This is a genomic window from Aeromicrobium sp. WCS2018Hpa-31 (genome assembly GCF_031843905.1).
Taxonomy (GTDB): domain Bacteria; phylum Actinomycetota; class Actinomycetes; order Propionibacteriales; family Nocardioidaceae; genus Aeromicrobium.
The window spans coordinates 1-57,457 of record NZ_JAVTJF010000004.1 but is presented as its reverse complement, the minus strand read 5'-3'; the positions used below and the strand labels follow the sequence as shown (position 1 = coordinate 57,457).

Genomic DNA, 57,457 nt, shown 5'->3' with positions numbered 1-57,457 from the left:
TCGACGTACGGTCGGTGGAGGTCGGGGACGCCGTCCTTCATCGGGAGCGTGCCGAAGTCGCGCTCCAGCTCCTCGAACGAGCCGTAGACGTCGAGCCGCGGGTAGGCGGGGTCGTCGCTCTTCCACACGGGCACGGGGGAGCCCCAGAAGCGGTTGCGCGTGATCGACCAGTCGCGCGCGTTCTCGAGCCACTTGCCGAACTGGCCGTCACGGATGTGGTCGGGGACCCAGCGGATCTGCTGGTTCAGCTCGACCATGCGGTCCTTGAACGCCGTGACCTGCACGAACCAGGACTCGACCCCCTTGTAGATGAGGGGCTCGCGGCAGCGCCAGCAGTGCGGGTAGGAGTGGTCGTACGTCTCGCGACGCAGCAGGATCGTGCCCGGGGAGACCGAGCCGGTCCCGTTCTTCAGGTCGTCGATGACGTGCGGGTTCGCGTCGAAGACCTGCATGCCCTCGTAGTCGGTGACCGGCACGGTGAACCGGCCGTCCTTGCCCACGGGCATGACGGCCACGATGCCCTCGCGGTCGGTGACCTCCTTGTCGACCTCGCCGAACGCGCCGGCGCTGTGCACCAGGCCAGTGCCGTCGGTGGTGGTCACGGCGTCGTCGGCGGCCACGACGCGGAACGCGTTCTCGTGACCGACGAAGTAGCTGAACGGCGGGGTGTACGACAGTCCGAGGAGGTCGGCGCCGGTGCCGCGCCAGACCACGGTGGGCTCGTCACCGAGCTCGCGGGCGTAGGCGCCGAGGCGTGCCTCGGCGAGCACCAGTCGAGTGCCCTCGTGCTCGACCGCGACGTAGTCGATGCCGGTGCCGACCATGACGGCGAGGTTGCTGGGCAGCGTCCAGGGCGTCGTGGTCCAGATCATCAGCCGCGCGCCGGCCAGGGGACCGTCGCCGGTGATCTCGAAGCCGACGGTGACCGCCGGGTCCTGGCGGTTCTGGTAGACGTCGTCGTCCATGCGCAGCTCGTGGTTCGACAGCGGCGTCTCGTCGTTCCAGCAGTAGGGCAGCACCCGGAAGTCCTCGTACACGAGCCCCTTGTCGTGCAGCTGCTTGAACGCCCAGATGACCGACTCCATGTACTCCGGGTTCAGGGTCCGGTAGTCGTTCTCGAAGTCCACCCACCGGGCCTGGCGGGTCACGTACTCCTCCCACTCGCCGGTGTACTTCAGCACCGAGGCGCGGCAGGCCTCGTTGAACCGGTCGATGCCCATCTCGACGATCTCGTCGGTCGTCTTGATGCCGTTGAGGCGCATGGCCTCGAGCTCGGCGGGCAGGCCGTGCGTGTCCCAGCCGAACCGGCGCTCGACCTTGCGGCCCCGCATGGTCTGGTAGCGCGGGACCACGTCCTTGACGTAGCCGGTCAGCAGGTGGCCGTAGTGGGGGAGTCCGTTGGCGAACGGGGGGCCGTCGTAGAAGACGAACTCGTTCGAGCCGTCGGCGCCGCCGTCGCGGGCCTCGACGCTCGCCCGGAAGGTGCCGTCGCTCTTCCAGTACGCGAGGACGCGCTCCTCGATCTCGGGGAAGCGAGGGGTGGAGGGGACGGCGGTCGCGGGCTGGTCGGTGCCCGTCTGAGCCTTCGGGTAGGTCATGGCGGCTGCTCCTCGGTGGTCTGCTCTGCTCGAGGACGACCCTGGAAGGACCGCGGTACCACCTCGGTTGCCACCCCCGGACCTGCCGGCTGCGACCACTCGTCGAACGGCTGTGACGGGCCACCCGTCCGGTTCTACTGAGGGCCCGCGAGGGACCCCGTTCTTCCGGAAGCTCGCCGCTGATGACGGCTCGAACGCTGTGCCTGACAGGGTACCCCGCAGACGGGGGAGTCGGCGCACAGGGCGAAGTTGTGCGGTGGACCTGCCGGGTCTACTGTCTGGCCATGCCCAAGACCACCCTGGCCGTGCGGGCGGACGAAGATCCGTGGACCGCCGACGAGACCGCGGCCATCCGCGTCGAGCTGGAGGACGACCTCCTCCGCCTGCGCAAGGAGCTCGACCTCTCCGCCAAGGAGCTGCAGGACCTGTTGCGGGACGGCGTCGACGGTGCCGGCAACGACCAGGCCGACGTCGGCTCCAACAGCCTCGAGCGTGACGCCGAGATGTCCCTGGCCGCCAACCAGCGCGAGCTGCTGCTGCAGACCGAGAAGGCCCTCGACCGGCTCGGCAAGGGCACCTACGGCGCGTGCGAGGTGTGCGGCGAGGCGATCGGCAAGATGCGTCTGCAGGCCTTCCCCCGCGCCACGCTGTGCAAGGAGTGCAAGCAGCGCGAGGAGCGTCGCTGAGCCGAGCCCGGCTCGTGTGGTGGCACGTGGGACGATGACCCACGACATGCCTGAATCCTCCGACGCGGTCCCCGAGTCCTCCGACGCGACGCCCGAGCCCTCCAGTGCCGTGCCCGCACCCCGCCGCCGGGTCCTCCCGCTGTTCCTCGCCGCCGTGGCGGTCGCCTGGGTCGTCGACCAGGTCACCAAGGTCCTGGCCGTCGAGCGGCTGGCCGACCGCGACGAGCCGATCCGGCTCCTGCCCGACGTCCTCGAGCTGACCTTCCTGCGCAACCCCGGTGCCGCCTTCGGCATGGGCGCGTCCATGACGGTCGTCCTCAGCATCGTGTCGGTCGTGGTGTGCGTCGTGGTGGTGCGCATGGCCGCCCGCCTGCGCGACCGGGTCTGGACCGTGGGCCTCGTGCTGCTGCTGGCCGGTGCGCTCGGCAACCTCACCGACCGCATCCTCCGCGAGCCCGGCCCCTTCCGTGGCCACGTGGTCGACTTCATCGACTACGGCGGGTTCTTCGTGGGCAACGTGGCCGACATCTACCTCACCGTCGCCGCCGTCCTCGTCGTCGTGCGCACCTGGCAGGGCGTCGGCCTCGACGGCGCACGCACCGACCCGAAGGAGCGCGCGTGAGCGACACCGACCACGGCCAGGACCCCAGCCAGCACCCCAGCCAGAACCGCGTCATCTCCGTGCCCGAGGGCCTCGCAGGTGAGCGCGTCGACACGGCGCTCGCGCGTCTGCTGGGACTCTCGCGCACCCGGGCGAGCGAGCTTGTGGCCGAGGGGCTCGTACTCCTCGACGGCCAGGTGCCCCAGAAGTCCGAGCGCGTCGAGCCCGGCGCGATGCTCGAGGCCACCATCCCGGCTCCGCGGACCGCCACCGTCGTCGCCGAGGTCGTGGAGGGCATGAGCATCGTCTTCCAGGACGACGACATCGTCGTCGTCGACAAGCCGGTCGGCGTGGCGGCTCACCCCAGCGTCGGCTGGGAGGGTCCGACCGTGGTCGGGCACCTCGCGGGTGCGGGCGTGCGGATCTCGACGTCGGGCGCCCCGGAGCGGCAGGGCATCGTGCAGCGGCTCGACGTCGGCACGAGCGGGCTCATGACGATCGCCAAGTCCGAGCGGGCCTACACGGTGCTCAAGCAGGCGTTCCGCGACCGGACCGTCGAGAAGACCTACCACGCGCTCGTGCAGGGCCACCCCGACCCGCACACCGGCACCATCGACGCCCCCATCGCGCGACACCCCCGGCACGACTTCAAGTTCACGGTGCGCGCGGACGGACGTCCGAGCATCACGCACTACGACACGCTCGAGGCGCACCGCTTCGCCTCGCTCCTGACGATCAAGCTCGAGACCGGTCGCACCCACCAGATCCGCGTGCACATGAGCGCGCTGCACCACCCGTGCGTCGGTGACCTGCAGTACGGCGCCGATCCCACCCTCGCCGCCCGGGTCGGCCTGGACCGCCAGTGGCTGCACGCCAAGCACCTCGGATTCGTCCACCCCACGACGGGGGAGCGCGTCGACTTCGAGAGCCCCTACCCCGCGGACCTCGCGCAGGCCCTCGACGTCGTCCGCAGTGCTGACTGACGAGCGCCGCCGATGAGGTACTGGCTCGCGGGAGCCCTCGAGGCGAGGCCGCTGGCCGACGCACCCGACCTGGCCGGTCCGTCGGTCGTGGCCGCCCTGGCCGCGGCCGGTCTCGACCGCGAGGTCGGCGTGGTGGCGATCGATCCCACGCTGTCGGACACCGCCGCCAACCAGGAGGCGTACGGCGTGCCGCCGGAGGCGCTCGCGAACTGCGTGGTGGTGGGCGGACGTCGTGACGGGCAGGAGCGGGTCGCCGCGTGCGTCGTCCTGGCGTCCACCCGCGCCGACGTGAACGGCGTGGTCAAGCGCGTGCTCGACGTGCGCAAGGCGTCGTTCCTGCCCCACGAGGACGCGGTCGAGCGCACCGGGATGGAGCACGGAGGCATCACCCCCTTCGGCCTGCCGGACGGCTGGCGGGTGCTTGTCGACGCCGCCGTCGTCGCGCAGCCGGTGCTCGTCATGGGCTCGGGCGTCCGGGCGTCCAAGCTGCTCCTGGACGGCTCGGTCCTGGCCCGCGTGCCGGGGGTCGAGGTCGTCGAGGACCTCGGTCGCCGCGCCTGAGCCACGTCGTGGCCGGGGAGCCCGACCGGTCTGGGAAGATGAGCGCATGTCCAGCCAGCGCGTGCGCCAGTCCGAGAAGCTGAGGGATGTCCTCTACGACATCCGCGGACCCGTCAGTGCCCGTGCCGCCGCCCTCGAGGCCGAGGGCCACCGCATCCTCAAGCTGAACATCGGCAACCCCCAGCCCTTCGGCTTCGACGCACCCGCCGAGATCCTCCAGGACGTCATCGCCGCCCTGCCCGGCTCGGCCGGCTACTCCGACTCCCGCGGCATCCAGTCCGCTCGTCGGGCGGTCGTGCACCACTACCAGCTCGTCGACGACTTCCCGGCGATCGACATCGACGACGTGTGGATCGGCAACGGGGTCTCCGAGCTCATCCAGATGGCGCTGCAGGCGCTGCTGGACAACGGCGACGAGGTCCTCATCCCGATCCCGGACTACCCGCTGTGGACCGCGGTCACGAACCTGGCCGGAGGCACACCGGTCCACTACCGCTGCGACGAGCAGAACGAGTGGAACCCCGACCTCGAGGACCTCGAGTCCAAGATCACCGACCGCACGAAGGTGATCGTCGTCATCAACCCCAACAACCCGACGGGTGCGGTGTACTCGCGGGAGACGCTCGCGGGCATCGCCGACCTCGCCCGCCGGCACGGCCTGGTCCTCATGGCCGACGAGATCTACGACAAGATCCTCTACGACGACGCCCAGCACCACTCCCTGGCCGGGATCGCCCCCGACGTGCTCACCCTCACCTTCAACGGCCTGTCGAAGGCGTACCGGGTGTGCGGCTACCGGGCGGCGTGGCTCGTGGTCACCGGGCCGCTGGAGGGCGCTCGCGACTACCTCGAGGGCATCACCCTCCTGGCGTCGATGCGGCTGTGCCCGAACGTGCCTGCGCAGAACGCGATCCAGGTGGCGCTCGGCGGCTACCAGAGCATCAAGGACCTGGTGCTCCCCGGTGGGCGCCTGGTCGAGCAGCGCGACACGGCCGTCGCGGAGCTGGAGAAGATCCCCGGCGTCTCCGTCGTGCGGCCCAAGGGTGCGCTCTACGTGTTCCCGAGGCTGGACCCCGAGGTGCACCCCATCAAGGACGACCAGCAGCTCGTCCTCGACCTGCTGCTGGCCGAGAAGATCCTGCTCACGCAGGGCACCGGGTTCAACTGGCCCGAGCCCGACCACCTGCGCATCGTCACGCTGCCCTGGGCCGCGGACCTCAGCGACGCGATCCAGCGACTCGGGAACTTCCTCAGCAGCTATCGACAGGACTGACGGGGTGGACCCCGGGACACGCACGACGGCGACGTGGGCGGTGGCCGGCGCGCTGGTCGTCGTGGTGGTGAGCGGTGCGGTCGTCGGCACCCGCGACGTCGGCCGGGCGCTCACGCCCCAGGTCGAGCAGGCCGTGCGGTCGACGGCTCCCGACCAGGTCGGCGTCGAGGTCACGGGTCGCGAGGTCCGCATCGACCCGTGGTCGGCGTCGGACGCGGTGGTGCAGCGGACCGTCGACGCCGTCGAGGACGTGCCAGGGGTGCGCTCGGTGGAGGTGCGTCCGATCGACGTGGGCACGTCGCCGCGGCCGACGTCGACCGCGGAGGACATCGACCTCGCCCTCGAGGTGTCGCCCACCGGGGTGGCGTTCTCCAGCGCGGTCCCCAGCAAGGCCCTGGCCGACGAGATCGGTCGGCGGGTGGCCAGGGTGCGCGGCGTGCCGGTGGCGGTCGACCTGGCCGTGGACACCACGCTCGCGAGGCCGCGCTGGTGGCCGGCGCTCGGTGCGGTGCTCGACGACACCGCCCAGGTCGACGACCTGCGACTGACGATCCGCGACGGCGTGCTCGAGGTCGAGGGGACGACGGCGGCCCCGACGACGCGGGCCCGGGTCGCGGCCGCCCTGGAGGAGCAGCAGGCGGTCGACGACGTGCGGGTCTCGCTCACGGCCGGGGCCACGCGTCTCGGTCGGCGGCAGGCCCAGGTCCTCGAGGGCACACGGATCACCTTCGGGATCGGGAGCGACGTGCTCGGCCCACGAGGTCGCGCCGACCTGGACCGCGTCGCCGCGGTGATGGCCCGCACGGACGTCTCGCTCGACGTGCTCGGTCACGCCGGGCCCGCCGACCCCGAGCGGGGTGACTCGCTCGCCGCCGACCGGGCGGCCGTGGTGCGTGCCTACCTCGTGGCGCGTGGCGTCCCGGCCGGTCGCCTCGTCTCCACCGCGATCGGCTCGGGCGACGATCGAGGCATCGACCCCTGGTCGGCGCTGTACCGTCGGGTCGACTTCCGAGTGGAGGAACGCTGATGTCCGTGTACACCGCAGGCGAGATCGTCGTGTGGCTGGTGCTCGCCGCCGCTCTCGGCGTCGCGCTGGGCTGGCTGCTCGGCTCGCGCCGGCGCGCCGCTCCCGGCACCGGGACGGGGTCGACCACGTCGGCCGACCGCTGGACCGTCCCCGGTCCCGAGACGCGGTACGGCTCGTCGGACCCGGTCCGGCCGCGGCCGGCCGCCCAGGCCGCCCAGCCGGCTCAGGAGCCGGAACGTCCCGCCCCGGGCTCGGTGGGCCCCTTCCGCGGCTCGGCCCTGCCCGGACCCGGGGGTGGGTCGCCCGGCCCCGGCTACGAGGTGAAGGCGAACGTCGACTCCCTGACCTACTACCTCCCCGGGTCGCCGGCGCACGCCCGCGTGACCGCGGACGTATGGTTCAAGGACGCCGAGGCGGCGCGCACGGCGGGCTTCCGCCCACCGCCCTCGCAGGGCTGACCGGTCCGTGGGGCCAGGTGCTCCGCGATCCGCGACCTTCGGCTGATGCGTTCTGTCCGTGGCTCACGGCATGATCGTCCCAGCGGTCTTCCAGTTCGGAGGACCACCAGGAAGGTGTGCTCATGGCCGACATGATCCGGGCGACCGGTCTCGTCAAGCGCTACAAGGGGGTCGAGGCGCTCTCGGGGCTCGACCTCGCGGTGCCGGAGGGCACCGTCCTCGGCCTCCTCGGGCCGAACGGTGCCGGCAAGACCACGGCGGTCCGCATCCTCGCCACCCTGCTGAAGGCCGACGGCGGCACGGCCGAGGTCGCGGGCATCGACGTCGCGAAGGACCCCGACGGGGTCAAGGCCCGCATCGGGCTCTCGGGGCAGTACGCCGCGGTCGACGAGTACCTCACCGGCTTCGAGAACCTCGACATGATCGGCCGGCTCTACGGACTCGGGCGCTCCGCGTCGCGGACCCGGGCACGTGAGCTGCTCGAGCGCTTCGACCTCGCGGAGGCGGGGGACCGGCCCTCCAAGACCTACTCCGGCGGCATGCGACGTCGGCTCGACCTCGCGGGCGCCCTCGTCGCCGCGCCGCCGGTGCTCATCCTCGACGAGCCCACCACCGGGCTCGACGTGCGGGCCCGCCAGCAGATGTGGGGCGTCATCCAGGAGCTGGTCGACTCCGGCGCCACCCTGCTGCTGACCACGCAGTACCTGGAGGAGGCCGACCTGCTGGCCGACGACATCGTGGTGATCGACTCCGGTCGCGCCATCGCGAGGGGCACCGCCGACGAGCTCAAGTCCCGTACCGGCGGCGAGCGTGTCGAGATCGTGGTCGCCGACCCCGCCCACCGTGACACCGCCGCCAGGATCCTGGCCGGCGTCGCCATCGGCGATGTCCAGGTCGACGCCAACGGCCGCGGGGTGGCCGCACCCGTCACCGACGGCGCCCGGCAGCTGGCGGTGGTCCTGCAGGGCCTGCAGGACGAGCACGTCGCCGTGGTCGACATCGGGCTGCGGCGGCCGACGCTCGACGACGTGTTCCTCAGCCTGACCGGGCACGCCGCCGAGCGCGAGTCCGCCACCGAGACCGACGAGCAGGAAGAGGCATCCGCATGAGCGCCGCCCGGGTCGCGAGCGACGGCTGGGTCGTCGCCAAGCGCAACGTCATCAAGATCAAGCGGGTCCCCGAGATCCTGGTCTTCGTCCTGATCTCGCCCATCATGTTCGTGCTGCTGTTCGCCTTCGTCTTCGGCAACGCCATCGACGCGGGGGAGGGCCTCAACTACCGCGAGTTCCTCATCGGCGGCATCTTCGCCCAGACCGTGGTGTTCGGTGCCACCTTCACCGGGGCCGGCCTGGCCGAGGACATGCAGAAGGGCATCATCGACCGCTTCCGCTCGCTGCCCATGTCCAGGTCCGCGGTGCTGGTGGGGCGGACGACGTCGGACATCATCTACAACGTCCTCTCGCTGATCATCATGGCGCTCACCGGGCTGCTGGTGGGCTGGCGGGCGCGCGAGGGTGTCCTCGACATGCTCGTGGGCTTCCTCCTGCTGCTGCTGTTCGCCTACGCCGTCAGCTGGATCATGGGCTACATCGGCCTGCTGGTGCCCAGCGTCGAGGTCATCAACAACGCCTCGTTCATCGTCATCATGCCGCTGACGTTCGTCTCCAACGCGTTCGTGCCCACGGAGAGCTTCAACTCCTTCCTGCGGCCGTTCGTGGAGTGGAACCCGGTCTCGGCCGTCACCCAGGCGTGCCGCGAGCTGTTCGGCAACACCAGCGCCTCGGTGCCCGTGCCCGACGCCTGGTCGATGCAGCACCCGGTGCTGTACACGCTCATCTGGGTGGTGCTGATCCTGGCGGTCTTCGTCCCGCTCTCGATCCGTCAGTACGCGATCGCGAGCTCCCGCTGAGGGCCGCGCGGGACGAACCGGGGCGGATCTCCAGGTAAGTCACGCGCGGCGCGTCGGCAGCGGTTAGCATCGGGCCGCACGTCACACCACCACGTCGGGGAGCAGCATGAGCGCGTTGGATCGTCGTACCCTCCTGATCGGCTCCGCCGGCTTGCTGGTGGCGTCGTGCTCATCGGGTGGCTCGAAGCCCGGTGGCGAGGCGACCACAGGCCCGAAGATCCACCGCCCGAACGCCGGGAACGCGGTCACCCAGGACGACGTCGCCGCGCTGCGCGAGCAGCTGAACACCGCCTTCGGGACGGGCGACGTCGAGAAGCTCCTGCAGGTGATCAAGGGCGACGACTACTCCCTCGACGACGTGCGTGCGCGCTGGAGCCGGCGCTTCGAGAACTTCGGCCGGCTCGGCTTCATCGACGGCGAGTGGTACGTGGGCGTGCCGGGCGGGCGCACCCGCAACGGTGCCGGCGGCATCGTCGAGTACGACGGCGACCTCGTCTTCGCCCACCAGGTCCGCGGTGCGGACGGCCAGCAGGTGGTGGAGACCTACCGGGCCAGCTTCCGCAAGGCCGATGAGAAGTCCCCGCTGGAGCTGCTGAGGATCGGCGAGCCGGAGGAGAGCTACGACCCGTCCTTCTGGGACGTCGCCGACATCGATGCGATCGAGACCAAGCACACCTACCTCGCCTTCCGCTCGAAGGACGCAGCCACCGCCAAGCGCATCTCCGGCACGATCGAGGCCGGCGCCAAGCGCGCCTTCGACCTGATGCCACGGCCGAAGGGCGTCGACAAGGTCTTCTACGCGCTCACCTGGCCGAAGATCGACGGGAAGCTGTGGGGCGGCGTGGCCGTGGGCGACGCGGACGCCCACGCCTACTACCACCCGTTCCTGGACCCCGAGGAGCTCGCCAAGGGCCAGAAGAAGACGACCTCGGCGAAGGGACTGCCCAAGGGCACCGGCCGGGTCGGCATGCACCAGTCGTCGCTGACCCGCTCCGACTTCGAGGGCGTGGCCTGCCACGAGGCGGTGCACGTGCTGGCGAACCAGTGGATCACGCCCGGCGCCAAGGCCACCTGGGCCGCCGAGGGGCTGGCCACGTGGGCCGACAACGGGACATCGGGGCTGCTGGGCCGGGACGGAGGCCGGATCCGCGGACACTTCGGCCGATTCGTCGACATCGCCGCCAAGGGCGCCGAGGGGTTCTACGACAAGAACCAGGAGGTCCGGTACAACAACTACGTCTCTGCCGCGGCCGTCTTCGCCTACCTCGAGTCCGAGCGTGGCCGCTCGTCGGTGTTCGACCAGGCCGAGTACTACTACGGCAACCCCGGCCAGGAGGGCTACGAGGGCAAGCTCGACGGGCGCACCCGCGACCTGTTCGACGACACGAGGAAGTGGCTGAACGCATGACGACGCTCGGGGGACCCCGCTGGACCGTACGACGGACGTGGGTGGGGCTGGCGTGCAGCGCGCTGCTGCTGGCCGGGTGCACCGGCGGTGACGACGAGGAGAAGAAGGCCTCGCTCCCGCTGCCCGACAAGCCGCCTGCCGCGGCCGGGCCGGCCACGGGTCCCGCCCTCGAGGCGAAGGCGCTGTTCGCCGCGGCCGACGACCTCGAGGAGCAGGTCGGCTCGCTCGACACCGCGCTCGTCGAGCGTCGCTCCGGTGCGTTCATCAGCGGGTCCACCGCGGTGGGCTACTCCGTCGACGACATCTCCGGCTACGACCTGGAGTCCGGCGACCAGCTCTGGACCGCGAAGCTCGACCTCAAGGGCGGCTCGGTCTGCTTCGTGTCCCAGCCGGACCGGGCCGTGAAGCGGTTCACGGTGGTCTACGGCGACGGCACGTACTGCGCGTCCGTCGCGACCGTCCGCGTGGCCGACGGCAAGGTCCTCTCGAACATGGCCGAGCAGGACCTGGGGGCGACCTTCGAGGGCGAACCGGCGGGTGGAGCGTTCGAGAACCTCCTCACCGTCGACGGCAAGGACTACCTCATCGACATGCGCGGGGTGGTGTGGCGCGCGACCGCGAAGGAGCCCGAGCCCATCGCCCGGCTGAAGGACGACTCCTACTTCGACCTCTTCCCGTCCGCCGACGGGACGCTGCTCGTCGGGTCGCGCCTGAGCGACCCCGAGTGCAACGTCGACGCCTACGAGCTGCCCTCGTTCGAGCCGGTCTGGACCACGCCGGGCGCCACCGCCTTCCCGGACCAGGAGGCCGACTGCGTGGTCTCCCTCTCGCCGGGGGACCCGACCTGGGCCATGCAGCAGATCGGCTCGACGTACCACATGACCAAGCTCGACCCTGCGAGCGGCGAGCCCCTCGGCAGCGCCGAGGCGCCCACCTCGCCGCCGGAGAAGCCGCTGGAGGAGGGCACCTTCGACCTCGCGAGCGCCGCCAACCAGTTCGACCGCTCCCTCGCCGTCGGGAAGAAGGGCGAGATGATCTTCGCCCAGGCCCGTGGGTTGTCGCGCTACTCCCTGGAGACGAAGAAGCAGACGTGGGAGCTCGACCTGACGCAGCTGGAGCAGGCGTCCGACGAGCGGTTCCCGCTGCGGACCGTGCTGCCCCAGGGCCTCACCGCCGACGGGTACCTCGTGGCCACCGTCAGCAACGACACGACCACCGAGGTCATCGCCGTCGACGCCGCCAAGGGCACCCTCGTCGGCCGGTGGCCCCTGCCGGAGGAGTACGCGAACGGCTTCCAGGTGGAGCCGGGAGCGACCCTCTACGAGGACGGGCTCGTGCTCACCCGCAACTTCGAGTCCTGGCAGCGGACCTTCGACGGCCTCGGCGAGCTCGAGGCACCGGAGGGCGACCTCTTCGACATCGGGGTCTTCACGTTCCCCGAGCCCGGCGAGGAGGTCGCGCCGCAGGACCGTCCCGTGCCCACCGCCGGCCCGATCGACGTCGAGGCCGAGCCGCTGGCCTCCATCGAGGCCGACGACCCCGACGCGACCTCGTCCGTCGGCGCCGTCTACACCGGCTCGGCGGTCGTCACCTACGTGGGCAACCGCCTGCAGGCCTACGACACGAAGGGCAAGAAGACCTGGAAGGGCACCGTCGGCGACGACCCCGAGGCCCGGGTCTGCGCGGCGTCCGACCCCGACCGCAAGGCCACCTCGATCCTGCTCTCGTACCGCGAGGGCGACCGCTGCACGGGACTGATGAGGGTCGGCTCGGGCAAGGGCAAGCAGGTCGAGGTCGACGTGCCGGCGGCCAAGAAGTCCGTCGGGCGGATCGTCACCCACGACGGCACCGACTTCGTGATCGCCGAGGACGACACGATCAACCGCGTCGACGGCGACCGGCTCGTGGAGGTCGCCGACCTCGGGCTCACGCCGTACTACTGGCAGCGCACCCCGGAGGACCCGTCGCTCGTCGTCGTCTCCGCGAAGGACGCCAAGGGTGGTGACTGGACCGTGCAGGCCTTCCGGGCCCCGACGTTCGAGAAGGTCTGGTCCGCCAAGGCGTCCGCCCTGTTCGGCAAGAAGCCCGACGCCGACAACACCGTCTCCCCGTTCAGCGGGAACGGACTCTGGGTCGGCGTGACGTTCGGCACCTACACGGGCCCGGAGTCGACGCTGTCGGACTCCCTCGTGAAGCTCGACCCGGCCACGGGCAAGGTCGTCGCCAAGACCGGCACGAAGGAGCGGGCGTACGGCGAGCCCGACCTCACGAAGCTCGACCTGACGAGCGCCGTGGTGGGTGGCTACGTCTCGGTCGGCTTCGAGGACGGGTCGGTGGTGATGACGCAGAACGGCGGCATCGTCCGGTACTCCCTCGAGGACGACGAGATGCTCTGGACCGTCGACACCTCCTCGATCGAGACCTCGATGGAGAAGGCACGCCGCGGCACCTACCTGACCGAGGACCTGCAGCTCACCGACGGCGGACGCTCGGTGCTCGTCACGTTGTCGAACGAGGTGAGCACCGAGCTCATGACGATCGACGCGAAGAGCGGGAAGATCACCGGTCGGTGGAAGCTCGGGACCGACGCCCGCAACGGGCTGCAGGTCTCGCCCGACGTGACCCCGTGGAAGGGCGGCGTCGCCCTCACCCGCAACGACTACTCGTGGTCGTCGACGTACGGACCGGACGCCCCGAACGACCCGCCGAAGGGACCGGTGCTCGACGTGGGGCTGTTCGCCCTCGACAAGCCCGCCGCCCCCAAGGACTGATCGTGCCCGGGCCGCCTCGGCGGCCCGGGCGGCCCGCGTGCCTCGGCCGATGCGTCGGGAGGGTCACGTAGGCTGAGGTCCTTCCCCTCCTCCGCCCCTCGGGGCCGTCCGTCCGCCATGTCTGGAGGCGCATCACCCGATGCCGAGCGACTCGTCCTTCGTGCACCTGCACAACCACACGGAGTACTCGATGCTCGACGGTCACGCGTTGCTCGACGGCATGTTCGAGCGCACCGCGTCGCTCGGGATGCCGGCCATCGCGATGACCGACCACGGCAACGTGCACGGCGCCTACGACTTCTGGTCCAAGGCCCGGTCGCACGGCGTCAAGCCGATCATCGGGCTCGAGGCCTACCTGACTCCGGGCACCCACCGCAGCGAGCGGCGCAAGGTCAAGTGGGGCCGTGGTGTCAGCGGCGACGAGGAGGAGGGCGGCAAGGACGTCGCCGGTGGTGGCGCCTACACGCACATGACCATGCTCGCCTCCACCACGGAGGGCATGCACAACCTGTTCCGGCTGTCGTCGCTGTCCAGCCTGGAGGGCTACTACTACAAGCCGCGCGCCGATCGCGACCTCCTGCAGCGCTACGGCACGGGGCTCATCGCCACCACGGGGTGTCCGTCGGGCGAGGTGCAGACGCGGCTCCGCCTCGGCCAGTACGACGAGGCGGTCCAGGCCGCCGCCGACTTCCAGGACATCTTCGGCAAGGGCAACTTCTTCCTCGAGCTGATGGACCACGGCATCCCCATCGAGAAGGAGGTCCGCGACGACCTCCTGCGGCTGGGCAAGCAGCTGGGCCTGCCGCCCGTCGCGACCAACGACTGCCACTACACGCACCCCGAGGACGCCGCCGCGCACGACGCGCTCATCTGCGTCGCGTCGGGCAAGTCCGTCGCCGATCCCAAGCGGCTCAAGTTCGACGGCGGCGGCTACTACGTGAAGTCCGCGGCCGAGATGCGCGAGCTGTGGGAGGACCGCTTCGACATGAAGGAGGCGTGCGACAACACGCTCCTCATCGCCGAGCGCTGCGACGTGGAGTTCACCGAGTCCAACGGCGGCTACATGGCCCGGGCCGACGTGCCGGCGGGCGAGACCGAGGAGAGCTGGTTCGTCCAGGAGGTCTGGCGCGGCATCGAGTCCCGCTACCCGGGCGACGCCCTCACCCAGGCCGTGCGCGACCGGGTCGAGATGGAGCTCGAGGTCATCAAGACCAAGGGGTACTGCGGCTACTACCTCGTGGTCGCCGACTTCATCAACTGGTCGAAGGACAACGGCATCCGCGTCGGTCCCGGCCGTGGCTCGGGCGCCGGCTCGATCGCCGCGTACGCGCTGCGCATCACCGACCTCTGCCCCCTCACGCACGGCCTCATCTTCGAGCGGTTCCTCAACCCCGAGCGTCCGTCGATGCCCGACTTCGACATCGACTTCGACGAGCGTCGTCGCAGCGAGGTCATCCGCTACGTCAGCGACAAGTACGGCAACGACCGCGTGGCCTACATCGCCACCTTCGGCCGGCTCAAGGCCAAGGCCGCCATCAAGGACGCCAACCGCGTGCTCGACTACCCGTTCAACATGGGCGAGCGGATCACCAAGGCGCTGCCGGCCGACATCATGGGCAAGGGCGTGCCCCTCAAGCAGCTGTTCGACCCCCAGCACAAGCGCTACAACGACGGCAAGGAGTTCCGCGACCTCCACGAGAGCGACGCCGAGGTGCGCAAGATCTACGACACGGCGCTCGGGCTCGAGGGCCAGATCCGCAACTGGGGCGTGCACGCCGCCGGCGTGATCATGAGCAGCGAGCCGCTCATCGACATCGTGCCGATCATGCGGCGCGAGCAGGACGGCGCGATCATCACGCAGTTCGACTACCCGATGTGCGAGGCGCTCGGGCTGGTCAAGATGGACTTCCTCGGGCTGCGCAACCTCACCGTCCTCGACGACGCGCTCATCAACATCAGGGCCAACCGCGGCGAGGAGGTCGTGCTCGAGGACCTGACCTTCGACGACCCGGCCACCTACGACCTGCTGTCGCGGGGCGACACGCTCGGCGTGTTCCAGCTCGACGGTGGTCCCATGCGTGCCCTGCTGCGCAGCATGCGTCCGGACAAGTTCGAGGACATCTCGGCCGTGGGCGCGCTCTACCGGCCCGGCCCGATGGGTGCGGACTCGCACAACAAGTACGCCCGGCGCAAGAACGGTCGCGAGAGCATCGAGCCCATCCACCCCGAGCTGGAGGAGCCGCTCAAGGACGTCCTGGGGGAGACCTACGGCCTCATCGTCTACCAGGAGCAGGTGATGGAGATCGCCCAGGTGCTGGCGGGCTTCAGCCTCGGCCAGGCCGACAACCTGCGGCGTGCCATGGGCAAGAAGAAGAAGGAGGAGCTCGACAAGCAGTACGCCGGGTTCCAGGCCGGCATGCTCGAGCGGGGCTACTCCCAGCCGGCCATCACGGCGCTGTGGGAGATCCTGCTGCCCTTCTCCGACTACGCCTTCAACAAGGCGCACTCGGCCGCCTACGGCGTCATCTCCTACTGGACGGCCTACCTCAAGGCCAACTACCCGGCCGAGTACATGGCGGCGCTGCTCACCAGCACCCGCGGCGACAAGGACAAGTCGGCCATCTACCTCGCCGAGTGCCGACGGCTCGGCATCCAGGTCCTGCCGCCCGACGTCAACGACTCGGTCTCCAACTTCGCGTCCGTCGGGGAGGACATCCGCTTCGGGCTCGGCGCCATCCGCAACGTCGGCGAGAACGTGGTGGCCGGGATCGTCGCCGGTCGCGAGGAGAACGGCCCCTACACCGACTTCACCGACTTCCTCGACAAGGTCCCCACCCACGTGTGCAACAAGCGCGTGCTCGACTCGCTCATCAAGGCCGGCGCCTTCGACTCCCTCGGCCACCGGCGGCGGGCGTTGACGACCATCGCCGAGGACGCCGTCGACCAGTACATCGACCTCAAGCGCAACGCCGCCATCGGCCAGGACTCCCTGTTCGGGGGCATGGACGACGCGTTCACCGGCGTCACGGTCGCGGTGCCGCAGATGCCGGAGTGGGAGAAGACCCAGCTGCTCGCGTTCGAGCGCGACATGCTGGGTCTGTACGTCTCCGACCACCCGCTCGCCGGTCTGGAGCACGTGCTCAAGGCCAGCAGCGACTGCTCGATCGGCGACCTCATCGCCGACGCCGAGCGACCCGACGGCACCACCGTGCGCGTGTGCGGTCTCATCACGGCCGTGCAGCGCCGGCTCAGCAAGAAGGGCGACACGTGGGCCCTCGTGACCGTCGAGGACCTCGACGGCAGCGTCGACGTGATGGTCTTCCCCGGCGCCTACAACCTCGCTGCGCCGGTGCTGGTGCCCGACACCGTCGTGGTCGTCAAGGGTCGCCTGCGCCGCAAGGACGACAGCATCGAGCTGAACGCGCTCGAGGTGACGCTGCCGGCCATGGGCTCGGGCGGACAGTCCGACGCCCCCGTGGTCGTCACCCTGCCGGTGGCGCGGTGCACGAGCGACACGATCGGCAGGTTCAAGCAGGTGCTCGGCAACCACCCGGGCATGACCGAGGTGCACCTGCGCCTCGTCGGCACCGGCACCACCAAGGTCATGCGGCTCGACGACGGGCTGCGGGTCAAGCCGTCCTCGTCGCTCATCGCCGACCTCAAGGAGCTCCTGGGGCCACATTGTCTGGGGTGAGCGGGGGCCACGGTGCCCGCGGCGCGACCGGGCGAGCCGTGCTGGCGGTCCTCGTCCTGCTCCTGCTCTCGGTCGGCGCGGGTGCGCTGTGGATCGGGCTCTCCCGTCCGCCGGAGTGGCTCGTCACCGAGCAGGGGATCGTCCTGACCGAGGAGGCCTCCGGCCTGCAGGTCGGCGTCGAGCTGCTGTTCGTGGCGATCGGGGCCGCACTGAGCCTGGTGTGGGCGGTCGTGGTGGGCTTCGTGCTGCGCCGCCTCGGCTGGGTCCTGGCACCGATCGTCGTCGCCGGGACCCTGCTGGCGTCGGTCGTCACGTGGCGCGTGGGTCTCTGGCTGGGGCCGGGCGACCCGGCGGCGACGACGGACCCGCAGATCGGCGACCTCATCCCGGCTCAGCCGGCGGTCGACGCCCTCGCCTCGTTCCTCGTGTGGCCGATCGCCGGTCTGCTCGGCCTGCTGCTCATCACGTGGGCCACCGGGCGCCGTTCCCGCGTCAGCGTGCCAGCGGACCCAGCGTCGCTGCGGTGAGGCGCACCAGGTCCGCCGGTGCCAGCTCGACCTCGAGCCCCCGACGGCCCGCGGACACGTGCACGGTGTCCCAGTCCAGCACCGAGGCGTCGATCGCCGTGCGGAGCCGACGTCGTTGGCCGAGCGGGGAGATGCCGCCCAGCACGTAGCCGGTGGCCTTCTCGGCGCGCTGCGGGTCGGCCATCTGGGCGCGCTTGTGCCCGAGGGTCGCCGCCAGGGCCTTCAGGTCGAGCTGTGCGGTCACGGGCACGACGCCCACGGCCAGCTCGCCGTCGACGTCCGCCAGGAGGGTCTTGAAGATCCGCGCCGGCTCCACGCCGAGGGCTTCGGCGGCCTCGAGCCCGTACGAGGTGGCACGCGGATCGTGGTCGTAGCGGTGCACGCGGTGCTCCACGCCGGCACGTCGCACGGCGGCCAGGGCCGGCGTGGCCTCAGGCTTCGTCGGTCTCGCCACGGGGCTCCTCCTCGTGCGGTGGACGCTCGATGGTCGACCGGACCAGCAGGCCGACGACCAGCGCCCAGAACGCGGCCCCGACGCCGAGCAGCTGCAGGCCCGAGGCGGCGACCAGGAACGTGACCGCGGCGCTCGTCCGCCCGCGCGCGTCCTGCAGGGCCGCGACGATCGAGGCGGCGAAGGTGGACAGCAGTGCGAGCCCGGCCACCGTCTCGACGATGCCGGCCGGCGCCTTCTCGGTGACGGCCACGAGGGCGCCCGAGGTGAACGCCAGGACCAGCGCGGTGAGCCCCGCGACGAACGCGGCCACCCACCGGCGGGACCGGTCACCGGCCTGCTCACCGGCGGCGAGCGCGGCCGAGATGGCGGCGAGGTTGATCGCGTGACCGCCGAAGACCGCAGCGACCCCGGTTCCCGCGCCGGTCGTCACCATCGAGGCGCGCCACGGGACGGTGTAGCCGAAGCTGCGCATCACCGCGACGCCCGGGATGTTCTGCGACGCCAGGGTCACGACGGTCAGCGGCAGCGCGATGCCGACGACGGACGCGACCGTGAGCACGGGTGCCGTGGGCTCGAGCCGGGGGAGCAGCGACGTGGCCTCCAGCGTGGTCCCCCTCTCGACGAGCGAGACGGCGATGACGACGAGGGCCGTGAGCAGGGCCAGCGGGACGGCCCAGCGGGTCGCCCACCGGGTGCCCAGCAGCCACACGACGATCACCGGGCCGACCGCCCAGGGCGACGCCGCGAACGCCGTGAAGGGGGCGAGGCAGAGCTGGAGCAGCACGCCGGCGAGCATCGCCTGGGCCAGCGGGACGGGGATGGCAGCGGCCAGCTGGCCGAGCCACGGCACGAGGCCGGTCAGGGCCAGGAGCACGCCGGTGAGGACGAACGCACCCACGGCGGCGGGCCATCCGCCGGCCACGGGGCCGGTGCTCACCAGCAGGGCGGCACCCGGGGTCGACCAGGCCAGCGTGACCGGCAGCCGTGTCCACAGGGCGAGGCCCGACATGAGCAATCCGAACGCCACGGTGAGGGCGAACAGCCCGCTCGCGGCCTCGTCGGGCGAGGCGCCGACGGCGCGCAGACCCGCCAGCACCACGGCGAACGAGGACGTGAAGCCGACGATCGCGGTCACGACGCCGGCCACGACGGGCTGCTGCAGGTCGCGTGACGTCACGGGGCCCGATCCTAGGCGCAGGGGTGGTCCCTAGAATCGGTGCGTGATCAGACGCCTCGACCTCCGCCTCGACCCGACCGCCGAGCTGCCCCGTGCGCAGCAGGACGTCGAGCACGCGCTGGAGGTGGTGGCGCCCCTGTGCGAGGACGTCCGAGCCCGCGGCGAGGAGGCCGTCCTCGAGTACGGCGAACGCTTCGACGGTGTGCGCCCGGCGTCGCTGCGGGTGGCCCCGGAGCACCTGGCCGCCGCTCTCGCCGAGCTCGACCCGGCGATCCGGGCGGGTCTGGAGGAGTCCGTCGCCCGGCTGCGCGTGACGTGCGAGGCCGAGCTGGAGCAGACCGTCGTCACGACCGTGGCCGAGGGCGCGACCGTCGAGCGGCGGATCGTGCCCATGCAGCGCGTCGGCCTCTACGTGCCTGGCGGGCTCGCACCGCTGGTCAGCACCGTCGTCATGAACACGGTGCCGGCGCAGGTCGCGGGCGTCGGGTCCATCGCGCTCACGTCGCCCCCGCAGTCGGAGTTCGGCGGCCTCCCGCACCCCACGATCCTCGCGGCGTGCGCCCTGCTCGGCATCGACGAGGTGTACGCCGCCGGCGGAGCGCAGGCGCTCGCGCTGCTCGCCTACGGCAGCGTCGCCACCGGTGGCTCCGTGCAGCCCGTGGACCTCGTGACCGGTCCGGGCAACATCTACGTGGCCGCGGCCAAGCGCTACCTCCAGGGCACCGTGGCGATCGACTCCGAGGCCGGACCCACCGAGATCGCCGTGATCGCCGACGACACGGCCGATCCCGCGTTCGTGGCGGCCGACATGATCAGCCAGTCCGAGCACGACCCGATGGCCGCGAGCGTCCTGGTGACGCCCAGCGACGCCCTCGCCGACGCGGTCACCGCGGAGCTGGAGCGCCAGGTGCCCACCGCCACGCACGCGGAGCGCATCACCACGTCGCTGGCCGGCCGGCAGTCCGCCATCGTGCTCGTCGACGACCTGGACCAGGCAGTCGACGTCGCGAACGCGTACGCGGCCGAGCACCTGGAGATCCAGACCGCCGACTCGGCGGCCGTCGCCGCCCGCATCGTCAACGCCGGTGCGATCTTCGTCGGTGCCTGGACGCCGGTGTCCCTCGGCGACTACGCCGCCGGGTCGAACCACGTGCTGCCCACGGCGGGCTGCGCCTGCCACTCGTCGGGACTGTCGGTGCGCGCCTTCTGCAAGAACGTGCACGTCGTCACCTACACCGAGCAGGCCCTGCGCGAGGTCGGCCACCACGTCGAGGTGCTCGCGGCTGCCGAGGACCTGCCGTCGCACGGCGCCGCCGTGGCGGTGCGGACGGGATCGTCTGCCGCCCAGGGCCCGGCACCCCTGCCGGGGCGCGCCGAGTGAGCGTCCCCGACTGGGTCCCGGTGCGCGAGGAGCTCCGGGACGAGGAGCCGTACGGCGCGCCGCAGATCGACGTGCCCGTGCGCCTCAACACCAACGAGAACCCCTACGGGCCCAGCGAGGCCGCCGCCGACGACATCGCCGCGTCGGTGCGTGCCGCGGCGCTCGGGCTCAACCGGTACCCCGATCGTGAGGCGTGGTCGCTGCGGACGGCCCTCGCCGCCTACCTCACGGCCGAGGTGCCGGCGGCGGACCTCGACGCCTCGCAGGTCTGGGCGGCCAACGGCTCCAACGAGGTCATGCAGCAGATCCTGCAGGCCTTCGGCGGACCCGGCCGCACGGCGCTCTCCTTCGCCCCCACGTACTCGATGTACCCCGAGTACGCGCGCAACACCCACACGAGGTGGGTGGCCGGGCAGCGACGCGAGGACTTCGGGATCGACGCGGAGGCCGCGGTCGCGCTCATCGAGACCGAGCAGCCCGACGTCGTGTTCCTGACCTCGCCCAACAACCCCACCGGCACCGCGCTGGACCCTGCGCACACGCGGGCCGTGCTCGAGGCCGCGCCCGGTGTCGTCGTGGTCGACGAGGCCTACGCCGAGTTCCGCCGCGAGGGCACGCCGTCGGCGCTCGAGCTGCTCGAGGAGTTCCCGCGGCTCGTCGTCACGCGCACCATGAGCAAGGCCTTCGCGCTCGCCGGCGGGCGTCTGGGCTACCTGGCCGCGCACGCCGACGTCGTCGACGCGCTGCGCATCGTGCGGCTGCCGTACCACCTGTCGTCGGTCACCCAGGCCACGGCGGAGGCGGCGCTGCGCCACACCGACGAGCTGCTGGCCCAGGTCGACGCCCTGCGCGCCACGCGCGACGCGACGGCCGCCCGGCTCCGGGAGCACGGCTTCACGGTGGCCGACTCGGACGCGAACTTCATCCTGTTCGGCACGTTCGAGAACCGGCACGCCACCTGGCAGGCGCTGGTGGACCGCGGGGTCCTGATCCGCGAAACGGGCCCCCTAGGATGGCTGCGCGTCTCCATCGGGACGCCGTCCGAGATGGACGCGTTCTTCACGGCCTTGAAGGAGGTCACCTCGTGAGCAGCAGAACAGCACGCATCGAGCGGAAGACCTCGGAGTCGCACGTCGTCGTCGAGCTCGACCTCGACGGCACCGGCAAGCACGACATCTCGACGGGTGTCGGCTTCTACGACCACATGCTCACCGCCCTCGCCCGGCACTCGCTGGTCGACCTCACCGTCAAGACCGAGGGCGACCTGCACATCGACGCCCACCACACCGTCGAGGACACCGCGATCGCCATCGGCGACGCGCTGCGCGAGGCGCTCGGCGACAAGGCCGGCATCCGTCGGTACGGCACGGCCACGATCCCGCTCGACGAGGCGATCGCCACCTGCACGGTCGACGTGTCCGGGCGGCCCTACTTCGTGCACGCGGGCGAGCCGGAGCGCCAGGTCACGGTCGTGATCGGTGGCCAGTACTCCGGGTCCCTCACGTCGCACGTGCTCGAGTCGATCGCGCACCACGCCGGTCTGACGCTGCACATGACGCTGCTCGCCGGCCGCGACCCGCACCACATCGCCGAGTGCCAGTTCAAGGCGCTGGCCCGCGCGCTCCGTGAGGCGATCGAGCCCGACCCTCGGGAGACGGGCATCCCGTCGACCAAGGGCGCGCTGTAGTGGCGGACGGCACGGCGCCGGTCGCGGGGCGACCCACGGTCGCGGTCCTCGACTACGGATCGGGCAACCTCCGGTCGGCGGTGCGCGCCGTCGAGCGCGCGGGGGCGGACGTCACGCTGACGTCGGACCCTGCGGTGGCCGAGACCGCCGACGGACTGCTCGTGCCGGGCGTCGGCGCGTTCGCGGCGTGCATGGCCGGCCTGCTCGAGGTCGACGGCGAACGGATCATCGAGCGCCGGCTCATCGCCGGTCGACCGGTGCTGGGCATCTGCGTGGGCATGCAGATCCTGTTCGGCGAGGGCATCGAGCACGGTGTCCGGACGACCGGGTGCAGGGAGTGGCCCGGCGTCGTGGAACGTCTCCAGGCGCCGATCGTCCCGCACATGGGCTGGGACACGGTCGAGCCGCCCGAGGGCTCCCGGATGTTCGCCGGTCTCGAGGGGGAGCGGTTCTACTTCGTGCACTCCTACGGCGTGCGGCGCTGGGAGCTCGACGTCGAGGGCACGTCGTTCCGCGCGCCGCAGGTCACCTGGACCGAGTACGGGGGAGACCGCTTCGTCTCCGCCGTCGAGAACGGTCCGCTCTGGGCCACGCAGTTCCACCCCGAGAAGTCCGGCGACGCCGGCCGCCGCCTGCTCGAGAACTGGCTCGCCACCCTCTGACCCGTCAGAGGTAGGTGTCGCACCGGATCCGGCCGTCGGAGGTGGGTGTCGCACCGAATCGGGTGCTGGTGGGGTGCGAGGCCTACCGCTGGCCGGGGCCCGACCGCGGCTCGAGCGCCACGGGGTCGGCCGGCGGCGTGGATCGGTGCTCGCGCAGGTGGAAGCCCAGGTCGACGAGCGTCTTGAGGCCGCAGAGCAGGACGACGGGTCCGATCGCCTCCGCGGGACGGCCGTCGGGACCACCCAGCAGGAAGAACGCCCCGATGACCGACAGGTGCAGCACGACCATCCGCGGGTAGGGGAGCAGCATCGTGCGCGACGGCGTGGCGCGCGCACGCTCGTCGCGGCCGAACCAGTGCAGCGCGAGAGACAGCGCGTGGCTCCAGGCCAGCACCAGCACCGAGAGGACCCAGAAGCCCGCGCTGCCGGTGAACCCGCCGGTCGCGAAGGCCAGCACGAAGGCGAACACGCCGTGCACGAGGGTGAAGAGACCGTAGTGGAAGGCGAAGAAGCCCGCCATGATGCGCGGGTCCGGCTCCACGCGTCGGCCGTTCAGGGTCATGGTCAGCCTCGTTGCGTCGTCCTTCGCCCGGGCCGTGGCGATCTTGACGATCGTGACGAGCCACACGGCCACGTTCTCGATCCAGTACAGGACGAACACGTCGCCGACGCCGAGGTCGCCGCGCAGCACGCCCCAGACGGGCACGAGGTTGGCCACCACGAGCAGCACGGACGAGACGACACGAGGCAGGCCCGGGGGCAGCTGCGACCCGGCGCGCGCGACCGATCCCAGACCCAGCAGGCGGAGCAGCAGCGGCACGGCGACACCCTACGACGCCGCGATCCCCGAGCCCGAGGACCGCCGATACGATCGGCCCCGTGAGTGACTACCTGCAGCTGCTGCCCGCCGTCGACGTCAAGGGCGGCCAGGCCGTGCAGCTCGTCCAGGGGGTCGACGGCTCGGAGAAGCGGTTCGGGGACCCCGTCGAGGCGGCGCTGCGCTGGCAGTCCGCCGGCGCGGAGTGGATCCACCTGGTCGACCTCGACGCCGCCTTCGGGCACGGCCACAACCGTGACCTGCTGGCCCGGATCGTCGGCACGCTCGACATCGACGTCGAGATGTCCGGCGGCATGCGCGACGACGAGTCGCTCGCCGCCGCCATGGCCGCCGGGTGCCGGCGCGTGAACATCGGCACGGCCGCGCTCGAGCACCCCGAGTGGTGCGCTCGGGCGATCGCCGAGTGGGGCGACCGGGTGGCCATCGGGCTCGACGTCCGTGGCACGACCCTCGCCGCGCGCGGGTGGACCCGCGACGGTGGCGACCTGTACGAGACGCTCGAGCGGCTCGACGGCGAGGGCTGCGCTCGTTACGTCGTCACCGACGTCAACAAGGACGGCATGCTGCAGGGTCCGAACCTCGACCTCCTGCGCGACGTGTGCTCGCGCACCGACCGCCCGGTCGTGGCGTCCGGCGGCGTGACCACGCTCGCCGACATCGAGGCGCTCATGGGTCTGGTCGACATCGGGGTCGAGGGCGCGATCGCCGGCACCGCCTTGTACACCGGCCAGTTCACGCTCGAGGACGCGCTCGCCCTCACGCGCGGTCGCTGAGCAGGTCCACGACGTCCGGCGCCCTGCTCCTGGGCCGTGGCACGCTGGGCCCATGACAGGGGAGTGGGACCGGCTGAGCGCCGACCCGAGCACGCCGGCGGCCGCGACCTTGCGCGCCAGCGACGCCGACCGCGACGTCGTGCTCGGCGTGCTGCGCGACGCCTACGCCGAGGGCCGGCTCGACCGGGCGGAGTACGAACGTCGCGTCGAGGGTGCCCTCGGGGTGCTCGTGGTGGCCGACGTCGTGCCCCTGCTCTCGGACCTGGTCGCTGAGCGACGCCCCGCCGGTACGGCGCGCTCCGCCCGCACCGAGGCGGAGGAGAAGTTCCGGCGTGAGTCGCGCGACTCCCGCAACGGCTGGATCGGTGTCACCGCGCTGACCACCGGGATCTGGGCGGCCACGAGCGCGGGATCGGGCGAGCTGCTCTTCTTCTGGCCGGTCTTCCCGAGCCTCGGCATCGGGTTCGGCTGGTTCATGCACCACCTCAACCGTGAGCAGCGGGTCGAGGAGCTCGAGGAGAAGATCGCCAGGAAGCGGCGCGGGCTCGAGGGCTGAGCGTCGGACCGGATCGATAGGCTCGGCGGGTGAGTCTCGCCGTGCGTGTCATCCCCTGCCTCGACGTCGACGCAGGGCGCGTCGTGAAGGGCGTCAACTTCGTCGACCTGGTCGACGCGGGCGACCCGGTCGAGATGGCACGGGTCTACGACGCCGAGGGCGCCGACGAGCTCACCTTCCTCGACATCACGGCCTCCAGCGGGGACCGCGCGACCACGTTCGACATCGTGAGCAGCACGGCCGAGCAGGTCTTCATCCCGCTCACCGTCGGCGGGGGAGTGCGCACCGTCGACGACGTCGACCGGCTGCTGCGCGCGGGCGCCGACAAGGTCGGCATCAACACCGCGGCCATCGCGCGCCCCGAGGTGATCGCCGAGATCGCCCAGCGGTTCGGCAACCAGGTGCTCGTCCTCAGCGTCGACGCGCGACGTGCCCCGACGTCGGGCGAGGGCGCCCAGCCCAGCGGCTTCGAGGTCACCACGCACGGCGGCCGGCGAAGCGCCGGGATCGACGCCGTCGAGTGGGTCCGCCGGGCCGACGAGCTGGGCGTCGGCGAGGTGCTGCTCAACTCGATGGACGCCGACGGGACGAAGCAGGGCTTCGACCTGGAAATGATTCGGGCGGTCCGCGGCGTTACACAGGTGCCACTGATCGCCAGTGGTGGCGCCGGACGGCTCGAGCACTTCGCTCCTGCGGTCGAGGCCGGTGCCGACGCCGTGCTCGCCGCGAGTGTGTTCCACTTCGGCGAGCTGACCATCGGACAGGTGAAAGAGACCTTGCGAGCAGCGGGACACCGTGTCAGGTAGCGCACCCCGACCGGCCGAGGCGGTCGAGGGCGACGCAGCCCAGACCGGGGCAGCCCAGACCGAGACGGCCCAGACCGAGACGGCCCAGACCGAGACGGCCCGGACCGGATCTGGCCAGACAGGATCGGGCCAGCTCGGATCGGCTCGGCCCGACCGGATCATGCGCCGCGGATTCGGCCTGCTCGGACGCGGCATCGGCGAGCAGAAGGGGTTGTTCGCGATCTCGGTCGTGGGCAGCGTGCTCTTCGGCGCGATGACCGTCGCCGACGCCTGGGTGCTCGGGTGGGCGACCGACAACGTCATCCGGCCGTCCTTCGAGCAGGGCGAGGTGCTGCAGGGTGCCCTCTGGACCTCGGTCGCCCTGTTCCTCGGCGTGGCCGTGCTGCGGGCGCTCGGCGTCATCGCGCGGCGGCTCATCGGCGGCATCGTCTACTACCGCCTGGTCGCCACCTACCGCCGCAAGGTCACCCGTCAGTACCTCGCCCTCCCGATGTCGTGGCACCACCGCCACCCCACCGGCCAGCTGCTCTCCAACGCCAACGCCGACGTCGAGGCCACGTGGGCGGTCTTCATGCCGCTGCCGATGGCGGTCGGCGTCATCGCCATGCTCGCCGCCGCGCTCGTGGCGATGCTCGAGGCCGACTGGGTCCTCACGCTCGTGGGCCTCGTGGTGTTCCCGGCCCTGTTCGGCATCAACGTCTTCTACCAGCGCTGGCTCTCGCCCAAGGTCGCGCACGCCCAGGCCCTGCGCGGCGACCTGAGCGCCGTGGCCCACGAGTCCTTCGACGGCGCGCTCGTGGTGAAGTCGCTCGGTCGCGAGGCCGACGAGACCGCCCGCTTCGCCCGGTCCACCGAGGAGCTGCGCGACGCCAACATCGAGGTCGGGAAGATCCGCAGCATCTTCGACCCGTTGCTGGAGGCCCTGCCGAACCTCGGCATCCTGGCCGTGATCGTCCTGGGCGTCGGCCGCGTGGCGAGCGGTGCCGCCGAGCCCGGCGACGTCGTGCAGGTGGCCTACCTGTTCACCGTGGTCGCCTTCCCGGTGCGTGCCATCGGCTGGGTGCTCGGCGAGCTGCCCCGCAGCGTCGTCGGCTGGGACCGTGTCGAGAGCGTGCTGCAGGCGTCGGGGTCCATGACCTACGGCACCGCCACCCTGCCGGGCGCAGGTGCGGTCGACCTCGACCTGCGGGGAGTCTCCTACCAGTTCGACGACGCCGTGCAGTCGGGCGAGGGTGACGACGTCCTGGACGGCGTCGAGCTGCACGTGCCGCGGGGGTCCGTCACGGCACTCGTCGGTGCCACCGGCAGCGGCAAGAGCACCCTCACGACCCTGCTCTCGCGCCTCGTCGACCCGCGCTCCGGCACGGTCGAGCTCGACGGTCACGACGTCGCGGGTCTCACCCACCGGGCCCTGGCCGACGCGGTCGCCGTGGTCCCGCAGACCACCTTCCTGTTCGACGACTCCGTCCGTGAGAACGTCACGCTCGGGGCCGACGTCGACGACGCCGACGTCTGGGAGGCGCTGCGGACCGTCCAGGCCGACGGCTTCGTCGCCCGCCTGCCCGCGGGGCTCGACACGCAGCTCGGCGAGCGCGGGACCACCCTGTCCGGCGGGCAGCGCCAGCGCCTCGCCCTGGCGCGGGCCCTCGTGCGGCGGCCACGGCTGCTGGTCATGGACGACGCCACGAGCGCCGTGGACCCCGAGGTCGAGCAGCGCATCCTGCGCGCCCTGGCCGATCGCACGGCCGACGGGGGCGGGCCGACGGTCCTCGTCGTGGCGTACCGCAAGGCCACCATCGCCCTGGCCGACGAGGTCGTGCTGCTCGACGGCGGGCGGGTGGCCGAGCGCGGCACCCACGCCGAGCTCATGGCGGGGTCGGCGGTCTACCGCGACCTCGTCGACGCGTACGACCAGGCGAGGGAGGCACAGGCATGACCGCCACGAGCACCGAGGTGAGCCTGCCGGGCGTCACCACCGTCCGGGCGTCCGGTCGTGAGATCGTGCGCCGCGGCCTCGCGCTGTCGCCGGCCATCAAGGACGGCCTGGGACTCACGCTGCTGCTCGCCGTGCTGAGCACGGTGGGCGGCTCGGTGGTGCCCGTTGTCATCCAGCGCACGGTGGACTCGGGGCTGGGCGACGGGGGAGAGACGACCCTGTCCGCCATCGGTCCCTACCTGCTCGGTGCGCTCGTGCTCGTCCTGCTGACGGCGGTCGTCGCCTACTGGATGCGCGTGCGCCTGTTCGTGGCGAGCGAGCGCGGCCTCGCCGAGCTGCGTGTCACGGCGTTCCGCCACGTGCACGACCTCTCGATGCTCACGCAGAACGCCGAGCGCCGGGGCGTCCTCGTCTCGCGGGTGACGTCCGACATCGACCAGGTGTCCCTGTTCCTGCAGTTCACCGGCATCATGATCGTCATCAGCCTCGGCCAGATGCTCGTCGCGACGGTCATCATGGCGTTCTACTCCTGGCAGCTGACCCTCGTCGTGTGGCTGTGCTTCCTCCCGCTCGCGGCCAGCCTGAAGTACTTCGCCGCACGGCTGAGCCGCGCGTACGACACCGTTCGCCGCACCGTCGGCGAGATGCTCGCCGTCGTGGCCGAGCCGGTCGTCGGTGCCTCGGTCGTCAAGGCGCACGCCATCGAGGACCGCACGCAGGCCAGGGTCGACGCGGGCATCCAGCGCAACCTCGACGCCAACGTCCGCGCCCAGAAGCTCGTGGCGGTCACGTTCGCCTCCGCCGGCCTCGTGGGCGGGCTCGCGAACGCCGGTGCCGTGGCCGTCGGAGTGGTCCTCGGCGTGGCCGGTGGGCTGTCGATGGGAACCGTCATCGCGTTCGCGTTCCTCGTCGGTCTGCTCGTGGGGCCCGCGCAGATGGCCACGCAGGTCCTCACCGAGGCGCAGAACGCCATCGCCTCGTGGCGGCGGGTCATCGAGCTGCTCGACACCCCGGCCGACGTGGTCGACCCCGGTCCCGACGGTGTCGGTCTGCCCGACGAGGTGCTCGGCGCCCGGTTCGAGCACGTCGCGTTCGCCTACCCCGACGGCCCGGAGGTGCTCAGCGACGTCGACGTCACGATCCAGCCGCGCCAGCGCGTGGCCGTGGTGGGCGAGACGGGCTCGGGCAAGACGACCTTCGCCAAACTGCTCACCCGCCTCATGGACCCGGTGCGCGGGACGGTGCGGCTCGGCGACACCGACATCGCGCGGGTCTCGTTCGACGAGCTGCGGCGCCACGTGCTCATGGTTCCCCAGGAGGGCTTCCTGTTCGACGCGACGCTGCGCGAGAACCTGCTGTACGGGCGCGACGACGCGACGGACGTCGAGCTCGTCGCCGCGGTCGACGACCTCGGCCTCACCGACTGGTTCGCGGGGCTGCCGCACGGGTTGGACACGCGCGTGGGCCAGCGGGGCGAGTCGCTGTCGGCCGGGGAGCGCCAGCTCGTCGCGCTGGTGCGCTCGGCCCTGGCCGACCCCGACTTCCTCGTGCTCGACGAGGCCACGAGTGCGGTCGACCCGCAGACCGAGCTGCGTGCCACGCGTGCGCTGGAGACCCTGCTCGAGGGACGCACGAGCGTCACGATCGCGCACCGGCTCAGCACGGCGGAGAACGCCGACCGCGTGCTGGTGTTCGACGCGGGCCGCCTCGTGGAGGACGGGTCGCACGACGATCTGGTCGACGCCGGGGGCGTGTACGCCCGCCTGCACGCCAGCTGGGTGGCGCAGGCCTCGCTCGGGATCGTGCCGGCGGCCGAGTGACCTCTGGGAGGATGACACCGTGACCTCACTCGACCCAGCCGTGGCCGCCCGGCTCAAGCGCGATCCCGCGGGGCTGGTCCCCGCCGTGGTGCAGGACGCCGGCACGCGCGACGTCCTCATGGTCGGGTGGATGGACGACGAAGCGCTGCACCGCACCCTCACGACCGGCCGCGGGACCTACTGGAGCCGCAGCCGCCAGGAGTACTGGGTCAAGGGCGAGACCTCCGGCCACACCCAGGCCGTGCGCGAGGTGCGGCTCGACTGCGACGGCGACACGCTGCTCGTCGTGGTCGACCAGGAGGGTCCGGCCTGCCACACCGGCGCGACCACCTGCTTCGACGCGGACCGGTTGCTGTGACGGCTGCGTCCGGACGGCGTCTGTACGCGCCGGTGGTGCTCGGCCTGCTGGCGGTTGGTGGGCTCACCTGGCTGGCGCTCGGCCGCACCTGGGCCAGCACCCGGCTGGCCCCGACGGGCCTGCCGCCCGACACGATCGTGGTCACGGGCCGCGACGTCGCCCCGCTGGCCGCCGCCCTGGCCGTCGTCGTGGTCACGGCGGCGCTCGCCGTGCTCGCGACCCGCGGGCGCGGGCGGCTCGTCGTCGGTCTCTTCGTCGTCGTGCTCGGACTCGGCGGTTCTGCCGTGTGCCTGGTCTCGGCGGCCGACGTCGAGGCGTCGTTGTCCTCGGCCGCCGAGCAGTCCCCGGCCTTCACGGGCCAGGACCTCGGCGCCGTCTCGAGGTCGTCGTGGTCCTATGTCGCGGCCGCGGGGTTCCTGCTCGCGACCGGCCTCGGTGCCGTGACCGTCCGGCACGGCAGGTCGTGGCCCGCCATGAGCGGCCGGTACGACGCGCCGTCGCGCTCACGCGTCGACGACGACCCGTGGAAGGCGCTCGACGAGGGACGCGACCCCACGCTCTGAGCCATGCGGGACGAAAGTCCTGAATTCACCTGGAGGACTCGTAACTCCCGGGTGCACCCGTCGTTGAGATCTTCGACACCGATGAGCGGTGACGACGGTTGGAGGTCCGATGCGCGTACTCGTGCACGACTTCAGCGGGCATCCCTTCCAGGCCCAGCTGAGCCGGGAGCTCGCGCGGCGTGGCCACGACGTCACCCACTCCACCTGCAACGCCTACGTCTCGGGCAAGGGTCGACTCGAGTCCGCGGAGGGTGAGTCGATCACCTTCGAGACCGTGGGCGACGGCATCGTGTTCGACAAGAGCCGCTTCGTCCAGCGTCTGCTCCTCGAGCTGAGGCTGGGGTTCGAGCTGGTCCGCCACGTCCGACGCGTCCGCCCCGACGTCGCCCTCATGTCCAACGTCCAGATCCCGACCCTGGTGGTCTTCGCGGCCGCGATGCTCGTGCTGCGCCAGCCGTGGGTGCTCTGGCACCAGGACGTCTACTCCGTGGCGGTGCGGTCCTTCGCCGGCGCGAAGCTCTCACGCTCCTTCCGTGCGGTGGCGGTCGGCTTCGAGGTCGCCGAGCGGTGGACGTCACGCCGCGCCCGCGAGATCGTCGTCATCGCCGAGTCGTTCGTGCCCGTGCACGCGGGATGGGGCACGGCCGACAAGGTCACGGTCATCGCGAACTGGGCCCCGCTCGACGAGATCGTGCCCTGTCCGCGCAAGAACGACTGGGCGGTCGAGAACGAGCTCGACGACGTCGACACGATCCTGTACTCGGGGACCCTCGGGCTCAAGCACGACCCCGCGCTGCTGGTCCAGCTCACCGCCGCGGTGCGCGAGCGCGGCCGTGAGGTCCGGCTGGTCGTCGTGAACGAGGGGCCCGCCGTCCCGGTCCTGCGGGCCGAGGCCGCCAAGCTCGACGTCCCGCTCACGCTGCTGCCGTTCCAGCCCTACGACCGGCTCCCGGAGGTGCTGGCCAGCGGCGACGTGCTCGTGGTCCTGCTCGACCAGCAGGCGGGCGCGTTCTCCGTCCCGTCCAAGACGCTGTCCTACCTGTGCGCCGGTCGTCCCGTGGTGGGACTGATGCCCGAGGAGAACGCCGCCTCCGGGCTGGTGCGCAGGGCGGGCGGGCACGTCGGCCGACCCGACGCCGCCTCGCTCCCGGCAGCGGCCGCGTGGGTCGACCAGCTCCTGGCCGAGCCCGGACGTCGCGACGACGTCGGTGCCGAGGCGCGCGACCTCGCCGAGCAGGAGTTCTCCCTGGCCTCGTGCGCCGACCGCTTCGAGTCCGTGCTGCTGCGGAGCGCACGATGAGTGCCGCGACGCGGGCCGTCACCGGTCTCGACGTCGGGGTGCGTGACGTGTCGCGGCCCACCGGCGTGCCGCTGGTCGTGGTCGGGCCGTTGACCCGCACGGGCCGTGAGCTGGCCGACCGGCACGGCGGGCCGGTGCTCGCCGTCTCGCGCGGCGCGACCGACACGGCGACCCTGCAGGCTGCCGGAGCCGACGTGGTCGACGTGGCCGGCGACGAGCTCGCCACGCTGCTCCGTGACGTCGATTCCGTCGACGTCGCGGTCTGCGCGCTCGGACCGGTGCACCCGGGTCCGGTGGACCTCGTGGGTGACACCGCGGGGACGGAGCGCGACCTCGCCTTCCTGCGCCGGGTGCTGGACGCGGCGGCCGGTCGGCCGGTCCGACTCGTCCTCGTGTCCTCCGTCGTGGCGCTGGCACCCACGGCCGACCGGCGCTACTACGGGGGCTTCAAGTCCCTGGTGGAGCAGGCGCTCGTGGCGCTCGTCGCCGAGCATCCCGCCGCGCGCCTCGACGTCCTCTACCCGGGACGTCTCGTCGCCGGCGGCGAGCGCACCCGTCCTTGGCACCGCCTCCACGCCGGGTTCTCCGGCCTGGCGGTCCGCGTCGAGCGATGCCTGCAGGACCGGGCAGCGCGATCCGGGCGTCGCCGCGTCGTGGGCCTGGACGCCCGTCTGTGGCTGCTCGTGCGGTCCCTCTCCCTCGTCGTCTCGGGCGCTCTGCCCGGGCGGATCGACCCACCCCTCGAGCTTGTCGGCACCAAGGAGACCTCCTGATGTGGAAGAAGCGTTCGCTCGACCTGCTGCTGACCGTGGCCGGAGCCGTCGTCTGGGTCCCGGTCGTCCTCACGGTGGCCCTGGCCGTCCTCGTGTCGGAGGGGCGCCCGGTGTTCTACCGGTCGCGTCGCCGGGTGAGCGTCGACGAGGTCGTGCTGCTGACCAAGTTCCGCACGATGGTGCGCAACGCCGACAAGCTCGTGAACCGTGAGACCGTGCCGGTCGCGTCCGACACCCGCTTCCTCAACATCCCGGCCGACTCGCCGCTCTACACCCGGATCGGCCGCTTCGTGGAGCGCTTCGCACTCACCGAGCTGCCGCAGCTCTGGCACGTCCTGCGCGGCGACATGAGCGTGGTGGGCAACCGTCCGCTGCCGCAGAACGTCATCGACTGCCTCCGCGAGGAGTACCCGCAGGTCTCCGACCGGTTCCTGACGCGTGCCGGCCTGACCGGCCCGGCCCAGCTCGTCGGCCGCGAGGCGCTCACCGACGGCGAGCGCCTCGAGCTGGAGGCGGCCTACTGCCGCGCCTGCCTCAACGGCTACCAGGCGAAGCTCGACGTCATGATCCTGGCCAGGACGATCTTCGGGGTCCTCGGCATCGGCAAGCAGCTCGGCCGCCGCGACGTGATGGACCTGATCGCCCGTCACTCCGGCCGCCCCCGCACCGCCGCCGTCCTGGCGCCTGCTCCCGCGTCCTCGGTGCTCGCACGGTCGCAGCCGTCCTGAGCGACGCCCTCCGGGGCGCACCGGCCGACGCCGATGCGCCCCGGTAGGCTGTCGCCCGTCGTCCCCCTCGCAGGAGAGAGAGCTGCATGTCGCACGGATCGTCGCCCGCGTCCTGGACCGCCGTCCTGGTCTGCCTCGCAGGCTTCACCATCGGCGGGATCGCTCTGATCCCCGAGCCGCACTGGGTTCCCTTCACGATCGGTGTCGTGCTCGCGGTCGCCGCGGGTCCGATCGGCCTGATCATGTCGCGCATGGGTCTGGGCGCCGAGCGCGCACCCGGCCACGGTGACCGGCCGCACGGCGTCGACGAGCACCGCGCGACGACCGACTGACGGTCCCATGAGCCCCGACGCGCCCCAGGGGCCCCGTTATCCGAGCTACCCCGGGGAGCAGCAGCCCGGTGGTGCCCACCCGACGCACGGCACGCCCTGGTCACCGCCCGCGCAGCCGGACGTCCGTCCCGGCGTCCAGCCGGGAGCGCCGGCCTTCCCGGGCCAGGCGGACCGCTCGGTCCCGGAGCAGCCCGCGGGGTGGTGGATCCGCGTGCTCGCGTCGTTCGTCGATGGCCTCATCGTGCTGGCGCTGTCGATCGTGCCGATCGTCGGCGGGTTCGTGCTGCTCTTCGTCGACGCCGACTACGACGAGGTCACCGACGAGTTCACGAACACCAACCCGTGGGGCCTCGTGGTCGTCGGGCTCGGGTTCGCCCTGTACCTCGGGTTCGACCTGTGGAACCGCGGGCTGAGGGTCGGGTACCGCGGACAGAGCCTGGGCAAGCAGCTGGTGGGCGTGCACGTCGTGGGACGCGACGGCGCACCGGTCGGCCCCCTCGAGGGATTCTTCAGGTGGCTCGTCGCCGGTCTGCTGCAGTGGACCTTCATCGGCCTGCTCGTCGACCTGCTCTGGCCCCTGTGGGACGAGCGCAAGCAGACCGTGCACGACAAGGCGATCAACACCTACCCCGTGCGTCGCTGACGTCGGGACACGCCGCGCGGCCGGACGTTGGACGTTCTGCCCAGTCCACGCTTGGATGGACACGAGCCGGGGCGACACCCGGCCCGATCGGAAGAGGACCCATGGAGCCGTTCCCCGCAAGCCCCGAGCCCGAGTACCGTCCCGACGCCAAGGGCCCGGCCCCGGCCTCGGTGCAGAACGCCGTCAAGCTGATCTGGGTGGGCGTCGCCGTCGGTCTGCTCAGCACCGTCCTGTCCATCCTGTTCATCGACGACTTCGTCGACCAGATCATGGGGACGGACTCCGGGCTCACGGAGAGCCAGGCTCGGGCCGCGTTCTACCTGAGCCTGGTCATCACCACGATCATCTCGGTCGCCTTGACCGCGCTGTTCGCCTACTTCATCGGCAAGGGCGCCAACTGGGCCCGCATCGTCTACACCGTCCTCGGCGTGGTGGGCCTGCTGTTCACCCTGCCGGGCATCGGCAACCAGCCGGGGCTCTTCGTGATCTTCACCCTCGTGGGTCTCGCGATCACCGTCGTGACGATCTTCCTGCTGTTCCGACCGGAGTCCAACGCCTACTTCAAGAAGGCCTGATCTCCGCGGCGAGGCCCGGTTCCTCGTGACGCCTGCACGCGACCTGCTCCGGTCGGGCCCCCTGTGGGGTGGCCTGGCCGGAGCAGTCGCGTTGGCGGTGGTGGCGGTGCGGGACCCGCACGTCCCGGGCGCCTTCGGCACCTGTCCGTTCCTCGCAGCGACGGGTCTGCCCTGCGCGGGGTGCGGTGGGCTGCGTGCCACGCACGACCTGCTCCACGGCGACGTGGGTGCGGCGCTGGCCCAGAACGCGCTCGCGGTCGGGCTCGTGCTCCTTGCGGCGGTCGCCTGGACGCGGTGGGCCGTCCGAGCCGCCGGGCGGGGGCCGGCCCGGGTCTCGGGCCGTGCCGCCACCACCACGTCGACGGGTGTCTCGTCGACGTTGCTCCTCGTCGTGGGCGTGGTCGTCGTCGTCTTCACCCTCGTGCGGTGGACCCCTGCAGGGGGAGTGCTCGGACCCTGACCGACCCGCGGGGCCGGTGCGGTCTACCCTGGAGGGCAGGAGAAGTGCCGACGACGAGGAGGTGGCCATGACCGTGCTCGACGACATCCTCGAGGGCGTCGCGGCCGACCGCGCCGCACGTCAGGCCACGTGCTCGCTCGACCAGCTCAAGGAGCAGGCGCTGCGCCAGCCCCCGGCGCTCGACCCGATGCCGGCGTTCCGGGCCGACGGCGTGAGCGTCATCGCCGAGGTCAAGCGCTCCAGCCCGAGCAAGGGCGCGCTCGCCGCGATCAAGGATCCCGCCGCGCTCGCCTGCGACTACGCCGCCGGCGGAGCGGCCGCCATCAGCGTGCTCACCGAGCAGCGCCGCTTCGACGGCAGCCTCGACGACCTGCGCGCGGTGCGTGCCCAGGTCGACGTGCCGCTGCTGCGCAAGGACTTCATGACCACCTCCTACGAGCTGTGGGAGGCCCGCGCGGCCGGTGCCGACATGGCCCTGCTCATCGTCGCGGCGCTCGACCAGGAGGCCCTCGTGAGCCTCGTCGAGCGCGCCCGGTCCATCGGCCTCACGCCTCTCGTGGAGGTCCACGACGAGGAGGAGGTCGAGCGGGCCCTCGACGCCGGAGCGCAGCTCGTCGGCGTCAACGCGCGCGACCTCAAGACGCTCGAGGTCAAGCGCGACACCTTCGAACGTCTGGCCCCTCGGATCCCCGACGGTGTGGTCCGGGTCGCCGAGTCCGGGGTGCGCGGTCCGCACGACGTGCTCGAGTACGCCCGCGCCGGTGCCCACGTGGTGCTGGTCGGCGAGACCCTCGTACGGGGCGACGACCCGCGGGCCACGGTCGCCGACCTCGTGGCCGCCGGCGCCCACCCCGCCCTGCAGCAGAGGTCCTGACGTGGTCACGACGCCGCTGCGGCGATGGTGACGGTCGCCGCGACCCCACCGTCACCCACCGCGCAGCCACGCCAGAGAAGGACCTCATGACCTACGTACAGCCGGACGCCACCGGCCACTTCGGCCGCTTCGGCGGTCGCTTCATGCCCGAGGCGCTCGTCGCGCCCCTCGACGAGCTGGCCGAGGCCTGGGCCGACGCGCAGGCCGACCCCGCGTTCATCGGCGAGCTCGACCGGATGTTCCGCGAGTACGCGAACGTGCCCAGCCCCCTCTACGAGGCGAGCCGGTTCTCCGAGGCCGTCGGCGCACGGGTGCTGCTCAAGCGCGAGGACCTCAACCACACCGGTGCGCACAAGATCCGCAACGTCCTCGGGCAGGCTCTCCTGGCCAAGCGGATCGGCAAGCCGCGAGCCATCGCCGAGACCGGCGCCGGGCAGCACGGCGTGGCGTCGGCCACCGCGTGCGCCTACCTCGACCTCGACTGCACCGTCTACATGGGCGAGGTCGACACCGAGCGCCAGGCGCTCAACGTCGCACGGATGAAGATGCTCGGCGCCGAGGTCGTGCCGGTCACCACCGGCAGTCGCACCCTCAAGGACGCGATCAACGAGGCGCTGCGCGACTGGGTGGCCAGCGTCGACCACACGTCCTACCTGTTCGGCACCGCCGCGGGCCCGCACCCGTTCCCGTCGATGGTGCGCGACCTGACCCGCGGCATCGGTGACGAGGCCCGTCGCCAGGTCCTCGAGCTGACCGGCCGGCTGCCAGATGCGGCCGTGGCCTGCGTGGGTGGCGGGTCCAACGCCATCGGCCTCTTCACGGCGTTCATCGACGACCCCGACGTCCAGCTGCTGGGCGTCGAGGCCGGTGGCGACGGCTACGAGACGGGCCGGCACGCGTCGCCCATCACCGCCGGCGACGTCGGCGTGCTGCACGGCGCCCGCTCCTACCTGCTGCAGGACGAGGACGGCCAGACCATGGAGTCGCACTCCATCTCAGCCGGGCTCGACTACCCGGGCGTGGGGCCGGAGCACTCCTACCTCGCGTCCATCGGCCGCGCCCGGTACGTGCCCGCCACCGACGCCGAGGCCATGTCGGCCTTCGACCTGCTCTGCAAGACCGAGGGCATCATCCCGGCGATCGAGACCGCCCACGCCCTCGCCGGGGCGGTGACGCTGGCGAAGGAGCTCGGACCGGACGCCACCATCCTGGTCAACCTCTCGGGTCGCGGCGACAAGGACGTGCACACCGCGGCGGAGTACTTCGGCCTCCTGGACGGCCCGGTCGTGCTCGAGGAAGGCGTGGAGGAGTGAGCGGGATCGACGACCTGTTCGAGCGCACGCGCGCCGACGACCGCGCCGCGCTCGTGGGGTACCTGCCCGCGGGCTTCCCCGACGTGGACACGTCGGTCGCCGCGCTGACGGCGATGGTCGAGGGCGGGTGCGACCTCGTCGAGATCGGCCTGCCGTACAGCGACCCCGTCATGGACGGCCCCACCATCCAGGCCGCGGCCGAGACCGCGCTCGCGAACGGGTTCCGCACGAGCCAGGCCTTCGACGTCGTGCGACGTGTCGCCGGGACCGGCGCGCCCACGGTCGTCATGACCTACTGGAACCCGGTCGAGCGGTACGGCGTCGACCGCTTCGCCGCCGACCTCGCTGCAGCCGGGGGAGCCGGGCTGATCACGCCCGACCTCATCCCCGACGAGGCCGCCGAGTGGGAGGCCGCGTCGCGCGAGCACGGGCTGGACCGCACGTACCTCGTGGCGCCGTCCTCGACCGACGCGCGGCTCGCGATGACCGCCGACGCGGCGAGCGGCTTCATCTACGCGACCGCCGTCATGGGGGTCACGGGTCAGCGCCAGGAGACCAGCTCGCTGGCCCCTGAGCTCGTCGCCCGTCTGCGCAAGGTCACCGACAAGCCGGTGGGCGTCGGTCTGGGCGTCAGCAACGGCGCCCAGGCCCACGAGATCGCCCAGTACGCCGACGCGGTCATCGTCGGCTCGGCGTTCGTGCGGCTGCTGCTCGACGCGCCCGACGCCGAGAGCGGGGTCGCCGCCGTCGGCGAGCTGGCCCGTGAGCTGCGGGCAGGAGTGGTCCGATGACCGCGTCGTCCGTCGCGAGCCTCGCGACCTCCATCCCCAGCCCGTCGACCGGCGTGTGGGAGATCGGACCCTTCCCGCTGCGCGCCTACGCCCTGGGCATCATCGTCGGCGCCCTGCTCGCGATCTGGATCGGCGAACGCCGCCTCCAGGCCCGCGGCGGGCGCGAGGGTGCCATCAGCGACATCGCGATCTGGGCCATCCCGTTCGGCATCGTCGGCGCGCGGATCTACCACGTCGTCACCGACCCCGAGCTGTACTTCGGCGAGGGGCGCCGAGCGATCGAGGCGCTCTACATCTGGAACGGCGGCCTCGGCATCTGGGGCGCCATCGCCGGTGGTGCGCTGGGCGTGTGGATCGCCTGCCGCCGCTACGACCTGTCGTTCCTGGCCGTGGCCGACGCGCTCGCCCCGGGGCTCCTCGTGGCCCAGGCCGTCGGACGCATCGGCAACTACTTCAACTCCGAGCTCTTCGGCCGTCCCACCGACGTGCCGTGGGCGCTCGAGATCGCGCCGCAGAACCGCCCCGACGGGTACGAGCAGTTCGCGACGTTCCACCCCACCTTCCTGTACGAGATGATCTGGAACCTCGCCGCCGCGGCGCTCATCGTCGCGATCGACCGTCGGGTCCGCCTCACGGGCGGTCGGGCGTTCGCGCTCTACGTGATGCTCTACACCGCCGGCCGGTTCTGGATCGAGCAGCTGCGGATCGACACCGCGAACGAGTTCCTCGGCGTCCGGCTGAACGTGTTCACCTCGGTCATCGTGTTCGTGGGTGCGCTGGCGTACTTCCTCCTGGCGCGTCGTCGAGGCCGCACCGCGGCTGACGCCGCCTAGCCGCCCGGCCGGCACCGGGTGCAGGCGTAGGTTTCGTCCCATGAGCACCCCTGAACCGCTGCCGGACCCGGGCGCGGTCTCCCACGAGCACCCCGACGTCAACGGCGGGTGGCTGCGGCCCGCCGTCTTCGGGGCCATGGACGGCCTCGTGTCGAACTTCGCGCTCATCATGGGCGTCACCGGAGGCAGCACCGAGCGCGCCCCCGTGATCATCGCCGGACTGGCGGGCCTGGCCGCCGGCGCGTTCTCGATGGCGGCCGGTGAGTACACGTCCGTCGCGAGCCAGCGCGAGCTGGCCCAGGCCCAGCTCGCGGTGGAGCGCGACGAGATCGTGCGCAACGGCCCGGCCGAGGAGGCCGAGCTGGCGGCCACCTTCATGGCCAAGGGTGTCGACGAGACCACCGCGCGAGAGGTGGCCCGGCAGGTGCACCTCGACCTGGACCACGCGGTCGCCGTGCACGCCGCGGAGGAGATGGGCATCGACGCCGACGTGCTGCCCTCGCCGATGGTCGCGGCCATGTCGTCGTTCGGGGCCTTCACCGTCGGGGCCCTGATCCCGCTCCTGCCGCTCGTGCTGGGGGCGAGCTCGTCGGTCCCGACCATCGTCGTGTCGTTGCTGGCGCTGTTCGGCTGCGGCGCGATCGTCACGAGGGTGACGAGCCGCGCCTGGTGGTACGGCGGGCTGCGGCAGCTCGTGCTCGGCGGAGCCGCGGCCGGCATCACCTACCTCATCGGCGAGGCGGTGGGGACCCAGCTCGGGTGACGCGGGACCGGTCGGCCCTGCTCGCTCCCGGGTCGTCGTGCCTGTACAGTGACGATGCTGTCCTGGGCCAACGTCGTCCCACGGTCGGGCCACCGCATCGGTGGTCCAGCACCCATCCATGATGACGCGAGAAGGGACCTCTCGGTGAGCGCATCCATTCCTCCTGAGCTCCAGCAGCCCGGCACGGCCGGCCCGAAGTTCTCGGCCCCCAAGTTCTCGGCACTGCCTGCCGCGCAGGGTCTGTACGACCCGATGCACGAGCGTGACGCCTGCGGCGTCGCCTTCGTCGCCACGCTCTCGGGGGTCCCGAGCAACGAGATCGTCAAGCACGGCCTGACCGCGCTGCGCAACCTCGACCACCGCGGCGCGGTGGGCGCCGAGGAGAACACCGGCGACGGTGCCGGCATCCTCATGCAGGTGCCCGACCGGTTCGTCCGGGCGGTCGCGCAGGAGCAGGGGTTCACGCTGCCGGAGGCCGGCCACTACGCGGTGGGCCTGGCGTTCCTGCCGACCGAGCCCGAGGCCGCCGCCGAGGCGAAGCAGCGGGTCGAGGCGATCGCCGCCGAGGAGGCGCTGACCGTCCTCGGCTGGCGTCCCGTGCCCGTCAAGCCCGAGATCCTCGGGTCCATGGCGTTCGGCGCGATGCCGTCGTTCGAGCTGCTCTACGTGGAGTCCACGGACCGGTCGCGCGAGGGCATCGAGCTGGACCGGTTCGCCTACTGCCTGCGCAAGCGTGCCGAGCACGAGACCGGCGTCTACTTCCCGACGCTGTCGTCGCGCACCCTCGTCTACAAGGGCATGCTCACCACCGAGCAGCTCGACGAGTTCTTCCCCGACCTGCTCGACGAGCGCATGGAGTCGGCGCTCGCGATCGTGCACAGCCGGTTCTCCACCAACACGTTCCCCAGCTGGCCGCTCGCCCACCCGTTCCGGTTCGTCGCGCACAACGGTGAGATCAACACCGCGCGTGGCAACCGCAACTGGATGCGGGCCCGTGAGGCGACGCTCGAGAGCGAGCTGATCCCCGGCGACCTCAGCCGGCTGTACCCGATCTGCGACCCCGAGGGCAGCGACACGGCCTCGCTCGACGAGGTGCTCGAGCTGCTGCACCTCGGTGGCCGCGAGCTCCCGCACGCCGTGATGATGATGATCCCCGAGGCCTGGGAGAACAACGACGTCATGGACCCGGCCCGGCGGGCCTTCTACGAGTTCCACTCCTCGATCATGGAGCCCTGGGACGGTCCGGCCTGCGTCTGCTTCACCGACGGCACGCAGATCGGTGCCGTGCTGGACCGCAACGGCCTGCGCCCCGGTCGGTTCTGGATCACCGACGACGGTCTCGTCGTGCTCGCGTCCGAGGCGGGCGTGCTCGACCTCGACCCCGCGACCATCACCCGCAAGGGCCGGCTCGAGCCCGGCAAGATGTTCCTGCTCGACCTCGACGAGCACCGCGTCGTCGAGGACGAGGAGATCAAGAACCGGCTCGCCGGCGAGCACCCCTACGACGAGTGGCTCTACTCCGGGCTGGTCCGCTTCGAGGACCTGCCCGACCTCGAGCACATCATCCACACGCACGCGTCGGTCACCCGTCGCCAGCAGGTCTTCGGCTACAGCGAGGAGGACCTGCGGATCCTGCTCGCGCCGCTGGCCCGGACCGGCGCCGAGGCGATCGGCTCGATGGGCACGGACACGCCCATCGCCGCGATCTCGGACCGCCCGCGGATGCTGTTCGACTACTTCAGCCAGCTGTTCGCGCAGGTGACCAACCCGCCGCTCGACGCCATCCGCGAGGAGGTCGTCACGTCGCTCGCCGGCACCATGGGACCGGAGGCGAACCTGCTCGAGCCGAGCCCGGCCTCCTGCCGCATGCTGCAGCTGCCGTTCCCGGTCATCGACAACGACGAGCTCGCCAAGATCCGGCACATGAACAAGGACGGCGACATGCCGGGGTTCAGCGTGCACGTGGTGCGCGGGCTGTACGACGTCAACGGCGGCGGCGAGGCGCTCGCGGCCAAGATCGACGAGATCTGCGCCGACGTGTCGCGGGCCGTGGCCGACGGTGCGCGCATCATCGTGCTCTCGGACCGGCACTCCGACTCCGAGCGCGCCCCCATCCCGTCGTTGCTGCTCACGGCGGCCGTGCACCACCACATGGTCCGCGAGAAGCTGCGGTCGCAGGCCGGCCTCCTGGTCGAGGCCGGCGACGTCCGCGAGGTCCACCACGTCGCCCTGCTCATCGGCTACGGCGCCACGGCGGTCAACCCGTACCTCGCGCTGGAGTCGGCCGAGGACCTGGCGCGCGAGGGCAACTTCGTGCGCGACGTCGAGCCCCAGCAGGCGCTGCGCAACGTGGCCTACGGCCTCGGCAAGGGCGTGCTGAAGGTCATGAGCAAGATCGGCGTCTCCACCGTCGCCTCCTACACCGGCGCGCAGATCTTCGAGTGCGTCGGCCTGTCCCACGAGGTCGTCGACGCCTACTTCACCGGCACGTCGAGCAAGCTCGGCGGCGTCGGGCTCGACGTCATCGCCGCGGAGGTCGCGTCGCGGCACGCCCGCGCCTACCCGTCCCAGGGCATCGTCGGCCGCCGGCGCTTCCTCGAGGTCGGCGGCGAGTACCAGTGGCGCCGCGAGGGGCCGGAGCACCTGTTCGACCCCGAGACGGTCTTCCGTCTCCAGCACTCCACCCGGTCGGGCCGCTACGACATCTTCAAGAAGTACACGCAGCGCGTCGACGACCAGTCCGAGCGGCTCATGACGCTGCGTGGCCTGTTCACCTTCAAGGAGGGCGAGCGTCCGCCGGTGCCGATCGACGAGGTCGAGCCGGTCAGCGAGATCGTCAAGCGGTTCTCGACCGGGGCCATGAGCTACGGCTCCATCAGCCAGGAGGCGCACGAGACGCTCGCCGTCGCCATGAACCGACTCGGCGGCAAGTCCAACACCGGTGAGGGCGGCGAGGATCCCGAGCGTCTCTACGACCCCGAGCGTCGGTCCTCGATCAAGCAGGTCGCGTCCGGCCGCTTCGGCGTCACGAGCGAGTACCTCTCCAACGCCGACGACATCCAGATCAAGATGGCTCAGGGTGCCAAGCCCGGCGAGGGTGGCCAGCTGCCCGGTCCGAAGGTGTACCCGTGGGTGGCCAAGACGCGGCACTCCACGCCCGGCGTCGGTCTCATCTCGCCGCCGCCGCACCACGACATCTACTCGATCGAGGACCTCAAGCAGCTCATCCACGACCTCAAGAACGCCAACCCGTCGGCCCGCGTGCACGTCAAGCTGGTCTCCGAGGTCGGTGTCGGCACGGTCGCGGCGGGCGTCTCGAAGGCCAAGGCCGACGTCGTGCTGATCTCCGGCCACGACGGCGGCACGGGCGCGTCCCCACTGACGTCGCTCAAGCACGCCGGCGGTCCGTGGGAGCTCGGCCTGGCCGAGACGCAGCAGACGCTGCTGGTCAACGGGCTGCGCGACCGCATCGTCGTGCAGTGCGACGGCCAGCTCAAGACCGGGCGCGACGTCGTCGTCGCGGCGCTCCTCGGTGCCGAGGAGTTCGGCTTCGCCACGGCTCCGCTCGTGGTGAGCGGCTGCATCATGATGCGGGTCTGCCACCTGGACACCTGCCCGGTGGGCGTGGCCACGCAGAACCGTCAGCTGCGCGAGAAGTACTCGGGCAAGGCCGAGTACGTGGTGAACTTCTTCGAGTTCCTGGCGCAGGAGGTCCGCGAGTACCTCGCCGAGCTCGGCTTCCGCTCGATCGACGAGGCCGTCGGCCACGCCGAGGTGCTCGACGTCAAGAAGGCCGTCGACCACTGGAAGGCCGCCAGCCTCGACCTGTCGCCGATCCTCTACGTGCCCGCGCTGCCCGAGGGCGCCTCGCTGCGCAACACCACGGTCCAGGACCACGGTCTCGACGTCGCGCTCGACGCCGAGCTGATCAGGCTCTCGGCCGACGCGCTGGAGCGTGGGGAGCCGGTGCGGGCGCAGCTCGCGATCCGCAACGTCAACCGCACGGTCGGCACCATGCTCGGCCACGAGCTGACCAAGCGCTACCGCGGCGAGGGCCTGCCGGAGAACACCATCGACCTGACGTTCCTCGGGTCGGCCGGCCAGTCGTTCGGCGCCTTCGTGCCGCACGGCATCACGCTGCGCCTCGAGGGCGACGGCAACGACTACGTGGGCAAGGGTCTCTCCGGCGGTCGCATCATCGTGCGTCCGCCGCGGGACGCACGGTTCGCGGCCGAGGCCCAGATCGTGGCCGGCAACGTGATCGGCTTCGGTGCCACCAGTGGCGAGATCTACCTGCGAGGCAAGGTCGGCGAGCGGTTCTGCGTGCGCAACTCCGGTGCGCGGGCCGTCGTCGAGGGCGTGGGGGACCACGCGCTCGAGTACATGACCGGCGGCACGGTGGTGATCCTCGGCCCCACGGGTCGCAACGTCGCTGCCGGCATGAGCGGGGGGCAGGCCTACGTCCTGGACCTCGACCACTCGCTGGTCAACCCCGACATGGTCGAGCTCAACCCGGTCGAGGCGGGGTCCGAGGCGGCCGAGTCGCTCAGGACCCTGGTCGCCAAGCACCACGAGGAGACCGGCTCGGCCGTGGCCGAGCAGCTGCTGGGCGCGTGGGAGCAGTCGCTCGCACGCTTCACCGAGGTCATGCCCGTCAACTACCGCAAGGTGCTCGACGCCAAGGCCGAGGCCGAGGCCGAGGGCCTGTCCGAGGACGACACGACCGCACGCATGATGGAGGTGGCCGCACGTGGCTGATCCCCGAGGTTTCATCACGACCGCCCGAGAGGTGGCACCCCGTCGTCCCGTGGACGAGCGGGTCAACGACTGGAACGAGGTCTACCCCGGTGGGCCCGGCAAGGCGTTGCTCCCGATCATCTCCGAGCAGGCCGGGCGCTGCATGGACTGCGGCATCCCGTTCTGCCACCAGGGCTGTCCGCTGGGCAACCTGATCCCGGAGTGGAACGACCTGGTGTGGCGCGACGACTGGATCGAGGCGATCGACCGGCTGCACGCGACCAACAACTTCCCCGAGTTCACCGGTCGGCTGTGCCCCGCGCCGTGCGAGACGGCCTGCGTCGTCGGCATCAACCGCGAGCCCGTCACCATCAAGAACGTCGAGGTCTCGATCATCGACCGGGCGTGGGAGTGGCGCAACGTGCGTCCCGAGCCCCCGGAGTACCTGACCGGCAAGACCGTGGCGGTCGTCGGGTCGGGCCCGGCGGGTCTCGCCGTCGCCCAGCAGCTCACGCGGGCCGGTCACACGGTGGCCGTGTACGAGCGCGACGACAAGCCCGGTGGACTGCTGCGGTACGGCATCCCCGAGTTCAAGATGGAGAAGGTCCACGTCGACCGTCGCATCGAGCAGATGCAGCGCGAGGGCACCGTGTTCCGCAGCGGTGTCCAGGTGGGTGACACGCTCACGGGCAGCCAGCTGCGCGACCGCTACGACGCCGTCGTCCTCGCCATCGGCTCCACGGTCCGTCGCGACCTGCCCGCCCCGGGCCGTGAGCTCGGAGGCATCCACCAGGCCATGGACTTCCTGCCGCAGGCCAACCGGGCCGCGCTGGGCGCCGAGCCGACGACGGACGGGTCGGAGCAGATCCTCGCCACCGACAAGGACGTCGTCATCATCGGTGGTGGCGACACCGGTGCCGACTGCCTCGGGACCTCGATCCGTCAGGGTGCGCGATCCATCACCAGCCTGGAGATCATGCCGCAGCCGGGGGAGGACCGCCCGGAGAACCAGCCGTGGCCCACCTACCCGATGACCTACCGGGTCGCGTCGGCGCACGAGGAGGGCGGCGACCGCGTGTACGCCGTCTCCACGAAGGAGTTCGTCGGCGACGACGACGGCAACGTCTCGGGCCTGCGCATCGTCGAGGTCGAGATGCAGGACGGTCGCTTCGAGGAGGTGCCGGGCTCGGAGAAGGTGCTGCCGGCCCAGCTGGTCCTCTTCGCGATGGGCTTCACCGGCCCGCAGCGCGAGGGTCTCGTCGAGCAGCTCGGTGTCGACCTCGACGAGCGCGGCAACGTCGCGCGCGACAAGAACTTCATGTCGTCGGTGCCGGGCGTGTTCGTCGCCGGCGACGCGGGTCGTGGCCAGTCGCTCATCGTGTGGGCCATCGCGGAGGGCCGCTCGGCCGCTGCGGGTGTCGATGCGTACCTGACCGGTGGGCACAGCCCGCTGCCGCGTCCGATCAAGCCGAACGACCGGCCGATGATGGTCTGAGGACCGCATCTCGCGAGGACCGCATCTCGCGAGGACTGCGTTCGACGAGGGCTGGGAGCGCTGATCCCGGCCCTCGTCCGTGCGTGGGACCTGGACGGTCGGGAGATTTGTTGCGCCGCACCACAAAGTGACTCGCGGGTACTGGTGCCACGTCGGTAGGGTCGGGGTGTGCGTAGAGCCAAGATCGTCTGCACGCTCGGACCGGCCGTCGGGACCGCCGAGCGCATCCTTCAGCTCGCCGAGGCGGGCATGGACGTCGCGAGACTCAACATGAGTCACGGCGACCATGCCGACCACGAGGAGAACTACGGCCACGTGCGCGCGGCCGCCGAGCGCACCGGCAAGGCGATCGCCATCCTCGCCGACCTCCAGGGCCCCAAGATCCGGCTCGGTCGGTTCGCCGACGGCCCGGTGGACCTCGCGCTGGGCGACCGGTTCACCATCACCGTCGACGACGTGCCCGGCGACGCCGAGCGCGCCTCCACGACCTACAAGGGCCTGCCGGGCGACGTCTCGCCCGGCGACGAGATCCTCGTCGACGACGGCCGGGTGCGGCTGCGCGCCGTGGAGGTCACGAGCACCGACGTCGTCACCATCTGCGAGACCGCCGGGCGCCTCAGCAACAACAAGGGCATCAACCTGCCCGGCGTCGCCGTGAGCGTCCCGGCCATGAGCGAGAAGGACATCGCCGACCTGCGCTTCGCGCTGCAGCTGGGCGTCGACTTCGTGGCGCTCTCCTTCGTGCGCAACGCCCGGGACGCCGACGACGTGCGCAGCGTCATGCGCGACCTCGACATCCACCGTCCTGTCATCGCGAAGATCGAGAAGCCCCAGGCGGTCGAGAACCTCGACGAGATCATGGACGCCTTCGACGGCGTCATGGTCGCGCGCGGCGACCTCGGTGTCGAGCTGCCGCTCGAGGACGTGCCGATCGTGCAGAAGCTCATCGTCGAGAAGGCGCGACGCAACGCCAAGCCCGTGATCGTGGCCACGCAGATGCTCGAGTCGATGATCTCGGCACCGCGCCCCACGCGCGCCGAGGCCTCCGACGTCGCCAACGCGGTGCTCGACGGGGCCGACGCGGTCATGCTCTCGGGCGAGACGAGCGTGGGGGAGTACCCGATCCAGACCGTGCGCACCATGGCCCGCATCATCGAGTCCACCGAGGACCACGGCCTGCCGCGCATGGCCGCCTACACCTGGCAGGCCAAGACCCGCGCCGGCATCATCTGCCGCGGCGCCGCCACGGTGGCCGAGTCCATCGACGCGCGCTACGTCGTCGCGTTCACGACGATCGGCGGCTCGGCCCGGCGCATGTCGCGGTACCGCTCGGCCATCCCGGTCATCGCGTTCACGCCCGACCCGCTCACCCGCAACCAGCTCGCCCTCACCTGGGGCGTGGAGACCTTCCTGGTGCCCGAGGTCAAGCACACCGACGAGATGGTGATGCAGGTCGACAAGCGCCTGCTCGAGGTCGCGCGCTGCACGCAGGGCGAGGAGGTCGTGATCGTCGCCGGTGCCCCTCCGGGCATCCCGGGATCCACGAACGCCCTGCGGATCCACCGCATGGGCGACGCGATCAACCGGGTCGTTCCGGCCTACGCGCACCCCTCCGACGAGGACTGAGTCGCCGCGCGCCGTCGCTCGACGAGCGCCTGTCCGGGTCCCGGCCTACGGTGGGACCATGACTGAATCGAACATGCATTCTGACGGTGACGACGCCACCCGGCCCACGGGGGAGGTCCTCGGCGCCGACGCGGGCGGGACCACCGAGAAGGACCCGGAGGACTGGGTGACCGGCGACGAGCCCATGACCGGGGCGCAGCGCAGCTACCTGGACACGCTCGCCCGCGACGCGGGGGAGACGCTGTCGGCCGACCTCACCAAGGCCGAGGCCTCCGAGCACATCGAGCGGCTGCAGCAGGAGACCGGTCGCGCCACGTCGACGTGAGCCTCGGCGGTCCGCCGGCGCGACGGTTCCGGGGGTGGCGTCAGGTGGGGTGCCGACTGCGGGACTCGAACCCGCACGCCCTCTCGGACAACGGTTTTTGAGACCGTCGCGTCTACCATTCCGCCAAGTCGGCGCGCCCAGAGCGCCCGATAACCTTCTCACGTGAGCCCCACCCCACCTGAGACGGCCCTCCCCGACGACGCGGCCGGCGACGCCTCCGCCGCGCGGCCCCGCGTCGTCATCGCCGAGGACGAGGCACTGATCCGCCTCGACCTCGCCGAGATGCTCGAGGAGGAGGGGTACGACGTCGTCGGGCAGGCGGCCGACGGGCTCGAGGCCGTGGAGCTGGCCACGTCGCTCGAGCCCGACCTCGTGATGATGGACGTGAAGATGCCACGGCTCGACGGCATCGCCGCGGCGACGCGGATCGCCGGTCAGCGGATCGCCCCCGTGGTGATGCTGACGGCGTTCAGCCAGCGCGAGCTGGTCGAGCGTGCGCGCGAGTCCGGCGCCATGGCCTACCTCGTGAAGCCCTTCACCGCCTCCGACCTGGTGCCGGCCATCGAGATGGCCCGCAGCCGGTTCGCGGAGCTGGCCGCCCTGGAGGCGGAGGTCGAGGACCTGAGCGACCAGCTCGCGACGCGCAAGGTGGTCGAGCGGGCCAAGGCCCAGCTGCAGGCCGCGCTGGGACTGAGCGAGCCCGAGGCGTTCGGCTGGATCCAGCGCACGGCCATGGACCTGCGGATGTCGATGCGGACCGTTGCCGAGCGCGTGGTCGAGCACGGCGTCGACGGATCCACTCGTGGGGACGCCGGAGAACCGCCGGAGTGAGCGCGCGGGTTACAACTTGGCTACGAAGCACGACATTCCTGCCAGGCTGACCCCGGTGACCCTGCTGGCGACTAGTTTCGACCTACGGCTCGGCCCGTCGGGGGCCGGACCACAGTTCCCCGGAGGATCAATGAAGCGCAGTACCAGGACCATGCGACTGGCCACGGTCGCAGCAGCGGGCGCCCTCGTGCTCGCCGCGTGCGGTGGTGGCGACGACGGCGGAGACGGCGGAGACGACAAGGCTCAGGCCTCGAGGTCCGACGGCGTCCTCACCGTCGGCTCGCTGCTGCCCCAGACCGGCAGCCTGGCGTTCCTCGGCCCGCCGGAGTTCGCTGGCGTCGACCTCGCCATCCAGGACGTCAACGCGGCCGGGGGAGTCCTCGGCAAGGACGTCAAGGGCGTGAAGGCCGACTCGGGCGACACCGACTCGGGCATCGCACCCGCCGAGACCGACAAGCTGCTCGACGCCAAGTCCGACGTCATCGTCGGCGCGGCCTCCTCGGGCGTCTCCATGACGGTCATCGACAAGATCATGTCGGCCGGCTCGGTCATGTTCTCGCCCGCCAACACGTCGACCGACTTCGACAACGGCGACTACTCCAAGCCCGACCTGTACTTCCGCACGGCGCCCTCGGACATCCTCCAGGGTGCGGTCATGTCGAACCTGCTGATCGAGGACGGCAAGCAGAGCGTCGCCATCCTCGCCCGTCAGGACGCCTACGGCGAGACCCTCGCCGAGGAGATCGGCAAGGGCCTGGAGAACGCGGGCAGCAAGGTCGCCGCCACGGTCTTCTACGGCGAGAACGCGCAGTCCTACGACTCGCAGGTCCAGGAGATCGCCGACGCCAAGCCCGACGCGGTCGTGCTGGTCGCCTTCGAGGAGACCACGACGATCGTGCCGCAGCTGGTCCAGGCCGGCGCCGGCCCGCAGGACGTCGACACGTACTTCGTCGACGGCAACACGGCCGACTACGCGGGCAAGCTGCCCGACGGCACGCTCGAGGGCACCAAGGGCACCATCCCCGGTGCCGAGACCTCGGGTGACTTCAAGGACCGTCTGCTCGAGGTCGACCCCGACCTCAAGGACTACTCCTACTCGGCGGAGTCCTACGACGCGGTCATCGTCTCGGCGCTCGCGGCCATCGCGGCCGACAGCGACGGCGGCGACAAGATCGCCAAGGAGATCCCGGGCGTCACGACCGGTGGCGAGAAGTGCACCGAGTTCAAGGCGTGCGCCGACCTGCTCGCCGACGGCACGGACATCGACTACGACGGTGTCTCGGGTCCGATCGAGCTCGGCGAGACGGGCAGCCCCACGGCCGCCTCGATCGGCATCTACGAGTACGGCGCCGACAACACCTACAAGGCGGTCGACTACATCAGCGGCAACATCTGATCCGCTGACGTAGCGCACGTCCCGCACGAGGCCCCCGGGTTCCACCCGGGGGCCTCGTCATGTCCGCGCAGACCTTCCGCCTCGTCCCGACCGTCACGGCGATTCCCAGGTCGACCTGGGAATCGTCCGGTCTGCACGGCTTCCCCTGCAGCTGCACGGGTTGCTCCCCGTGCTTCTGCAGGTTTCCCGTGCCGATCCCAGCGTCCCGGCCGAGCCTCCGGACCGCGGTCTGCGCCGTTCCCTGCCCAAGCGGTGACTTCTCCACCGAATGGATCGACCAGCCGGGGTGTGCGGTGCGGATCCCACCGTCTCAGCGCTGAGACGGTGGAGACGTCACCATGCGGGCGGGGACTCGGTGGAGAACGCACCGCGCGCCCTTCATCGGTGGCTCAGCAACCGCACCTGCGCTCCTGACGTGCCAGATCCACCGATGGGGCCGGGCTGCATGGCTTCCCCACGTCTGCGCGGACTGCTTCCCGTGCTTGTGCAGGATTCCCAGGTCGACCTGGGAATCTCCGGCACAGTCCTGGGGGCGTCGGGGGAGCGGCGGGGACACGACGAAGCCCCCCGACCGTCGGCCAGGGGGCTTCGTCGTGGGTGGTGCGGTGCGGCGTCAGCTGGCCTTCTTGCCCAGCGTGCCGAGGTAGAGCTCGATGACCTTGGGGTCGTTGCCGAGCGAGCGACCCGTGCCGGAGTAGGCCGAGCGGCCCTGGTCGAGCACGTAGCCGCGGTCGCAGATCTGCAGGCAGCGCTTGGCGTTCTGCTCGACCATGATGACCGAGACGCCGGCCTTGTTGATGTTGCGCGTCTGCACGAAGACCTCGTCCTGCAGGACGGGGGAGAGGCCGGCCGAGGGCTCATCGAGCAGCAGCACCTTCGGGTCCATCATGAGCGCGCGTCCCATGGCGACCATCTGGCGCTCGCCGCCGGACAGCGAGCCGGCCCGCTGCTTGCGTCGTTCGCCCAGCCGCGGGAACAGGTCCGTCACGAACCCGAACCTCTCGGCGAACCGCTTGGGTGCCTGGTAGCACCCCATCTCGAGGTTCTCCTCGATCGTCAGGCTCGGGAACACGTTGTTGGACTGCGGCACGAAGCCGATGCCCTTGGTGACCAGCTGGTCGGCTCGCTGGTTGGTGATCTCGGCGCCGTCGAGGGTCACGGTGCCCTCGTGGATGGTCACCAGGCCGAACAGGGCCTTGAGCAGCGTCGACTTGCCGGCGCCGTTCGGACCGATGATGCCGACGAGCTCACCGGGCTGGCAGTAGAGGTCGGCGCTGTTGAGGATGTTCACGCCCGGCAGGTAGCCCGCGATCAGACCGTCGGCGCGCAGGATCGCACCTTCGGCCCCGGCCGAGTGCTTGGCCTGCTCCTCCGCGAAGTTCGCGTCGCGCGCCGCCTCGCGGCTGGTGCCGTGGCCGGGCTCGTGGATCTCTGACATGTCAGGCCTCCTCGTCGAGCTCGGCCTCGGTGGCCGCCTCGAGCTCGCTCTCGTCCAGCTCGGTGATGTCGGTGTCGTGGTGCGCACCCAGGTAGGCGTCGATGACGGCCTGGTCGGACATGACCTGATCCGGCGTGCCCTCGGCGACGATCTTGCCCTGCGCCATGACGATGACCCAGTCGGAGATGTCACGGACCATGTCCATGTCGTGCTCCACGAACAGGACCGTGCGGCCCTCGTCGCGCAGCGACTTCACGTGACCGAGCAGCGACTGCTTCAGCGCCGGGTTCACGCCGGCCATGGGCTCGTCGAGCATGATCAGCTCGGGGTCGACCATGAGGGAGCGCGCCATCTCGAGAAGCTTGCGCTGACCACCGGACAGCGACCCGGCGAAGTCCTCACGCTTGGCGTCGAGCTTGAACCGCGCGAGCAGCTCGTCCGCGCGGGCGGTGATCTCGGCCTCCTGGGAGGACCACAGTGCGCGGAAGGGCGCGGACCAGAAGCTCTCGCCCCGCTGGCCGGTGGCACCGAGGCGCATGTTCTCGATGACGGTGAGGCGCGAGAGCACCTTCGTCAGCTGGAACGTGCGCACCATGCCGCGGCGCGCGACCTTGTAGGCCGGCACCTTCTGCAGCGACGAGCCGTTGAAGGACCACTCGCCGGTGTCGGGGGCGTCGAAGCCGGTCAGCAGGTTGAACAGCGTCGTCTTGCCCGCACCGTTCGGGCCGATGAGGGCCGTGATGACGCCCCGCTGGATCTCGACGTGATCGACGTCGACGGCCTTGAGGCCACCGAACTGTCGGGTGATCGAGGTGCCCTTGAGGATCGGGTCGGGCTTGGCGACGCCCGGCGTGTTCGCGACCCCCGCGAGGGAGTCGACCTGGTTGGTGGTGTCAGCGGGCATCGATCGCCAGCTCCTTCCGGTCGCCGAAGATTCCCTGGGGTCGGTAGATCATCAGGAGCATCAGTCCCAGGCCCACGAGGATGAGTCGCACCAGGCTGGCCTGGATGTCGCTCATCGCCCAGTCGGGGATGAGCGGGTTGTCGCCGGCCGTGGCCTGGCTGAAGAACGAGCCGATGCCGGCCATGAGGAACCAGAAGATCATCGCGCCGATGACCGGTCCGAGCACGCGGGCCGCACCGCCGATCAGCAGGGCCGTGTAGGCGAAGAACGTCACGTTCGTGGAGTAGTCGCTGGGCACGACCGACGCCTGCTTGAGGGCCAGGAAGAGACCGGCGAGGCCACCGAAGACGCCACCGAGCATGAGGGCCTGCATCTTGTAGGCGAAGACGTTCTTGCCCAGCGAACGCACGGCGTCCTCGTCCTCGCGGATGGAGCGCAGGACGCGACCCCATGGGCTGCGCATCAGCAGCCACACGAGCAGGCAGGCCAGCGCCACGAGCGCCCAGCCGACGGTGAGCGACCAGAGGTCACCGCGTCGGAAGGAGACGATCCCGAGGTCGATGCCGCTGCTGTACGGGTTGAGGTCCTGGAAGGTCGAGGCGAAGCCCGTCAGACCGTTCGACCCGCCGAAGACGTCCTTCGTCTCGACCGCGCCGAAGATCAGGCGGAGGATCTCCGCCGTGGCGATGGTGGCGATCGCGAGGTAGTCGGCTCGGAGCCGCAGCGTCGGGACGCCCAGCACGAGTGCGAGCAGCATCGACGCGATGATGGCCACCACGATGCCGAGCCAGAAGGACTGGTCGAAGGTGACGACCGTGACGGCCAGGCCGTAGGCGCCCACGGCCATGAACCCGGCCTGGCCGAAGTTCAGCAGGCCGGTGTAGCCGAAGTGGATGTTGAGGCCGATGGCAGCGAGCGCGAACACGATCGCCTGCGGCCCGAGGGCGGAGGAGAGTGCCGAGTTGAGGATGCTTCCGAAGTCCATGAGAGCCCTTTCAGCCGATCCGCTCGGCGCGGCCGAGGATGCCCTGCGGCCGGATCAGCAGGATGAGGATCAGCACGACGAGCGCGCCGACCTCCTTGATGGACGAGGGGACACCGGGCCACCACCCGATCTCGAGCGTGCCGACCTCGACCATGATCCCGATGATCATGGAGCCGACGAGCGCGCCCCAGATGGTGCCCAGGCCGCCGAGGGTGACCGCGGCGAAGACGAGCAGCAGCAGCTTGAAGCCCATGAGGAAGTTGACCTGGCTGTTGACGGCGAGCAGGCCGCCGGCCAGCCCGGTCAGTGCGGTGCCGAGCACCCAGACCGACCGGATGACGCCGTCGACCCGCAGGCCCGACGAGGCCGAGAGGGCCGGGTTGTCGGCGACCGCTCGCATCGACTTGCCGAGGCGGGTCTTCATGAGGACGACGCAGGTGACGGTCAGGACGACGACCGCGACGCCGATGATCGCGAGCTCCTTGTCCGCCAGGGAGAACGGTCCGTAGGTCTCACGGCTCTGGTTGACGTACTGCGACAGCGAGCGTCGTGAACCGCCGAAGGTGTACTGGAAGATGTTGCGCAGGAAGAGACCGAAGCCGATCGAGACGATCATCATCGCGATGATCCCGACGCCCTTGCTGCGCAGTGGCTTCCAGAGGAACTTGTCCTGGAGCCAGCCGAAGACCGCGGAGGCGACCACCGCCGCGATGATGGCGAGGATCACCGGGAGGCCGAAGGCGCGGTTGGCGACGTAGGTCGCGATGGCGCCGAAGGTGATCAGCTCGCCGTGGGAGAAGTTCGTCAGCTTCGTGGTGCCGAAGATCAGCGACAGGCCGAGCGCAGCGAGCGCGATGATGAGGCCGAACTTGACGCCGTTGACCATGGCGGCGGCGAACCGCTCGCCGAGCGGCGGGCCGGTCTTCTCGACCACGCCGATCTGGAACTGGACGAAGTTGCCGCCGTCGAGCAGGGCGTTCACGGTGCGATCGGGGCTGCCGGCGAACTCGATGCCGGCCGGGAGCGAGTCCACGTCGAGGGTGACGACGTAGGTGCCGCGCTCGGGGATCGGGATGAAGGCGCGGCCCTCAGGCCCCGTGACCGCCTCGCCGACCTCCGTGCCGTCGGACGTGGAGGCCGTCAGCGTGGCACCGGCGATGGGCCCGGCGTCGGCGCCGCTGTTCTGCAGCGTCACGCCCACGTACGGGCCGTCCGGCGGGGTGGCGGCCGCGGTGGGCGCCGAGGGGCTCGTGCTGGGCGATGGCGCGTCGGTCGCCGAGGCGCCGCCGAGCGGCACCAGGACGACCAGGCACGCCAGGATCGCCGACACGAGGACCTTGGATGTCAGTCGCACGCAGGTCTCCTGGAGGTTCGGGCAGCGCAGGTGGCGCCTTCGTCCCGGGGACTATATCCCTGGGAGGGTGGCAGGAGGTCCCATCCGCAGACTCGCCAGGTAACAGTTCTGTGAAGTCGACTCAGGCGAGGGCGACGGCGAGCTGCGTGAGGGCGGGGGCCACCAGCAGGGCGGGCAGCAGGTCGGCCACCGGGAGCTGCTTGAGGTCGAGCAGGCGCAGCGCGACCCCGACGAGGATGAGGCCGCCGGTCGCGCCGACGGCGTCGAGGTGCGCGGCAGGGAGGAGTCCGCCGACGAGGACGCCGAGCCCGGTGAGCGACCCCTGCACCACCAGCACCGAGATCGCGGACGCGAGCACGCCGACGCCGAAGGCCGCCGCGAAGGCCAGCGCGGCGAAGCCGTCGAGAGTGGACTTGAGCAGCAGCTGCTCGGCGCCGCGGCCGAGTCCCTCGTTCAGCGAGCCCAGGATGGTGAGCGGTCCGACGCAGAACACGAGCGAGGCGATGACGAAGCCCTGCACGAAGCGTTCGCGGTCGCCGTCCTCGGGGCCGCCGTCGGTGGCGGGGCCGGCGGGATCGTCCAGGGGGACCGGGCGGGCGGCCGAGCCGCCGAGGCGGCGCTGCAGGAGCCCGCCCAGGTCCTCGAGCCGGTCCTCGAGCCGGGCGAAGGAGCCGATGATCCCGCCCACGGCGAGCGAGCCGAGCACGATCAGCGTCGGCGCGCCGCGACCGGTCGAGGAGGTCAGGGCGTCGCTGTTCACGGCTGCGGCGGCGTCGGCGGCGATGAGCAGCGTGACCAGGCCGAGTGCCGACGTGACGGTCGTGCGGACGCGTTCGGGGAGGCGGTGCCCGACGAGGATCCCGAGCCCACCGCCGACGAGCACGGTGAGCACGTTGGTGAGCGTGCCTGCCCCGATGAACATGTACGCTCTCCTTCTCGCCGTTGCCGGCGCGACCCACCCCGACGTCGCCCATCGTGGCACTGGCGCCGACCCGGTCCAGACACCACTCCCGCCGAGGACACCATGGCCACTCGTTCACCGATCGTGATGCGCGACGCGGTGCCCGAGGACGCAGCCGCGCTCGTCGAGCTGTGGGCGGAGTCGGCCAAGGCGAGCGACGACGAGGGTGCCGAGGCCTTCTCCTACCAGTCGTTGTTCCGTGAGCCGAGCGTCGCCGAGGCCGCGTCGGCCATCGAGCAGAACCTGGCGAAGCCGGGCAAGCGGATCATCGTTGCCCTCGTCGACGGCGAGATCGTCGGCGCGACGGTGTGCGACCTCAGCACGCTGACGCCGATCACGCTGACGCCGATCCTGCTCGTCACCGACATCCAGGTGTCGCCGCGCCACCGCCGACGCAACGTCGCGGCCACGCTGCTGTCGGCCGCCGCCACCTACGGTGAGGAGCACGCCTGCGAGATCGTCGTGGCGGCCATCCCGCTCATGGCGCGCGAGCCGCACCGCTACCTCACCAAGATCGGATTCACCCAGGTCGCCGCGGTGCGGGCGATCCAGGCGAGCCGGCTCCGTTCGCGCCTCAGCTCCAAGGCCACGCACTCCAAGGACACCGGCAAGCTCATCGCCGTCCGCCGGACGCTGCGTCGGCGCCAGGACGAGCGGCGCGCCGACAAGGTCTGAGGGTCGAGCCGGGGTGCGTCACGGTCTCGCTGCAGCGCTGCCCGAGGGCGTCGTCGCCGCTGCTGCGCTGCCTGGGGTTCGTCTCGACGTGCTGCTGCGCTGCCTGGGGCTGGTCTTGACGTGCTGGTGCGCTGCTTCGGCTCGCGCCGGGGTCGGCCGCCGAGAGGGCCTCGACCGGACGGCTGGGCGGGTGCTGGTCCGGGGTCGCGGGGTCCGGTCTGGTGCCGGGGGTGACGCACGATTCTTCCTGTGCGCGTGATCGGCGCAGGATTCTTCGTTCGTGCGTGCCATCGGTGGATCCTCCACCGCAGACGGCCCGCAGAGGTTGAGGATCCACCGATGACGAGGGCGCAGGGTCAGGGATTCTTCCTTCTCGGGGACCGGTCCACGGGAAGGGAGAATCCTTGCCACCCCGCGCAGCCAGGCGGCCACGATGCTGCGTTCACGACCGGATCCCGACACGAACGCAGAAGCGTTCGACCTCCAGTGCGCGAACGCAGCATCCTGCGTCCACCGCGCGTGAACGCAGCATCCTGCGTACCCCACGCGCAAAGGAAGAATCGTGCGTCCGACCAGCATCCGCCACGGCCCGAGAACCCGGACCGCGTCCCGCGCCAGCCGCCCGGTCGAGGCCCTCTCGGAGGCCGACCCCGGCGTGAGCCGAAGCAGCGCAGCAGCGAGCCGAAGCCCCCGCGGGCGACGCAGCAGCACGTCGAAGCCGTCGCAGGCGGCGCAGCAGCGGGCCGAAGCCCCCGCAAGCATCGCAGCAGCACGTCGAAGCCCTCGCAGGCGGCGCAGCAGCGGGCCGAAGCCCCCGCAAGCATCGCAGCAGCACGTC

52 protein-coding genes and 1 tRNA gene (1 of these 53 cut by a window edge) are annotated in these 57,457 nt (G+C 71.2%); 43 read left to right on the top strand and 10 right to left on the bottom strand.

The genetic code is table 11. From position 1 onward, the window contains the following. On the bottom strand, positions 1–1,598 hold the 5' end (the start) of the coding sequence (gene ileS, locus RQG84_RS05875) for an isoleucine--tRNA ligase (RefSeq protein ID WP_311209261.1). The gene continues 1,633 nt to the left of window position 1, outside the view; 1,598 of the gene's 3,231 nt are visible here — the first part of the coding sequence; the start codon lies at positions 1,596–1,598; its stop codon lies off the left edge, out of view. 284 nt (positions 1,599–1,882) lie between these two features. Here ileS and RQG84_RS05870 point away from each other — a divergent pair, with 284 nt between their 5' ends. From RQG84_RS05870 to RQG84_RS05810, 13 genes are all read left to right on the top strand, one after another. Then, positions 1,883–2,284 carry a TraR/DksA C4-type zinc finger protein gene (locus RQG84_RS05870; protein ID WP_311209260.1) on the top strand — a complete coding sequence of 134 codons (402 nt, stop codon included), beginning with the start codon at positions 1,883–1,885 and terminating at the stop codon, positions 2,282–2,284. Between the two features lie 46 nt (positions 2,285–2,330). Next, positions 2,331–2,906 (top strand): signal peptidase II, encoded by a 576-nt coding sequence (gene lspA, locus RQG84_RS05865; RefSeq protein WP_235497676.1) that lies wholly within the window; start codon positions 2,331–2,333, stop codon positions 2,904–2,906. Continuing rightward, positions 2,903–3,868, top strand: a complete 966-nt coding sequence (locus RQG84_RS05860) for an RluA family pseudouridine synthase (RefSeq protein WP_311209259.1) — start codon at positions 2,903–2,905, stop codon at positions 3,866–3,868. The genes lspA and RQG84_RS05860 overlap by 4 nt, the downstream gene beginning before the upstream one ends. 12 nt (positions 3,869–3,880) lie before the next feature. After that, positions 3,881–4,429 carry a YbaK/EbsC family protein gene (locus RQG84_RS05855; RefSeq protein ID WP_311209258.1) on the top strand — a complete coding sequence of 183 codons (549 nt, stop codon included), beginning with the start codon at positions 3,881–3,883 and terminating at the stop codon, positions 4,427–4,429. Positions 4,430–4,475: 46 nt separating this feature from the next. Further along, positions 4,476–5,702, top strand: coding sequence for a pyridoxal phosphate-dependent aminotransferase (locus RQG84_RS05850; RefSeq protein ID WP_055965783.1), 1,227 nt, complete (start codon positions 4,476–4,478; stop codon positions 5,700–5,702). Between the two features lie 4 nt (positions 5,703–5,706). Beyond that, positions 5,707–6,729 carry an OmpA family protein gene (locus tag RQG84_RS05845; RefSeq protein WP_311209257.1) on the top strand — a complete coding sequence of 341 codons (1,023 nt, stop codon included), beginning with the start codon at positions 5,707–5,709 and terminating at the stop codon, positions 6,727–6,729. After that, positions 6,729–7,187 carry a hypothetical protein gene (locus RQG84_RS05840; protein WP_055965786.1) on the top strand — a complete coding sequence of 153 codons (459 nt, stop codon included), beginning with the start codon at positions 6,729–6,731 and terminating at the stop codon, positions 7,185–7,187. The genes RQG84_RS05845 and RQG84_RS05840 overlap by 1 nt, the downstream gene beginning before the upstream one ends. A 122-nt stretch (positions 7,188–7,309) precedes the next feature. Continuing rightward, the gene (locus tag RQG84_RS05835; RefSeq protein WP_055966499.1) at positions 7,310–8,296 is read left to right on the top strand and encodes an ATP-binding cassette domain-containing protein; all 987 of its coding nucleotides are present in this window, start codon (positions 7,310–7,312) and stop codon (positions 8,294–8,296) included. Beyond that, positions 8,293–9,096 carry an ABC transporter permease gene (locus RQG84_RS05830; RefSeq protein WP_311209256.1) on the top strand — a complete coding sequence of 268 codons (804 nt, stop codon included), beginning with the start codon at positions 8,293–8,295 and terminating at the stop codon, positions 9,094–9,096. The genes RQG84_RS05835 and RQG84_RS05830 overlap by 4 nt, the downstream gene beginning before the upstream one ends. A 106-nt stretch (positions 9,097–9,202) precedes the next feature. Continuing rightward, positions 9,203–10,504 (top strand): hypothetical protein, encoded by a 1,302-nt coding sequence (locus tag RQG84_RS05825; protein ID WP_311209255.1) that lies wholly within the window; start codon positions 9,203–9,205, stop codon positions 10,502–10,504. After that, complete coding sequence (locus RQG84_RS05820; RefSeq protein WP_311209254.1) at positions 10,501–13,275, top strand: PQQ-binding-like beta-propeller repeat protein; 2,775 nt, start codon at positions 10,501–10,503, stop codon at positions 13,273–13,275. The genes RQG84_RS05825 and RQG84_RS05820 overlap by 4 nt, the downstream gene beginning before the upstream one ends. 139 nt (positions 13,276–13,414) lie before the next feature. Further along, complete coding sequence (gene dnaE, locus RQG84_RS05815) at positions 13,415–16,969, top strand: DNA polymerase III subunit alpha (protein ID WP_055965792.1); 3,555 nt, start codon at positions 13,415–13,417, stop codon at positions 16,967–16,969. Then, complete coding sequence (locus RQG84_RS05810; RefSeq protein WP_311209253.1) at positions 16,966–17,496, top strand: hypothetical protein; 531 nt, start codon at positions 16,966–16,968, stop codon at positions 17,494–17,496. The genes dnaE and RQG84_RS05810 overlap by 4 nt, the downstream gene beginning before the upstream one ends. Here RQG84_RS05810 and ybaK read toward each other — a convergent pair. Both ybaK and RQG84_RS05800 read right to left on the bottom strand, forming a co-directional pair. Next, positions 17,462–17,950, bottom strand: a complete 489-nt coding sequence (gene ybaK, locus RQG84_RS05805) for a Cys-tRNA(Pro) deacylase (protein ID WP_311209252.1) — start codon at positions 17,948–17,950, stop codon at positions 17,462–17,464. The two genes, RQG84_RS05810 and ybaK, sit on opposite strands and share 35 nt — an antisense overlap. Continuing rightward, entirely contained in the window at positions 17,928–19,127 is a 1,200-nt protein-coding gene (locus RQG84_RS05800; RefSeq protein WP_311209251.1) for a benzoate/H(+) symporter BenE family transporter, read from the bottom strand. Before RQG84_RS05800 ends, ybaK begins: the two co-directional genes overlap by 23 nt. Positions 19,128–19,170: 43 nt before the next feature. Between RQG84_RS05800 and hisD the strand changes: the two genes are divergently transcribed. Genes hisD through hisH form a run of 4 tightly spaced genes read left to right on the top strand, consistent with a single transcriptional unit; the run spans position 19,171 to position 22,857 of the window. Beyond that, positions 19,171–20,508: a histidinol dehydrogenase gene (gene hisD / locus RQG84_RS05795; protein ID WP_311209250.1), complete on the top strand. Its 1,338-nt coding sequence runs from the start codon at positions 19,171–19,173 to the stop codon at positions 20,506–20,508. Further along, positions 20,505–21,596: a histidinol-phosphate transaminase gene (locus RQG84_RS05790; protein ID WP_311209249.1), complete on the top strand. Its 1,092-nt coding sequence runs from the start codon at positions 20,505–20,507 to the stop codon at positions 21,594–21,596. The genes hisD and RQG84_RS05790 overlap by 4 nt, the downstream gene beginning before the upstream one ends. Further along, positions 21,593–22,195 (top strand): imidazoleglycerol-phosphate dehydratase HisB, encoded by a 603-nt coding sequence (gene hisB, locus RQG84_RS05785; RefSeq protein WP_311209248.1) that lies wholly within the window; start codon positions 21,593–21,595, stop codon positions 22,193–22,195. The genes RQG84_RS05790 and hisB overlap by 4 nt, the downstream gene beginning before the upstream one ends. Next, positions 22,195–22,857 carry an imidazole glycerol phosphate synthase subunit HisH gene (hisH, locus tag RQG84_RS05780; RefSeq protein WP_056581226.1) on the top strand — a complete coding sequence of 221 codons (663 nt, stop codon included), beginning with the start codon at positions 22,195–22,197 and terminating at the stop codon, positions 22,855–22,857. Before hisB ends, hisH begins: the two co-directional genes overlap by 1 nt. Before the next feature lie 82 nt (positions 22,858–22,939). Here hisH and RQG84_RS05775 read toward each other — a convergent pair whose 3' ends face one another. Beyond that, positions 22,940–23,677: a DUF6498-containing protein gene (locus RQG84_RS05775; RefSeq protein WP_311209247.1), complete on the bottom strand. Its 738-nt coding sequence runs from the start codon at positions 23,675–23,677 to the stop codon at positions 22,940–22,942. 59 nt (positions 23,678–23,736) lie between these two features. On the opposite strand from RQG84_RS05775, the gene priA reads away from it, so the two are divergent. The 23 genes from priA to RQG84_RS05660 all read left to right on the top strand — a co-directional run bounded on the left by priA (position 23,737) and on the right by RQG84_RS05660 (position 48,075). Then, positions 23,737–24,468 (top strand): bifunctional 1-(5-phosphoribosyl)-5-((5-phosphoribosylamino)methylideneamino)imidazole-4-carboxamide isomerase/phosphoribosylanthranilate isomerase PriA, encoded by a 732-nt coding sequence (gene priA / locus RQG84_RS05770; protein ID WP_311209246.1) that lies wholly within the window; start codon positions 23,737–23,739, stop codon positions 24,466–24,468. Positions 24,469–24,520: 52 nt separating this feature from the next. Further along, positions 24,521–25,024 carry a DUF1707 domain-containing protein gene (locus RQG84_RS05765; RefSeq protein ID WP_311209245.1) on the top strand — a complete coding sequence of 168 codons (504 nt, stop codon included), beginning with the start codon at positions 24,521–24,523 and terminating at the stop codon, positions 25,022–25,024. Positions 25,025–25,053: 29 nt separating this feature from the next. After that, complete coding sequence (gene hisF / locus RQG84_RS05760) at positions 25,054–25,830, top strand: imidazole glycerol phosphate synthase subunit HisF (protein ID WP_055965817.1); 777 nt, start codon at positions 25,054–25,056, stop codon at positions 25,828–25,830. Further along, positions 25,820–27,766 carry an ABC transporter ATP-binding protein gene (locus RQG84_RS05755; protein WP_311209244.1) on the top strand — a complete coding sequence of 649 codons (1,947 nt, stop codon included), beginning with the start codon at positions 25,820–25,822 and terminating at the stop codon, positions 27,764–27,766. The genes hisF and RQG84_RS05755 overlap by 11 nt, the downstream gene beginning before the upstream one ends. Beyond that, positions 27,763–29,586, top strand: coding sequence for an ABC transporter ATP-binding protein (locus RQG84_RS05750; protein WP_311209243.1), 1,824 nt, complete (start codon positions 27,763–27,765; stop codon positions 29,584–29,586). Before RQG84_RS05755 ends, RQG84_RS05750 begins: the two co-directional genes overlap by 4 nt. A gap of 19 nt (positions 29,587–29,605) precedes the next feature. Next, positions 29,606–29,944 carry a phosphoribosyl-AMP cyclohydrolase gene (hisI, locus tag RQG84_RS05745; protein ID WP_056555661.1) on the top strand — a complete coding sequence of 113 codons (339 nt, stop codon included), beginning with the start codon at positions 29,606–29,608 and terminating at the stop codon, positions 29,942–29,944. After that, positions 29,941–30,507 (top strand): Trp biosynthesis-associated membrane protein, encoded by a 567-nt coding sequence (locus tag RQG84_RS05740; RefSeq protein ID WP_311209242.1) that lies wholly within the window; start codon positions 29,941–29,943, stop codon positions 30,505–30,507. The genes hisI and RQG84_RS05740 overlap by 4 nt, the downstream gene beginning before the upstream one ends. 109 nt (positions 30,508–30,616) lie before the next feature. Beyond that, complete coding sequence (locus RQG84_RS05735) at positions 30,617–31,807, top strand: glycosyltransferase family 4 protein (protein WP_311209241.1); 1,191 nt, start codon at positions 30,617–30,619, stop codon at positions 31,805–31,807. Further along, entirely contained in the window at positions 31,804–32,580 is a 777-nt protein-coding gene (locus RQG84_RS05730; RefSeq protein WP_311209240.1) for a hypothetical protein, read from the top strand. Before RQG84_RS05735 ends, RQG84_RS05730 begins: the two co-directional genes overlap by 4 nt. Further along, positions 32,580–33,308 (top strand): sugar transferase, encoded by a 729-nt coding sequence (locus RQG84_RS05725; RefSeq protein WP_311209239.1) that lies wholly within the window; start codon positions 32,580–32,582, stop codon positions 33,306–33,308. The genes RQG84_RS05730 and RQG84_RS05725 overlap by 1 nt, the downstream gene beginning before the upstream one ends. Positions 33,309–33,394: 86 nt before the next feature. Continuing rightward, positions 33,395–33,640: an HGxxPAAW family protein gene (locus RQG84_RS05720; protein ID WP_055965834.1), complete on the top strand. Its 246-nt coding sequence runs from the start codon at positions 33,395–33,397 to the stop codon at positions 33,638–33,640. A gap of 7 nt (positions 33,641–33,647) precedes the next feature. Further along, positions 33,648–34,283 carry an RDD family protein gene (locus RQG84_RS05715; protein ID WP_311209238.1) on the top strand — a complete coding sequence of 212 codons (636 nt, stop codon included), beginning with the start codon at positions 33,648–33,650 and terminating at the stop codon, positions 34,281–34,283. A 101-nt stretch (positions 34,284–34,384) separates the two neighbouring features. After that, complete coding sequence (locus tag RQG84_RS05710; protein WP_311209237.1) at positions 34,385–34,858, top strand: hypothetical protein; 474 nt, start codon at positions 34,385–34,387, stop codon at positions 34,856–34,858. Positions 34,859–34,883: 25 nt separating this feature from the next. Then, the gene (locus RQG84_RS05705; RefSeq protein WP_311209236.1) at positions 34,884–35,318 is read left to right on the top strand and encodes a DUF2752 domain-containing protein; all 435 of its coding nucleotides are present in this window, start codon (positions 34,884–34,886) and stop codon (positions 35,316–35,318) included. A gap of 67 nt (positions 35,319–35,385) precedes the next feature. Next, positions 35,386–36,192, top strand: coding sequence for an indole-3-glycerol phosphate synthase TrpC (trpC, locus tag RQG84_RS05700; protein WP_055965843.1), 807 nt, complete (start codon positions 35,386–35,388; stop codon positions 36,190–36,192). A gap of 86 nt (positions 36,193–36,278) precedes the next feature. Next, positions 36,279–37,505, top strand: a complete 1,227-nt coding sequence (gene trpB, locus RQG84_RS05695) for a tryptophan synthase subunit beta (protein WP_055965846.1) — start codon at positions 36,279–36,281, stop codon at positions 37,503–37,505. Beyond that, a complete protein-coding gene (gene trpA / locus RQG84_RS05690) occupies positions 37,502–38,296 on the top strand; it encodes a tryptophan synthase subunit alpha (RefSeq protein ID WP_056576403.1) in 795 nt (264 codons plus the stop codon). The genes trpB and trpA overlap by 4 nt, the downstream gene beginning before the upstream one ends. Further along, positions 38,293–39,129: a prolipoprotein diacylglyceryl transferase gene (gene lgt / locus RQG84_RS05685; RefSeq protein ID WP_311209235.1), complete on the top strand. Its 837-nt coding sequence runs from the start codon at positions 38,293–38,295 to the stop codon at positions 39,127–39,129. The genes trpA and lgt overlap by 4 nt, the downstream gene beginning before the upstream one ends. 40 nt (positions 39,130–39,169) lie before the next feature. Next, complete coding sequence (locus RQG84_RS05680) at positions 39,170–39,892, top strand: VIT1/CCC1 transporter family protein (protein ID WP_055965853.1); 723 nt, start codon at positions 39,170–39,172, stop codon at positions 39,890–39,892. Positions 39,893–40,144: 252 nt separating this feature from the next. Then, entirely contained in the window at positions 40,145–44,650 is a 4,506-nt protein-coding gene (gene gltB / locus RQG84_RS05675) for a glutamate synthase large subunit (RefSeq protein ID WP_396135255.1), read from the top strand. Continuing rightward, entirely contained in the window at positions 44,643–46,124 is a 1,482-nt protein-coding gene (locus tag RQG84_RS05670) for a glutamate synthase subunit beta (RefSeq protein WP_311209234.1), read from the top strand. Before gltB ends, RQG84_RS05670 begins: the two co-directional genes overlap by 8 nt. A 168-nt stretch (positions 46,125–46,292) precedes the next feature. Further along, a complete protein-coding gene (gene pyk / locus RQG84_RS05665; RefSeq protein ID WP_311209233.1) occupies positions 46,293–47,750 on the top strand; it encodes a pyruvate kinase in 1,458 nt (485 codons plus the stop codon). A gap of 58 nt (positions 47,751–47,808) precedes the next feature. Beyond that, positions 47,809–48,075, top strand: coding sequence for a DUF3072 domain-containing protein (locus RQG84_RS05660; RefSeq protein WP_311209232.1), 267 nt, complete (start codon positions 47,809–47,811; stop codon positions 48,073–48,075). A 50-nt stretch (positions 48,076–48,125) separates the two neighbouring features. Here RQG84_RS05660 and RQG84_RS05655 read toward each other — a convergent pair. Further along, positions 48,126–48,208 (bottom strand) — tRNA-Leu (locus tag RQG84_RS05655). A gap of 29 nt (positions 48,209–48,237) precedes the next feature. Here RQG84_RS05655 and RQG84_RS05650 point away from each other — a divergent pair. Together RQG84_RS05650 and RQG84_RS05645 are read left to right on the top strand one after the other, a co-directional pair. Continuing rightward, positions 48,238–48,906: an ANTAR domain-containing response regulator gene (locus RQG84_RS05650; RefSeq protein WP_396135243.1), complete on the top strand. Its 669-nt coding sequence runs from the start codon at positions 48,238–48,240 to the stop codon at positions 48,904–48,906. Positions 48,907–49,036: 130 nt separating this feature from the next. Further along, positions 49,037–50,302 (top strand): ABC transporter substrate-binding protein, encoded by a 1,266-nt coding sequence (locus tag RQG84_RS05645; RefSeq protein WP_311209231.1) that lies wholly within the window; start codon positions 49,037–49,039, stop codon positions 50,300–50,302. Between the two features lie 613 nt (positions 50,303–50,915). Here the strand turns inward: RQG84_RS05645 and RQG84_RS05640 are convergent. The 5 genes from RQG84_RS05640 to RQG84_RS05620 form a co-directional block, all read right to left on the bottom strand. Next, positions 50,916–51,740 (bottom strand): ABC transporter ATP-binding protein, encoded by an 825-nt coding sequence (locus tag RQG84_RS05640; protein ID WP_055965867.1) that lies wholly within the window; start codon positions 51,738–51,740, stop codon positions 50,916–50,918. Position 51,741: 1 nt separating this feature from the next. Continuing rightward, positions 51,742–52,644, bottom strand: coding sequence for an ABC transporter ATP-binding protein (locus tag RQG84_RS05635; RefSeq protein ID WP_311209230.1), 903 nt, complete (start codon positions 52,642–52,644; stop codon positions 51,742–51,744). Further along, positions 52,634–53,629 carry a branched-chain amino acid ABC transporter permease gene (locus RQG84_RS05630; RefSeq protein ID WP_311209229.1) on the bottom strand — a complete coding sequence of 332 codons (996 nt, stop codon included), beginning with the start codon at positions 53,627–53,629 and terminating at the stop codon, positions 52,634–52,636. The genes RQG84_RS05635 and RQG84_RS05630 overlap by 11 nt, the downstream gene beginning before the upstream one ends. Positions 53,630–53,639: 10 nt before the next feature. After that, positions 53,640–54,983: a branched-chain amino acid ABC transporter permease gene (locus RQG84_RS05625; RefSeq protein WP_311209228.1), complete on the bottom strand. Its 1,344-nt coding sequence runs from the start codon at positions 54,981–54,983 to the stop codon at positions 53,640–53,642. 121 nt (positions 54,984–55,104) lie between these two features. Further along, on the bottom strand, positions 55,105–55,905 hold the full coding sequence (locus RQG84_RS05620) for a DUF554 domain-containing protein (protein WP_311209227.1): 801 nt from the start codon (positions 55,903–55,905) through the stop codon (positions 55,105–55,107). 102 nt (positions 55,906–56,007) lie between these two features. Here RQG84_RS05620 and RQG84_RS05615 point away from each other — a divergent pair, with 102 nt between their 5' ends. Next, positions 56,008–56,619 carry a GNAT family N-acetyltransferase gene (locus RQG84_RS05615; protein ID WP_082480721.1) on the top strand — a complete coding sequence of 204 codons (612 nt, stop codon included), beginning with the start codon at positions 56,008–56,010 and terminating at the stop codon, positions 56,617–56,619. Positions 56,620–57,457: the final 838 nt, after the last annotated feature.

What these genes read in the sequence shown, in the direction of transcription:
- RQG84_RS05840 (WP_055965786.1), top strand. Translation starts at nt 6,729, where the DNA reads ATGTCCGTGTACACCGCAGGCGAGATCGTCGTGTGGCTGGTGCTCGCC.
- RQG84_RS05830 (WP_311209256.1), top strand. Translation starts at nt 8,293, where the DNA reads ATGAGCGCCGCCCGGGTCGCGAGCGACGGCTGGGTCGTCGCCAAGCGC.
- RQG84_RS05835 (WP_055966499.1), top strand. Translation starts at nt 7,310, where the DNA reads ATGGCCGACATGATCCGGGCGACCGGTCTCGTCAAGCGCTACAAGGGG.
- gltB (WP_396135255.1), top strand. Translation starts at nt 40,145, where the DNA reads ATGCACGAGCGTGACGCCTGCGGCGTCGCCTTCGTCGCCACGCTCTCG.
- trpC (WP_055965843.1), top strand. Translation starts at nt 35,386, where the DNA reads ATGACCGTGCTCGACGACATCCTCGAGGGCGTCGCGGCCGACCGCGCC.
- RQG84_RS05635 (WP_311209230.1), bottom strand. Translation starts at nt 52,644, where the DNA reads ATGCCCGCTGACACCACCAACCAGGTCGACTCCCTCGCGGGGGTCGCG.
- RQG84_RS05855 (WP_311209258.1), top strand. Translation starts at nt 3,881, where the DNA reads ATGAGGTACTGGCTCGCGGGAGCCCTCGAGGCGAGGCCGCTGGCCGAC.
- lgt (WP_311209235.1), top strand. Translation starts at nt 38,293, where the DNA reads ATGACCGCGTCGTCCGTCGCGAGCCTCGCGACCTCCATCCCCAGCCCG.
- RQG84_RS05645 (WP_311209231.1), top strand. Translation starts at nt 49,037, where the DNA reads ATGAAGCGCAGTACCAGGACCATGCGACTGGCCACGGTCGCAGCAGCG.
- RQG84_RS05680 (WP_055965853.1), top strand. Translation starts at nt 39,170, where the DNA reads ATGAGCACCCCTGAACCGCTGCCGGACCCGGGCGCGGTCTCCCACGAG.
- RQG84_RS05725 (WP_311209239.1), top strand. Translation starts at nt 32,580, where the DNA reads ATGTGGAAGAAGCGTTCGCTCGACCTGCTGCTGACCGTGGCCGGAGCC.
- trpB (WP_055965846.1), top strand. Translation starts at nt 36,279, where the DNA reads ATGACCTACGTACAGCCGGACGCCACCGGCCACTTCGGCCGCTTCGGC.
- RQG84_RS05735 (WP_311209241.1), top strand. Translation starts at nt 30,617, where the DNA reads ATGCGCGTACTCGTGCACGACTTCAGCGGGCATCCCTTCCAGGCCCAG.
- RQG84_RS05820 (WP_311209254.1), top strand. Translation starts at nt 10,501, where the DNA reads ATGACGACGCTCGGGGGACCCCGCTGGACCGTACGACGGACGTGGGTG.
- lspA (WP_235497676.1), top strand. Translation starts at nt 2,331, where the DNA reads ATGCCTGAATCCTCCGACGCGGTCCCCGAGTCCTCCGACGCGACGCCC.
- RQG84_RS05640 (WP_055965867.1), bottom strand. Translation starts at nt 51,740, where the DNA reads ATGTCAGAGATCCACGAGCCCGGCCACGGCACCAGCCGCGAGGCGGCG.
- RQG84_RS05850 (WP_055965783.1), top strand. Translation starts at nt 4,476, where the DNA reads ATGTCCAGCCAGCGCGTGCGCCAGTCCGAGAAGCTGAGGGATGTCCTC.
- RQG84_RS05710 (WP_311209237.1), top strand. Translation starts at nt 34,385, where the DNA reads ATGGAGCCGTTCCCCGCAAGCCCCGAGCCCGAGTACCGTCCCGACGCC.
- RQG84_RS05870 (WP_311209260.1), top strand. Translation starts at nt 1,883, where the DNA reads ATGCCCAAGACCACCCTGGCCGTGCGGGCGGACGAAGATCCGTGGACC.
- RQG84_RS05825 (WP_311209255.1), top strand. Translation starts at nt 9,203, where the DNA reads ATGAGCGCGTTGGATCGTCGTACCCTCCTGATCGGCTCCGCCGGCTTG.
- dnaE (WP_055965792.1), top strand. Translation starts at nt 13,415, where the DNA reads ATGCCGAGCGACTCGTCCTTCGTGCACCTGCACAACCACACGGAGTAC.
- RQG84_RS05615 (WP_082480721.1), top strand. Translation starts at nt 56,008, where the DNA reads ATGGCCACTCGTTCACCGATCGTGATGCGCGACGCGGTGCCCGAGGAC.
- RQG84_RS05630 (WP_311209229.1), bottom strand. Translation starts at nt 53,629, where the DNA reads ATGGACTTCGGAAGCATCCTCAACTCGGCACTCTCCTCCGCCCTCGGG.
- RQG84_RS05620 (WP_311209227.1), bottom strand. Translation starts at nt 55,905, where the DNA reads ATGTTCATCGGGGCAGGCACGCTCACCAACGTGCTCACCGTGCTCGTC.
- RQG84_RS05660 (WP_311209232.1), top strand. Translation starts at nt 47,809, where the DNA reads ATGACTGAATCGAACATGCATTCTGACGGTGACGACGCCACCCGGCCC.
- RQG84_RS05730 (WP_311209240.1), top strand. Translation starts at nt 31,804, where the DNA reads ATGAGTGCCGCGACGCGGGCCGTCACCGGTCTCGACGTCGGGGTGCGT.
- RQG84_RS05715 (WP_311209238.1), top strand. Translation starts at nt 33,648, where the DNA reads ATGAGCCCCGACGCGCCCCAGGGGCCCCGTTATCCGAGCTACCCCGGG.
- RQG84_RS05750 (WP_311209243.1), top strand. Translation starts at nt 27,763, where the DNA reads ATGACCGCCACGAGCACCGAGGTGAGCCTGCCGGGCGTCACCACCGTC.
- RQG84_RS05765 (WP_311209245.1), top strand. Translation starts at nt 24,521, where the DNA reads ATGACAGGGGAGTGGGACCGGCTGAGCGCCGACCCGAGCACGCCGGCG.
- RQG84_RS05720 (WP_055965834.1), top strand. Translation starts at nt 33,395, where the DNA reads ATGTCGCACGGATCGTCGCCCGCGTCCTGGACCGCCGTCCTGGTCTGC.